Here is a 57,671-nt window from a genome sequence, read left to right on the forward strand (position 1 = left end):
ATCATCACGAGGAGGCGATCGAAGCTTTTGCAGGCGTCGTGCGGGACCGACCGGAGATCATGGAGTGCTACGCGCTGTCCGGAACGTTCGACTACATGCTGAAGATCAGGGCACGCGACGTCGAAGCCTATGAGGCTTTCATGACCCGCCACCTGATGCGCAATCCGCATGTGCGCAACGTGGTTTCCAGCTTCGTCCTGCGCGAACTGAAGTCGACGACCGAACTGCCGATCTGAGAAATGCCTGCAAGCGCCGCAAAAGAAAAGGCCGGGAAAACCCGGCCTTCGCAAATCGGTGTTTTCGGCAAGCGATCAGCGCTTGGAGAACTGGAAGGAGCGGCGGGCCTTCGCCTTGCCGTACTTCTTTCGCTCGACAACGCGGCTGTCGCGGGTCAGGAAGCCACCCTTCTTGAGAACCGAACGCAGGCCCGGCTCGAAATAGGTCAGCGCCTTGGAAAGGCCGTGGCGCACCGCGCCGGCCTGGCCGGAAAGGCCGCCACCTGCAACGGTCGCAACGATGTCGAACTGGCCGCCACGGTTCGCAGCGACGATCGGCTGCTGCAGGATCATCTGCAGGACCGGGCGTGCGAAATAGGCGGAGAAATCCTTGCCGTTGACGGTGATCTTGCCGGTGCCGGCCTTGACCCAGACGCGGGCGACGGCGTTCTTGCGCTTGCCGGTCGCGTAGGAACGGCCAAGGTTGTCAACCTTGCGGACGTAAACCGGGGCCTGGTTTTCGGCCGCCGGAGCGAGATCCTTCAGAGAGGAGAGATCGGCCATGTTCAGGCGCTCCTTACATTCTTCTTGTTCAGCGAAGCCACGTCGAGAGCGACCGGCTGCTGGGCTTCATGGGGATGGTTGGAACCGGCATAAACGCGCAGGTTCTTCATCTGGCGACGGCCGAGAGGGCCACGCGGGATCATGCGCTCGACGGCCTTTTCGATGACGCGCTCCGGAAAGCGGCCTTCGATGATCTGGCGCGCGGTGCGCTCCTTGATGCCGCCCGGATATCCGGTGTGCCAGTAATACTTCTTGTCGGAATACTTCTTGCCGGTAAGGGCAACCTTTTCCGCATTGATGACGATGACGTTGTCGCCGTCATCGACATGAGGGGTGTAGGTGGCCTTGTGCTTGCCGCGGAGCCGGTTTGCAACGATGGTGGCGAGGCGACCGACAACGAGGCCTTCGGCATCGATGATCACCCACTTCTTCTCCACCTCGGCGGGCTTCTGAACGAAGGTTGACATGGTTTTCTCTTTCATTTGGGACCCGTGGCATTCGAAACCGGATGCAAGGGCGTTTCTTGTTGCTTGGATTGTCGGCCGAAATTCCCGAAAAAAGGCGCGAAGGACCGACAAAAAGAATGCGGGCCATGAAGGTCCGCAATCTGTGGCGGCTTATACCGATGCGGATGCGAAGCGTCAAGATGACGGATTTGCAAGATTGAAAAATAGATACAACAAAATCAAAGGCTTACATGTGTGGTTTTATGATACCACAATTTATCGCGGCGGAATCGAATAGGTGGCAGTCGCATGGGCGACCGGCTCTCCGCCGCTTTGCTGGGTCAGCAGGCAGTCGATCACCGCGAGCCGCTTGCCGAGCTTGAGAAGCCTGCAGTCGCAGAAGAGCGGAGCGAGCTGCGGCTTGCGCAGGAAATTGATGTTGAGGCTGGTGGTGACGGCGAGCGCCACTGGCCCGATATGGGCAAGGATGACGGCATAAGCCGCGACATCCGCCAGCATGACCATCGAGGGACCGGAAATCGTATTGCCGGGGCGCAGGTGCCGGTCGCTCGGATCGAAGCGCATGGCAAGTTCACCCGGTCGGACATCCGTCACGGCAAGTGCTCGTCCATCCACGTGGATTTGCGGAAATTCACGATCCAGGAAGGCATGGATCTCCTCTACTGTCATGATAGGCCGCATTCTCTTCCTTTCGAGATGCTTGGAAGGGTTTTCTTTATGAATACAGACAGGTTTTCGCCGCCCCGCTTTCGGGCGATGTAATTGGGCGCGCGGCCCCATTGGTGGGGCGGGATGAATGGTTGTGTATACAACCTATGGGGTCATTTATGTGGCCGCCGTCTACAAAGCCTCCAGAGTCGGATGGGAAGAGAGCGATATAGCAGCCGCGGTTTGATCAAAAAATCCCTTGTGGTTTCAACATGACACAGTGATGGATACTTGGTTTTGTCACTATTGATGAGAATGCGAATTATCACGGATCATGAATAGTAGGCTCCCCTAATTCAACTGTAGATGATGCTAATATGCGTTGTACGTAAGCGGAAAATAGCAAGAACGTTCCCAGAACAGCCTCCGCGGCTGCCGGGCAGGAATCTGCACGTCAGAATCCGAGACAGCCCGGCTGCAGCGGAAAGCAGTCTTCCCGATCAGGTCTGGGTTTGCAGGCGCGAACGGGGCAGCGGGGTGTGTCTGCGGCCGGCACCGTTGCGCGATCCGCAAATTCCCGGCCATCGCAGAAGCTGCTGTCGACGACATGGCGGTCGTAGAGTGTCATGCCGCGCACGTTTCTGGATGGATAGCGCAGGATGACCGCGCCTTCGCGTCTGATCACGCGCTGCACGGCGGCACAGGACATGCCGGTGGAATTATAGCGGGAAATGGCAAAGGCCGGTTCGACCGGCAGGAGGGCGCCGCCGCAGGCGATGACGGTAAGGCTTGCGAGAAATTTTTTCATGACCTGCATCCCTTTTATCGAGACACGGACTTACATAGAGCGGGAGGATTGTGCCGCCAGAGGCATCATCAGGGAGTCTGCCGTCCATGAATCATGATCATTACGACAACGCCTATATCGCCGATATCCTGAGGACCGTGAAGACCATCGCGCTTCTCGGGGCGTCTCCCAATCCGGATAGGCCGAGCAATCGTGTCATGGGTTTTCTGCTGTCGAAGGGGTATACGGTCTTTCCGGTCAATCCGGGTCAGGCGGGCAAGCAGATCCAGGGGCAGACCGTCTACAGGACGCTCTCCGACGTGCCGCAGCCGGTCGATATGGTCGATGTCTTCCGCGCCGCCGAATACCTGGATGGCGTGGTCGATGAAGCACTCGCCCTTGAGACCTTGCCCAAGGTGATCTGGGGGCAGCTCAGCGTCCGCGACGACAGGGCGGCAGCCAGGGCGGAAGCTGCCGGCATCAAGGTTGTCATGGACCGTTGCCCGGCAATCGAATATCCCCGGCTTGTCGCCTGATGTCTTCAGTCGGCGAGCAGTTCCGGCCGGGCCCGCATCTCGTTGAGCAGCTCGGCATTGGCGCAGTAATCCGCAAAGTCTGCGACGGCGGCGCCATCGGCGAGTTCCCGGCGGCAGCGGGCCTTTTCCTGACATTTGGAACAGGTGATGTGCATGTCGCGGAATTCCAGCGGCTCGGCGAGCTTGACCTCTTCCGGATCGATGTTCAGCAGGCGCATCAGTGAGGCCATTTCGTCGGCGGCGTGAGGTCCGCGCCTGATCAGCGAAATGAACTCATCCCTGGACATGGCGTTGTCATGCGCGAGGATCTTGACGGTCTCGTCATCGAGGCTCGCGAGGACCTTTGCCTCCTCGATGGAGTCCCAGGTTGTGGAACACCAGCGGGCGATCCGGGAAACGAAGTTTTCATGTGTGGTGGAGGCTTGATTATTCATGGCATACTCCTCTTCGCACCTGGAGCATACGTGCGGAGAAGCGGAGATCGTTGATCAAGATCAACCAGGCCGCATTTCCCAGGTGTGATAAAAGGTTGAAAAAAGCACTTGGGCAATAAGGGAGAGAGACCATGCCGACGATCAATCCGGGCTTTTCAACTCTGGCGGTGCATGCAGGCGCCCAGCCCGATCCCGCCACGGGTGCCCGGGCGACGCCCATCTACCAGACGACGTCTTTCGTCTTCAATGACGCGGACCATGCGGCGGCCCTCTTTGGCCTGCAGCAGTTCGGCAATATCTACACCCGCATCATGAATCCGACCCAGGCGGTGCTGGAAGAGCGGGTGGCGGCGCTGGAGGGTGGCACGGCTGCGCTTGCGGTCGCCTCCGGCCATGCGGCCCAGATGCTGACCTTCCACACGATCATGCAGCCCGGCGATAATTTCGTCTCGGCGCGAAGACTCTACGGCGGTTCGATCAACCAGTTCGGTCATGCCTTCAAAAGTTTCGACTGGCAGGTCCGCTGGGCCGATACGGACGAGCCGGAGAGTTTCGACAAGCAGATTGATGACCGCACCCGCGCCATCTTCATCGAAAGCCTTGCCAATCCCGGCGGCACCTTCGTGGATATCGCGGCGATCGCCGACGTGGCGCAGCGGCGCGGTATTCCGCTGATCGTCGACAATACGATGGCAACCCCCTATCTCGTCAGGCCGCTGGAGCACGGCGCCGACATTGTCGTCCATTCGCTGACGAAATTCCTGGGCGGGCATGGCAATTCGATGGGCGGCATCATCGTCGATGGCGGCACGTTCGACTGGTCGAAATCCGGCAATTACCCGATGCTCTCGCAGCCCCGGCCGGAATATGCCGGCATCGTGCTGCACCAGACCTTCGGCAATATCGGCTTTGCGATCGCCGCCCGCGTGCTGGGCTTGCGCGACCTCGGCCCGGCGATCTCGCCTTTCAACGCCTTCATGATCCTGACCGGCATCGAGACGCTTCCCCTCAGAATGCAGAGGCATTGCGATAACGCACTCGCCGCGGCGCAATGGCTGAAGAAGCATCCGAAAATCGCCTGGGTGAACTATGCCGGTCTCGAGGACGATCCGAACCACGCCTTGCAGCAACAGTATTCGCCGAAAGGCGCGGGTGCCGTCTTCACTTTCGGCGTCAAGGGCGGTTATGAGGCCGGCAAAGCTCTGGTCGAAGGTCTGAAGCTCTTCTCGCACCTCGCCAACATCGGCGACACCCGCTCGCTGGTCATCCATCCGGCTTCCACGACACATCGGCAGTTGACCGAAGAGCAGCAGATCGCCGCCGGCGCCGGTCCCGACGTGGTGCGGCTGTCGATCGGCATCGAGGATGCCGCCGACATCATCGCCGATCTCGACCAGGCACTCTCGAAGGTCTGAGGAGACCGGCCAGGAAGATGTGGTTTCGGCGTCAGGCGCCGAAACCACCGTCGATCGTGTGCATCGCTCCGGTGATGAAGCCCGCTTCCGGACCTGCGAGGTAAGCGGCGAGACCGGCGATTTCCTCCGGACGGCCATGGCGCTTGATGGCCATGAAGCCGTGCATGAACTCGCTCATCGGGCCGTCTTCCGGGTTCATGTCGGTGGAGGTCGGGCCGGGCTGAATGACATTGACCGTGATGTCGCGATCGCCGAAGTCGCGCGCCAGACCGCGCGCCATGCCCTGCACGGCGGACTTGGTCAGTGCATAGGCCGCGCCGCCTGCAAACGGCATGCGGTCACCGTTGACGGATCCGATGATGATGATCCGTCCGCCTTCCGGCATGCTGCGGGCTGCTTCGACGGAGGCGTGATAGGGCGCTCGCACGTTAACATCGATCATCCGGTCGATGGCATCGGCTTCGATTTCCAGAGGATTGCCCAGGGCCAGCGTGCCGGCGCTGACGATGAGGATGTCCAGCGGGCTGGAGGCCTTTACGCTTTCGATGACGGCGGTGCGGTCGGCGGCATCGGATTTCATGGTCTTCGAGCCGGTTTCCCGTGCCAGCTCTTCAGCCGCGTCCTTCGAACCCGCATACGTGAATGTCACGTCGGCGCCGTCCTGGGCGAAACGACGGACGAGTGCGGCGCCGATGCCGCGGCTGCCGCCGAGGATCAGAACTTTCTTTCCATGGAAGTCGGTCATTGTCATGTCTCCTGTGCAGCACTTGTCACTGGGGTTGAGATTTAATGTAATGAACGCTACATAAATCCCGTGATGGTCGACGTCAAGGATTTTTGTAGTGTGCGATACAGAAAAGAAGGGAGCGCGTGGACGCCCCCGTGCTTTCGACAGGGATGAGGCGCTCGCCAAGGCACAGGCGTTGTTTCATCTGAAAGGGTATGATGCGCTGAGCGTTGCCGATCTGACGGCGGCAATCGGCATCAAGCCGCCGAGTTTTTATGCGGCTTTCGGCAGCAAGGCGGCGCTTTATGCCGAGGCATTGCGGCTCTACGAAAAGAACGAGGGGTTGGATGTCGCCAGCGCGCTGGCCGAGGGCGTGCCACTTTCGGATGGTATTGCAGACATCCTGCGGCAGGCGGCAGATGCCTATGTCAGCGGTGACGCCAGGGGATGCATGGTGATCGAGGGCGCTCGCGGCACCATCGATCCCGATGCCGGCGCCGAAGCGCGCGCCCGCATGGAGGCAAGCCGGCGTTTCATCCGGGATCGGATTGCTGCACGCGGCAGTTTGCAGGCCGACCTTCTGGCGGATTACATCATGACGGCCTTTGCGGGCCTGTCGGCGAGCGCCCGCAATGGCATGCTGGCGGAACGGCTTCGGGTCATCGCTGCGATGGCGGCCGATGGTGCCGCGCAACATATCGACAAGGAGTGACCATGGGCACCTGGACTGTATTCGATCTCGCCGGCATCGAACCGGAAGAGGGCGCTCCGGCGCCCGACCGGCTGATCTCCGGAAATCCGACCTTCCGCACCTGGAATGTCGAGGAGGCGGAAGGCGGGCTCTACGCCGGCATCTGGGAGGCGACGCCGGGGAAGTGGCGGATCGCCTACGACGAGTGGGAATATTTCCACATCCTCTCCGGCCATTCGATCGTGACCGAGGAGGGCGGCAGGCCCGTTCATCTCAAGGCCGGAGATAGGATGATCTTGAGACCCGGCTTCAAGGGAACCTGGGAAGTCGTTGAAACGACTCGCAAGGATTACGTGATCCGGATCTGAAATCAGTCCTTCTTGTTGCCATTGAACGCTTCGGCGAACTCCTGCGACGAGATGAAGGCGAGCGTACGCCGCATCTCCTCCGACTTTTCCTTTCCGAAAGCCTTGTCGAAGCGGTCCTGAGCGATCTGCCAGCGTGCGGTCAGCTCTTTCTGCTTTGCAATTCCGGTCTCCGTCAGTCTCACGCGTTTTACCCGCCGATCCTTGGCGTCGGGCACCAGTTCCACCAGCCCGTCGCGAATCAGCGGCTTCAACGTGTGGCCGAGCGCGGAAAGGTCCATGACCATTGCCTCTGCCAGGCTTTTGAGGGGCGGTTCTCCTGAGCGTGCGATCTGCGACAGAAGCGAGAATTGCGTGCCCTTGAGACCGGTGTCACCCATCGCATCCTCATAAAGCTGACCGAGCTGCCGCGAAGCGCGGCGCACTGCGCTGTTGCTGCAGTAAAGCCAGATGCCGTCTTCCCCCATTTTTTTGTCGTTCACCATGTCCTTACCTGCTTTTCCGTGGGGAGGATGCCCGCTTTTGGCTGGCGCTTCCACTCCCGATAAAAATTTATGCTCTCCTCTTGCGATTTCGAAACCCCGTCTTCACATATAGTGGCATATACCAGTAAATTCCAATCAAAGGAGATGAACCAATGACGACATCATCGAAACTCGGAACTGCCCTCGTGACCGGCGCTTCGTCCGGAATCGGCGCGACCTATGCCGACCGCCTGGCCAGGCGCGGTTACGATCTCATTCTTGTTGCCCGCGATGAGGACAGGCTGAAAGCGCTCGCCGAGCGCCTGACGCAGGGCCATGGCGTAACGGCAGAGGTGCTGCGCGCCGACCTGACGCAGCGGGCCGACGTTCTTGCCGTTGAAAAGCGTCTGCGCGAGGACGGTTCAATCACGCTTTTCGTCAACAATGCCGGCATCGGGCCGAAGGGATCGCTACTCCAGAGCGACGCCGATTATCTTGACCAGATGGTCGATCTCAACGTCACTGCCGCGAACCGGCTTGCAGTAGCAGCCGCCCAGGCTTTCGTGGGGCGAGGCGAGGGGGCGATCATCAATACCGCCTCGGTCGTCGCGCTGTGGCCCCAGGCCTTCAGCGGCACCTACAGCGCCAGCAAGGCTTTCGTTCTTGTCCTGACGGAATCTCTGGCGAGCGAACTTGCCGGAACCGGCGTCCGCATCCAGGCGGTCCTGCCGGGGCTGACCCGGACGGAGATCTTCGACCGTGTCGGCGGTTCATTCGACAACATGGACCCGAACATGGTGATGGATGTCACCGATCTCGTCGATGCGGCACTCGCGGGTTTCGACCAGGGCGAACTGATCACCATCCCATCGCTCGCAGACAAGACGCTCTATGAGGCGTTCGAGAATGCTCGCAGTGAATTGCGGCCCCATCTGTCGCTGAACAGGCCGGCCGCGCGCTTCGGGGTTTCCTCTTCGCAAGCCGCTTGATCGGCTTCACCAGGAAAGATCGAGCCTCTCCAATCCGTGGAAGTGATAGACGTCTTTGACGACGGGCGTCTTGGCGATCCTCATTCCGGGCAGGCGACGGAAGAGGATCGGCAGCACGGTATTGAGTTCGAGCCTGGCAAGCGGCGCGCCGATGCAGAAATGGATGCCGGCGCCGAAGGAAAGGTTCGGCGCCTCCTGCCGGTCCGGCTTGAAGGTCCGCGGATCGGAGAATTTCTTCGGGTCCAGGTTGGCGGCGGCGAGGATGAGGCTCACCTTGTCGCCGCGCTTGAACGTCAAATCGTCGATCTCGGCATCTTCCAACGCCCATCGTTGGAAGATGTGCACCGGAGCGCAGATGCGCAGCGTCTCTTCTACGGTTCGTTCCGTCGCTGCATCGTCGCGGAAGAGTTCCGATGGCGGCAGCCCGCCGTCCAGTATGACCCTCACCGAATTGCCGATCTGGTGCACGGTCGCCTCATGTCCGGCGTTGAGCAGCACGATCGTCGTGGAAACCAGCTCGTCGTCGGTGAGGTATTGGCCCTTATGCTCCGTATGGATCATGTGGGTGAGCAGATCCTCACGTGGCGACCTGCGCCGCTCGGCGATCAAGTCCTTGACGTAGTCCGCGAATTTCTTCGCGGCGCGGTCGGCCGCATCTTCGTCCTCTGCTGTTCGCTTGAACATGTACATGCCCACATAGGCATGCGACCAGGCGAGCAATTGCGGCCCCATCTCGTCAGGAATGCCGATCATCCGGGCGATCATCGTCACCGGGATGATATCGGCAAAGGAGGAGAGCAGTTCTGTTCCGCCGTCCTTCTCGAAACCATCAATCAGCTTTTCAGCAAGCTCGGCGATCTCGGGCCTCAGCCTTTCGATATGCCGGGAGACGAAGGCGCGGTTGACGAGCGTCCTGAGTCGCGTGTGCTCCGGTGGTTCGAGTTCCAGCAACGAATAGCGCTCGGCAAGATCGAAGTTCTCAAGATGCGGCTGAGGAGCGGGGAGACCGAGCTCCTCCCGGCTGGCGATGTGCAGGATCTGCCGGCCGAACCGCCGGTCGCGCAAGAGCGCGTTCACATGGTCGTAACCGGTGAAGAACCATTGCCGCTGCTCTTCCCAATAAAAGGTCGGGCAGTGTTCGTGGAGAAGCGCGTAGACGCGGTTCGGATCGCTATAGAAGGCAGGATTGCGCCCGTCGAGAAAGACGCGGCGGGTTTCGGAATCGATGCGGAGAAAATCGGGCAGGTTGCTCATGCCCGATGCCTAGCGCAATCCCTTGAAACGCGGAAGCCCTGTCTATTCGCCGACCGCGACACCCTCGCGGCGCGGATCGGCGCTGCCGACAAGGCCGTTCGCGGTGATCTCGATCGCATGCAGGCCGGAGTTCATCTCGCCAACCTTCACCTCATAACCCAGTGCCCTCAAGGGCTCCGCCAGCTTTTCCGCGTCCGTGCCGGCCTCGATGTCATAGGTTCCGAAGCGGTTGATCAAATGCGGCTGGGCGACGATCTGTTCGACCGGCATGCCCCAATCGATATAGGCGATCAGCGCCTGCGCCACGTAACCGATGATCTGGCTGCCGCCGGGCGAGCCGATGGCGAGAAGCGGCTTGCCATCCTTCATGACGATGGTGGGCGACATGGAAGAGCGGGGCCGTTTTCCGGGCTCGACGCGGTTGGCGACGGGCAGGCTTCCGTCATGGGTCTTGAAGGAAAAGTCGGTAAGCTCGTTGTTGAGCAGGAAACCGTTGGTCATGAGCCGCGAGCCGAAACCGCTTTCGATCGTCGTGGTCATCGACACGACATTGCCCTGTCTGTCGACGATGACGAAATGGCTGGTGGAGGGGAGTTCGATCGCTTCGCCGTTCCCGAAAAGCAGGGCGTGGTCCCATTCCGGCTCGCCGGCCTTCACGGCGTCGGCGGCAAGCGCTTTCTCGCCGTCGAGCAATGCGGCCCGCGTGCCGAGATAGTCCTTCTTGATGAGACCCTTGATCGGCGAGGGGACGAAATCCTGATCGGCGAGATAGCGCTCGCGGTCGGCGAAGGCGAGGCGCTGCGCATCACCGATGATCCGCCAGCTCTCGGCGCTTTGCGGCCCGAGGCCTTTGATGTCGAAATTCTCGATCGTGCCGAGAATCTGGCCGACCGCGACCGCGCCGGACGACGGCGGCCCCATGCCGCAGACATCGAGCGCGCGATAGTTGAAGCAGACCGGCTCGCGTTCCTTGATCCGATAGTTGGCGAGGTCGGCAAGCGACAGCACGCCCGGATTCCCGGCTGCTTCCCGTACGGTTTTGACAATGGCTTCGGCGATCGGCCCGTTATAGAAGGCGTCGGCACCGCCGGTGGCGATCGCCTTCAGCGTTTCCGCGTAGGCGGGGTTCTTGAGGATGGCCCCGACCTTCAATGGCGCACCGGAAGCGTCGTAGAAATAGCCGCGCGGACCTTCGTATTTCTTCAGCCGGTCGCCTTCGGCGGCAACCAGGGAGGCCAGGCGCGGAGAGACTTCGAAACCATTTGTGGCGAGAGTTTCGGCCGCTTCGAACAGGCTGGTCCATTCCGTCTTGCCGTAGCGCTTATGGACCTCGTGCAGCAGCCGCACGGTGCCGGGCGTGCCGACCGACCGGCCGCCGACCACCGCGTCCATGAATTTCAGCGGCTGGCCCTGCGCATCGAGGAACAGTTTCGGCGTTGCCTCCATCGGTGCGGTTTCCCGGCCGTCGAAGGTCGTAAGCTTGTTGGCGGCTGCGTCGTAGTAGACGAGGAAAGAGCCGCCGCCGAGGCCGGAGCTCTGTGGTTCGACAAGACCGAGCACGGTCTGGACGGCCACCATGGCGTCGATCGCATTGCCGCCCTTGGCGATCACATCCCGTCCTGCTTCTGCCGCCAGCGGATTGGCGGCCGCGACCATGAAATTCTTCGCTTCGACGCGCTTTGCCGCCGTCATCCCGGTCGCGCGTTCCGGTGCGATGGTATCGGATGCCTGTTGAGCCTCGATCACACCTGCCGAAAGCAGAAGCGAAAGCGCAAGGCTCATGAAAAAAGTTGCTCGCATATGGCATTCCCTCCGCCATTGATCCCTAACGGAGAATGTGGACTTTACCGGAGGAAGGACAAGAGGGTCAGCGTTTGCCGAGCGCTGTGAGGCGTTTCAGGGCCGCCACCTGTCGGTTGGCGCGGATATCGGTCGGTGCTTCGTCTTCGCCCTGCCGGTCGGCGGCGGGGATGATGGAGGCTTCGGCACCTGTATCGATCGCCGTGCGGTCGCGGCCGCTTTCCTTGGCGGTATAGAGCGCCCGGTCGGCGGCGCTGAGCAGCTGGTCGAGATCGGCTTCGCCAGCCGTCGCAAGCGCGATGCCGGCGCTCACCGTGACCTTGATCCGATGCTCGCCGGCAGCGATGACCTGACGCTTTAGGGTGAGGCGGATCGCCTCCGCTATGCTGGCGGCCTCGATCATATCGCCGACGCGCACGATCGAAGCGAATTCTTCGCCGCCCATGCGGCCGAAGAAGCCGCGGCCGCGCAGTGAGGTCTGGCCGACCTGCGAGAACGCCACCAAAACCGCATCGCCGGCCTGGTGTCCGCAGCGGTCGTTGATCTGCTTGAAGCCGTCGAGGTCGAAATGCAGGAATGCGATCAGCGGCTTCTCCGCTTTCTGGACGATGCGCAGGCCATGGAATTCATCGATGAGGCCACGACGGTTGAGCACGCCGGTCAACGGATCGGTCACGGCGAGCGTTTTCAGTTTCTCCTCCGATCGTTCGGTCAGCAGTTTCGCGCCGCTCATGATACCGGCGACGAAGCAGAAGGCGGCGGGAAAGAAAAGCCACATGGCATTCGGCGCGGTGGCAAACGAGGTCGGGCGATTGACGACGGCAAGGACGGCGCTGGCGCCGTTCGCCAGGAATTGGACACTGATGAAGCTGGCCATGAAGCGGCGTGTGGACCGGGATGGCCCGTTGTTCCTGACAAGGGTGCCGATCATGATGGCATAACCGACCATGGCCGCGGCGTTGTAGAGCACCACCCGGTTCGCAAAGTTCTCCCGGATCGGGTCCAGCAACATGCCGGCGATCCAGATAAGTGCCGGAATGGCAACAAAACCCTGGACCGGCTCGCGATCGAATTGCAGGAGGCCGGCGATCCACAGGGCGATGGCCACGAATATGACCGTATTGGCGATCTGGATGGAAAGGAAGTCGGGAATGTCGCCGCGCAAGGCAACGAGCGCGACGCCCAGACTATGCAGCGCGAAGCCGCAGCCCCAGGTCAGATAGAAGTCGTCCCGCTCGTGAAACCAGCGCGAAAACAAGAGGACGGCGAGCGTCATCGCCTCCACCGACCAGATCAGCAGGCCCGTCAAAATGTCCACTCGCCCCTCCGCGCCCGACTTTGGGCAGGAGCAACATGGCTGAGACTCTTTAAAACGAGGTTGCCGGGATGACAGAATCCGGGACCTGCCGCGAAGCGGAACAAGCAATGCCCGAATGTGTTCACACACACTTTACCGTGATCGGGCAAAAACTTGTGCATGCGAGCGGAAACGAATCCCGGCCGGCTGCAATCTCGGAGGAATCATACTAGCGCTCGATCCCACGCATCCCGCGGCAGTTAAGGATATCAGGTGCTCCGTCTTGAAGTACCGGGCGTTGACACTCTATGTAGGGAATGACCTATTCCATTTGATTCCGGAGCGCCTCTCTGCCTTCGGCAAGTGCTTGACAAAGGACGGACATGAGAAATCCAATTGATACCGCAATGGCCTTGGTGCCGATGGTCGTAGAGCAGACCAATCGCGGTGAGCGCTCTTATGACATCTTTTCGCGCCTCCTGAAGGAGCGGATCATCTTCCTGACCGGTCCGGTGGAGGACCAGATGGCGTCGCTCGTCTGCGCCCAGCTTCTCTTCCTCGAAGCGGAAAACCCGAAGAAGGAAGTCGCCCTTTACATCAATTCGCCCGGCGGCGTCGTGACTGCCGGCATGGCGATCTACGATACGATGCAGTTCATCAAGCCCGCTGTCTCGACGCTCTGCATCGGTCAGGCGGCGTCCATGGGCTCGCTTCTGCTTGCGGCCGGCGAGAAAGGTATGCGCTTTGCGACGCCGAACTCCCGCATCATGGTGCACCAGCCATCGGGCGGGTTCCAGGGACAGGCCTCCGACATCGAACGCCACGCCCGTGACATATTGAAGATGAAAAGACGTTTGAACGAGGTCTACGTGAAGCATACCGGCCGCACGTACGAAGAAGTCGAAAAGACGCTCGACCGTGACCACTTCATGGATGCCGACGAGGCCCGGGAATGGGGCGTCGTCGACAAGATCCTGACTTCGCGTCAGGAAATCGAAGGCGGCTCGGGAGATTGAGTGGAAGCGTGAACCTGTGTGTCTCACCCCGTTGTGAGCAAAAAAGGGTTTCAAGTCGCACGGAAAGCGCTATTAGTACCTATTAATGCTGTGTTGAACTTTTATGACATAGCATGCGTTTCCTGAGGGTTTCGTTGCCGCCGATCTGCATGATGTGCCCGGATCGGTAGAGTACCCTTAAGGGCAGGCAGGCACGTGAAGCCCGTCAGATGGGTTTGGCGGGCTTGTAGAGTGGACCGCGCCCGTTCTGACTTGAGCGCGGAGTGCTGGAAGGAAAGTGATATGAGCAAAGTCAGCGGCAGCAACGGCGGCGACTCCAAGAATACTCTGTATTGCTCTTTCTGCGGAAAGAGCCAGCACGAAGTCCGGAAGCTGATCGCCGGACCGACGGTGTTCATCTGCGATGAATGCGTCGAACTGTGCATGGACATCATCCGCGAAGAGAACAAGACCTCGATGGTCAAGTCCCGCGACGGGGTTCCGACACCGCAGGACATCATCAAGGTTCTCGACGAATACGTCATCGGCCAGAAGCAGGCCAAGCGCATCCTGTCGGTTGCGGTGCATAACCACTACAAGCGCCTGGCGCATGCCTCCAAGGGTGGCGATGTGGAGCTCGCGAAGTCGAACATTATGCTGGTCGGCCCGACCGGCTGCGGCAAGACCTATCTTGCCCAGACGCTCGCCCGCATCATCGACGTGCCCTTCACCATGGCGGATGCCACGACGCTCACCGAAGCCGGCTATGTCGGCGAGGACGTCGAGAACATCATCCTGAAGCTCCTGCAGGCGGCTGACTACAATGTCGAACGCGCCCAGCGTGGCATCGTCTACATCGACGAAGTGGACAAGATTTCCCGCAAGTCCGACAACCCGTCGATCACCCGCGACGTGTCGGGCGAGGGCGTCCAGCAGGCGCTGCTGAAGATCATGGAAGGGACGGTCGCCTCGGTCCCGCCCCAGGGCGGCCGCAAGCATCCGCAGCAGGAATTCCTGCAGGTCGACACGACGAACATCCTGTTCATATGCGGCGGCGCGTTTGCCGGTCTCGACAAGATCATCTCCGCCCGCGGCGAGAAGACGTCGATCGGCTTTGCCGCCACGGTGCGCGCCCAGGACGAGCGCCGGGTCGGCGAGGTGTTGCGTGAACTGGAGCCGGAAGACCTGGTCAAGTTCGGCCTGATCCCGGAATTCATCGGCCGTCTGCCGGTCCTGGCGACGCTCGAAGACCTGGACGAGGATGCGCTGATCCAGATCCTTTCGGAACCGAAGAACGCTCTCGTCAAACAGTACCAGCGGCTTTTCGAGATGGAGGACGTGGAACTGACCTTCCACGAGGATGCACTGCGCGAGATCGCCAAGAGGGCGATCGTCCGCAAGACCGGCGCACGTGGCTTGCGCTCCATCATGGAGAAGATCCTGCTCGATACGATGTTCGAGCTTCCGGCGCTGGAAGGCGTGCGCGAAGTGGTGATCTCCGAAGACGTGGTAAAAGGCACGGCTCGCCCGCTCTACATCTATGCCGACCGGCAGGAAGAAAAGGCCAACGTCTCGGCCTGAGCTACGCAAGCTGGATGATCATCTTGGAGAGGCCCTGACAGGGGCCTCTTTTCGTGTCGATGTACACACTTGCTTTTTTTAATTATTCCACCATTTTCGCATTGCGAAGAGTTGCGCCGGGTGCATCTTGCATTAGAAAATGCGCAGGAAGATCAACAGTAACTCTATAGCGGCTTGGCCTGCTTCGGTTATAGTTGCTGACGGTCGGTGACCGCGTGCTGTGTTCTTGGCGTCCCGTATAAGCGTTTCGAGTGCGCGCTTTGTAATGCTACTGTCACAATGCTGATGCGGCGGCAGCACTGCAAGGCTTGAAATCAAATTTCGGAAACGCCACTTTGGGCGGGAGTGAAGTGCCTGGGTGATTGCCCTGTGATCTGCCCAGGCGACGTATCCCGGAAACGGGACGATGGAAAGGAATTGAAATGACGAATTCAACGTCTGCGGCACCTGGCGGCGAAACCTATCCGGTGCTGCCTCTGCGCGACATTGTGGTCTTTCCGCATATGATCGTGCCTCTGTTCGTCGGACGGGAGAAATCCATTCGCGCGCTCGAAGAAGTGATGGGATCCGACAAGCAGATCATGCTCGTCACCCAGATCAATGCCGGCGACGATGATCCCGAACCCTCGGCAATCTACAAGGTCGGCACCGTTGCCAACGTGCTGCAGCTCCTGAAGCTTCCCGATGGCACCGTGAAGGTGCTCGTCGAAGGCCGCGCGCGCGCCCAGATCGATGGCTATACGGACCGCGAAGAGTTTTACGAGGCGACGGCGAACGTTCTCGACGAGCCCGAAGAGGACGCCGTCGAGGTCGAGGCGCTGTCCCGTTCGGTGGTTTCCGAGTTCGAGAACTACGTGAAGCTGAACAAGAAGATCTCGCCGGAAGTCGTCGGCGCCGCAAGCCAGATCGAGGATTATTCGAAGCTGGCAGACACGGTCGCCTCGCACCTGTCGATCAAGATCACCGAGAAGCAGGAAATGCTGGAGACCGTCAGCGTCAAGCTGCGTCTCGAAAAGGCGCTCGGCTTCATGGAAGGCGAGATTTCCGTCCTGCAGGTGGAAAAGCGCATCCGCTCGCGCGTCAAGCGCCAGATGGAGAAGACCCAGCGCGAATACTACCTCAATGAGCAGATGAAGGCGATCCAGAAGGAACTCGGCGACGGCGAGGAAGGCCGCGACGAGATGGCCGAACTCGAGGAGCGCATCTCCAAGACGAAGCTTTCGAAGGAAGCCCGCGAGAAGGCCGATGCGGAGTTGAAGAAGCTTCGGCAGATGAGCCCGATGTCGGCGGAAGCCACCGTCGTGCGCAACTATCTCGACTGGCTGCTTGGCATTCCGTGGGGCAAGCGGTCGAAGATCAAGGCCGACCTCAACAACGCCGAAAAGATCCTCGAAGCCGATCACTTCGGCCTCGACAAGGTCAAGGAACGCATCATCGAGTATCTGGCCGTCCAGGCGCGCGCAACCAAGATCAAGGGCCCCATCCTGTGCCTCGTCGGCCCCCCGGGCGTCGGCAAGACCTCGCTTGCCCAGTCGATCGCCAAGGCGACCGGCCGCGAATATGTCCGCATGGCGCTCGGCGGCGTCCGTGACGAAGCCGAAATCCGCGGTCACCGCCGCACCTATATCGGCTCGATGCCCGGCAAGGTCATCCAGTCGATGAAGAAGGCGAAGAAGTCCAACCCGCTCTTCCTGCTCGACGAGATCGACAAGATGGGCATGGACTTCCGCGGCGACCCGTCTTCGGCGCTGCTCGAAGTGCTGGACCCGGCACAGAACTCGACCTTCATGGACCATTACCTGGAAGTCGAATACGACCTGTCCGACGTGATGTTCATCACCACGGCAAACACGCTGAACATCCCGGCACCGCTGATGGACCGTATGGAAATCATCCGCATCGCCGGTTACACCGAGGACGAGAAGCGTGAGATCGCCAAGCGTCACCTTCTGCCGAAGGCAATCAAGGAGCATGCGCTGCAGCCGAACGAATTCTCGGTGAGCGACGATGCCCTGATGGCGATCATCCAGCAGTACACCCGTGAAGCGGGCGTCCGTAACTTCGAACGTGAACTGATGAAGCTCGCACGCAAGGCGGTGACCGAGATCATCAAGGGCAAGACGAAGTCGGTCGAGGTCACGGCTGCCAACATCAATGACTATCTCGGCGTTCCGCGCTTCCGCCACGGCGAGGCCGAACGTGAGGATCAGGTTGGTGTCGTCACCGGTCTCGCCTGGACGGAAGTCGGCGGCGAACTCCTGACGATCGAAGGCGTCATGATGCCGGGCAAGGGCCGCATGACGGTCACCGGCAACCTGAAGGAAGTCATGAAGGAGTCCATCTCGGCGGCGGCATCCTATGTCCGTTCGCGCGCTGTGGATTTCGGCATCGAACCTCCGCGCTTCGACAAGTCGGATATCCACGTCCACGTTCCGGAAGGGGCGACCCCGAAGGACGGCCCGTCGGCGGGTGTCGCCATGGCCACCGCGATCGTCTCGGTCATGACCGGCATTCCGGTCAACAAGGACGTCGCCATGACCGGCGAGATCACGCTTCGCGGCCGTGTTCTGCCGATCGGCGGTCTCAAGGAGAAGCTCCTTGCGGCGCTGCGCGGCGGCATCAAGAAGGTTCTGATCCCGGAGGAAAACGCCAAGGACCTGGCGGAGATTCCGGACAATGTGAAGAACAACATGGAGATCATTCCTGTCTCGCGTATGGGTGAAGTGATCCGCCAGGCGCTTGTCCGCCAGCCCGAGCCGATCGAATGGGACGGCACGGTGGAAACGCCGGTGATTGCGACCGTCGAAGGGGTCGACGACGTCGGAACTGCGGTCGCCCACTGATCGATCGTCTTTTGGTCATGCCAAATTGGCACTATCCACGGAAAAAGCCGGTTTCAAGCCGGCTTTTTTTGTGAAAACTGCCGCATACCCCTTGTTTTTCAGGCGATTGCGGAGCTTTTGGGTTGCCAAGGCCTGACACCGAACTATTGTCGGCGCCGAAATACATGAGTCGTTCCAAAACCGCTGAAAGGGGTGGAAACATGAACAAGAACGAATTGGTATCCGCAGTGGCCGAAAAAGCCGGTCTCTCCAAGGCTGATGCCGCATCTGCTGTTGATGCCGTTTTTGAGACCGTACAGGCTGAGCTGAAGAAGGGTGGTGACATTCGTCTCGCCGGCTTCGGCAGCTTCTCCGTTTCCCGTCGCGAGGCATCCAAGGGCCGCAACCCGTCGACCGGCGCCGAAGTCGACATTCCGGCACGCAACGTGCCGAAGTTCTCGGCCGGCAAGGGCCTGAAGGACGCTGTCAACAGCTAACGCGCTGCCTCCGGGCAACCCTGTAGCAGTCTCAATAACGGAAAGGCCTGGGTTTCCCGGGCCTTTTTCGTTTTCTCAGAACATCGTAGGTTGGGCAGCTCCAACGTGTGAAAACCGTCATCCCTCTGTCATGCGCATGCTCCAATAACCAGCGACGGTTTTATGGACAGGAGGGCTCCTATGACATTCCGTATTCACGCCGCGCTGACAGCGGTGCTTCTCGCCTCGGTCGCAGCGCCTGCCAGCGCAGAGCAGGTCTTCAACCGCATCGCATCCTTCCCCGTTGCCAGCAATCTTCCTGCGGACAAGGACAAGCTGACGACCACGTCGGCGGAAATCATCACCGCCAGCGAAGACGGCAATACGCTGATCTATTCCGACAGCCCGCTTGGCGCGATCGGTTTCATCGACATCACCGATCCCAAGGCTCCGAAGGCGCTCGGCGCGCTGTCCCTAGACGGCGAGCCTACATCCGTAGCCGCAGTCGGCTCCAAGGTTCTCGCCGCCGTCAATACGTCGGAAAGCTACGTGAAGCCGTCCGGCAAGCTGAATGTCGTGGATATCGCGTCGAAGAAGATCGAAGCAACCTGCGACCTCGGCGGCCAGCCGGATTCGATCGCTATTTCGAAGGACAAGACCTTTGCTGCGATCGCCATCGAAAACGAGCGCGACGAGGACGTGAACGACGGCGCCATTCCGCAGATGCCGGTCGGTGATCTGGTCATCGTGTCGCTGAAGGATGGTGCCGCCGACTGCGCCTCCATCAAGCATGTCTCGCTGACCGGCCTTGCGGAGATCGCGCCGGAAGATCCGGAACCGGAATTCGTTGCCATCAACGATGCCGGCGAGATAGCCGTCACGCTGCAGGAGAACAACCACATCGCCATCATCGATGGCAAGACAGCGACCGTCGTCGGCCATTTCTCCGCTGGCAAGACCGATCTGGAAGGCATCGACAACAAGACTGACGGCCAGCTTTCCTTCACCGGCAAGGCGGAGGGCGTATTGCGCGAACCGGATGCCATCAAGTGGCTGGACAACAACCGCCTCGTTATCGCCAATGAAGGCGACTGGAAGGGTGGTTCGCGCAGCTTCACGATCTTCGATCGTACTGGCAAGGTTCTCTACGAGTCCGGCGCGTCGCTGGAACGCGAAATCGCCCGCATTGGACATTTCCCGGACAAGCGTGCGAAGTCGAAGGGCGTTGAACTGGAAGGCATGGAGTTCGCTTCCTTCAATGGCCAGAACTACATCTTCATTCTTTCCGAACGCGCTTCCGTCGTGGCCGTCTACAAGGATACCGGCGCCGAACCGCAACTTGCCCAGCTTCTGCCGTCGGGCATTTCGCCGGAAGGTGCTGTCGCCATTCCTGGCCGTAACCTGTTTGCCACCGCCAACGAAGTCGATCTTGGCGAAGACGGCGGTGCACGCTCGCATGTGATGATTTACGAGCTTGCCGAAGGCCAGCCGAGCTATCCAACGCTCGTTTCCAAGGATGTCGACGGCAACGTGCTCGGCTGGGGCGCTCTGTCCGGTCTCGTCGGCGATGCTGAAAAGGACGGCATCCTCCATGCCGTCAGTGATTCCTTCTATGGCATGCAGCCGTCGATCTTCACCATCGACACGACCAGGACGCCGGCTGAGATCACCAATGTCCTGCGCGTGACCCGCGGAGGGCAGCCGGCCCAGAAGCTCGACATCGAAGGTATCGCGCTCGATGGCAAGGGCGGCTTCTGGCTTGCGTCGGAGGGTGATGCCTCCAAGCTGGTCGGGCACGGCCTCTACAACGTCAGCGCCAAGGGCGAGATCAAGACCGAGATCGGCCTGCCGGCGGATCTGCTTTCCAACGAGAGCCGTTACGGCTTCGAAGGCATCACCACCGTTGGCTCCGGCGACGACCTGACGCTCTGGATGGCAATCCAGCGCGAATGGAAGGACGACCCGAAGGGCACCGTGAAGCTCGTCTCCTATAAGCCGAAGAGCAAGGAATGGGGTGCCGTCCGCTATCCACTGGAGAAGGCAGATGCCGGTTGGGTCGGTCTGTCGGAAATCACCGCGCATGGCGATTACGTCTACATCATCGAGCGCGACAACCAGATCGGCGACAATGCCAGGCTGAAGAAGCTCTATCGCGTCGCAATCGCCGACCTCAAGCCGGGCAAGATCGGCAGCGAACTGCCGCTGGTGAAAAAGGAAGAAGTCCACGACTTCATCCCGGACCTGAAGGTGACCAACGGCTATGTCCTCGACAAGCTCGAAGGCTTTACCTTCGACAAGTCTGGCAAGGCCTTTGCCGTCACCGACAACGACGGCATCGACGATAGCTCCGGCGAAACGCTGTTCTTTCCGGTCGAGCTGAAGGCCACCAACTGAGCATCCATGGATGCCAGAATAAGGAAAGGCCGGGTTTCGCCCGGCCTTTTTGTGTAAGGAGATGCGATGGATATTGGCATAGAGCTGGCACCCGCGGCGCAAAAGCCTCTGCTGAGAGATCTTCTTTCCCAATATCTCGCAGAGTTCGAAAGATATGGCGGCTCCGGCGCTGATTACCCGTATTTCGATGCCTATTGGCAGGAGATCGAAAGCCGCTGGCCCTATCTCATACGACGGGACAGCGAATGCATCGGCTTCGCCTTCGTCAATACTTGGTCCCCGTCGGGCCGAAGCACGGATTTTTCGATAGCTGAATTCTATATCGTTCCGGACGCGCGACGGCATGGCGCTGGACGCGACGCCGCCACCGCCGTCCTGCGCGCCCATCCTGGCCGCTGGGAATTGAGCGTCATGGCGTTGAACACGCCGGCCCAAGCCTTCTGGCCGCGGGCGATCGATGCTGCCGGGGGAGGGGACTTGGAGCGGGTGAAATCGGATAGCGAGACTATTTACCGGTTTAGGATCGGCTGACGGAAGAAAAGCCAAGTACCGTCGGCAGGGGAATGAGGGGCGCCGCCGATCATCCGATCCCTCACCAGCGCTGATGCACATGCGGGGCAACCAGCCGCGCATAGATTTCCTTCGTTGCCGTCATAACGTCGGCAGAAAGTGCGGCAAGTTCGGCCGCCGCAGCATTGTCCTTCGCCTGCGCCTCGTTGCGCGCGCCGGGGATGACGACGGTGACCGCCTCGTTCATCAGGATCCATTTCAGTGCGAAGGCGGCCATGGAGGCGCCGGCCGGCACCAGCTTGCGCACCTCGTCGACGGCTTGAAGGCCCACCTCGAAGGGTACGCCCGCAAAGGTCTCGCCGACATCGAAGGCCTCGCCATGCCGGTTGAAGTTGCGGTGGTCGTCCTTGGCGAAGGCCGTTTCACGGGTGATCTTGCCGGACAGCAGGCCGCTGGCGAGCGGCACGCGGACGATAACCGCCACGTTTTTCCGCTTGGCCTCCTTGAAGAACAAGTCGGCCGGTCGCTGGCGGAAGATGTTATAGATGATCTGGATGCTGACGACGTCGGGATATTCGATCGCCTTCAAGGCCTCCTCGACCTTTTCGACACTGACTCCGTAGTTCCTGATCTTGCCGGCGCGGCGAAGATCGTCGAGCGCGCCGAAGACGTCCGGGCGGTAAAGGACCTCGGTTGGCGGGCAATGGAGCTGCACGAGGTCAAGGCTGTCGACTTCGAGGTTCTTGAGGCTGCGGTCGATAAAGGCTTCGAGATTGGCTCTGGTGTAACCGTCGGCGACATGCGGGTTCAGCCGCCGGCCCGCCTTGGTCGCGACCATCGGGCGCGCGCCGCCACGCGACTTTAGAACGCTCGCGATGATCTTTTCCGAACGGCCGTCGCCATAGACGTCTGCGGTGTCGATGAAGGTGACGCCGGAATCGAGCGCGGCTTCCAGCGCCGCCCGGCCATCCGCCTCGCTGACATCGTCCCAGGAGCCGCCGATCTGCCAGGCGCCGAAGCCGACCTCGCTGACGGTGAAGGATGTGCGTCCGAACGCGTGCTGTCTCATGATGTCCTCCGATATATCCACAGGCCGCTCAAGCCGGAGCTTCCGTCGCGCCCGGCATTTGCCTAAAACACATGCTCAAGCTGGCAATCAAAACAAGCGATTCGATGACCTTCCGTTTTATCCATGCCGCCGACCTGCATCTCGGCAGTCCCTTCCAGGGGCTGGCGATGAAGGACGCGGCGATCGCGGAACTCTTCATTGAGGCGAGCCGCAAGGCTTTTTCGGCACTGGTGGATCAGGCGGTCGAACGCCGGGTGGATTTCTTCATCGTTGCGGGTGATGTCTATGACGGCGACTGGAAGGACAACAAGATCGGCTTGTTCTTCAACCGCGAAGTGGCACGGCTGGAGCGCGCCGGCATCCCAGTCTTCCTCCTGAAGGGCAATCACGACGCCGAAAGTGTGATCACGAAGACGATCACGCTGCCGAAGAATGTCAGCGAATTTCCGGTCAACAAGCCCGGCACGTTCAAGCTGGAACACTTGAAGGTGGCGCTGCACGGCCAGGGTTTTGCCGAACGCTCGGCAACCGAAAACCTGGCGCTTGCCTATCCCAAACCGGAGCCCGGCTGGTTCAACGTCGGCGTGCTGCATACCTCACTGACCGGCCGCGAGCCGCATGCGCCCTATGCGCCGTGCTCGGTCGAAGATCTGCGCTCGCGCGGCTACGACTATTGGGCGCTCGGCCATGTTCATGATTTCGAGATCGTCGCGAAAGACCCCTTGGTGGTTTTCCCGGGCAACCTGCAGGGCCGTTCGATCCGCGAGCAGGGGGCGAAGGGCGCCGTGCTGGTCACGGTCGAGGACGGTCGCGTCACCCATGAGCGGATCATCACCGACAGCGCCCGTTTCGGCGAGCTTGCCGCGACGGTCGAACCGGACGACGATATCCCGGCCATTCTCCGGCGACTGGAAAATGCACTGGAATCCGTTGCCGAGAAGATGGAAGGACGGCCGCTGGCGCTCCGTATCCGATTGACCGGCAGGAGCCGTTTCCGCAACGAGCTGACGGCGCGCGCCGACGATTTCCGCGACGAAGTGCAGGCCGCCTGCCATCGCTGCCACGAGGACATCTGGCTGGAGAAGCTGGACGTGCGGCTGGAGCCGGAGACAGCCGGTGCCACGGTACCGGTGGACATGCTCGGCTTGGCAGGCCTCATCCCCATGGGGACATTCCCGCCGGAACTATTGGCCGACGCCGACGCCAGGATCGCTGAGATCACCGCGCGTCTGCCGGGTGGCATCGGCGCCGGCGATCTTGCCCTCGGTGACGACGCGGAAACGCTGCTGGCCGAAGCCCGCGATCTTTTGCTCGCGCGTGCGGCGAGGGCTGGCTGACAGATGCGTTTCAACCGTCTCGACATTATGCGTTACGGCGCGCTGACCGACCGGGCTCTCACCTTCCGGCCCGATGCGAAGCTGCATGTGATCTACGGTCCCAACGAGGCCGGGAAGTCCTCGGCTCTTTCGGCGATTTCCGATCTGCTCTTCGGTTTCCCGAGCGCCGCCGAAATGAGTTTCCTGCACGATCCGACTTCGCTGAGGGTCGGCGCCGAGATCGTCGCGCGCGAAGGGCAGACGCTCGCTTTTCGCCGCCGGCGCGGCCGCAAGAATACGCTGCTTTCTTCGACAGAGGCCGAAGAGGCGCTGCCCGAAGATGCGTTGGCGCCATTCCTCGGCACCTTGTCCCGCGAGGTCTTCGAACGTGCCTTCGGGCTCGATTCCCTGTCGCTGCGGGCTGGTGGGGAAACCATGCTGAAAAGTGGTGGTGAGATCGGCAGTCTATTGTTTTCCGCCGCGTCCGGTCTGACCGGGCTTTCTGGCCTGCGGAGGCAATTGGAAGCGGAGGCCGATGGCATCTATGCGCAACGCCGTTCGAAGGATCGTCTCTTCTATCAGGTAATCGATGCCCATGATGAAGCCCGCAGAGCCGAACGCGACAGTGAGCTGAAATCCGGCGACTGGAAGAAGCTCTTGGCCGAACAGGCCGGGATCGAGGCGGATCTGGCCGCGGTCCAGGCCGAACGGCAGGAGACCAGGCACTCGCTCGACCGGTTGCGCAGGCTTCTGGCGCTGGAGCCGTTGCTCCGTGAGATCGACCGGGAACAACAGCTTCTTGCCCAATACGAAGCGCTTGCCGCGCTGCCGGCCGGTTTCGAGGAGCGGCTTGAGAAGGCGCTGGAAGCCGGTAGGAAGAACGGTGAGGCCCGTGGCGCGGCCGAAGCGGACGTGGCGCGGCTCAGGGAGGAGATCGAGACCGTTCATGTGGACGAGGCGCTGATCGCGGCGGCACCCAGGATCCTTTCAACCCATGCGGAAAAGGGCGCATATCTGAAAGCGCGGGAGGATATTGCCCGGGTGCGCGGCGAGGTCGATGACTTCGACCTTCGCCTTTTTCAGGCCGCTCGCCGGCTTGGTTATGCAAGCGCCCAGGAACTCGAGCGTGCCCAGCCGGCCGATGCCGATCTGGCGCGGCTGAAGAAACTGGTGGAGGAGGGGGGCGAATTCGACCGTAGCCTGAAGCAGCTCCGCCAGCGCATCGAAGAAGAACGCGACGCGCTGCGGCGGCTGGAGGCGACCGGGGCCGATGGTCGCCTCATCGATCCGAAGCCGTGGACGGAACAGCTTGCGGCGCTAAGGCCCGACATCAATGCGATGACGGAGCTCGAAAACCTGCAGGTAAGGGTGGCCAGGGCCGAGGCGAATTTCAACGCCGCCGCCGACCGTCTCGACCCGCCCGTACGCGACATCCAAAAGCTCTGGACCGTGCCGCTGCCGGATATCGCGACACTGGTGAGCCATCGCCGCCTGATCGAGGAAGCCAGGGCAGAAAGCACCAAGGCGCAACAGATGCGAACGGCGTTGCGCGATGAGGCGAAAGCGGTCGCCGGGCAGCTTGCGGGACTGGAAGGACAGGGCAAGATCGTTTCCCGCGAAGATATCGCAGTCGTTCGGGCGCGACGCGACGAGCTCGTCGAAATGTTGGGTACAAGACCCTCCGCGGACACGCTCGAAGAGCTGAAAACGGCAATCGACCAATCCGACCGGCTTGCCGATGCGGCACTTGCCGATGCCGAGCGTGTCTCCCGCCATGCACAGCTTACCCTGCGGCAGCGGGAACTGGAGCAAAGCGTTGCAGCAGCCGACGCCGCGGCAAAAGAGGCCGAGATCGCAGCCTCCGATGCGGTGACCGAATTCGAAGACCTTTTCCATGCGGCGCCCGTTTCGCCGTCGACGCCGGAACGGATGATCGAATGGCGCCGCGCTGTGGACGGGCTTTCCCATTTGGCGGAAGCGCTGGACGAGGCGAGGGACGGGCTTGAGGCGCTTCGCCTCAAGGAAGAGAAGCTGAAGCCTGTGCTTCTGGCCCTGGCCGATGGTATCGGCCTGGACTCTGCGGCCTTGCCGTCGCCCGCTCTTGCACGGGCACTCGATCGCCGGATCAGTGATATCGCCGATCGCTGGACGGAAAGCCGCTCTCTGGAGGGCAAGCGCCATTCCGCCGAGGAGGCATTGCAGCGGCTGGAGCAGCGGGAAACTGAATTGCGCCGCGAGATCGATCGCTGGCGTGCCGACTTCGCCAATGCGGCGGCGCTGGCTGGCCTGCCGGAAGACGCGACCGTCGATATGGCGCTCGCCGCGCTCGATGTCTGGCGCACGGTGCCCGATCTCTTCTCCGAGCGGGAAAACCGCAACCGCCGGGTGCGCGGCATGGCGCGCGATATGGAGGCGTTCGAGGAGGAAGTCCGGACGTTCTGCACGGAGATCGCGCCGGATCTTGCCTCTGTCCCGGCCGATGTCGCGGCAGGCCTGCTGAACGAGCGGGCCGTGGCCGCGAAGACTGCCGAAAACCAGCGGGCCACGCTGACGGCGGCGCTGGAACGTGCCGAATTATCGCTGGCGCGGCACGCTGCAGAAGGGACGGCACTTGAGGCGGAGCTCGCAGAGCTTGCCGAATCGGTTTCGAAAGCCCCTTCCGATCTCGACGCCGTGCTCGAAGATCTAAGGCAGCGCGCCCGGATTGAAGCCAGCCTTCGCCAGTGCCGCGTGCGCTTTGCCGAGCAGGCGGATGGCTTGGATGAAGAGGGAGTGCGTGCGGCGCTTGACGGCTTCGATCGGGTGGCCGCCGGGCTGGAGATCGAACGGCTGGAGGCTGAGGATGGTCGGCAGGTCGACAGGATTTCGGCGCTGCGGACCGCCGAAGCGGATAATCTCCGCCGCCGGCGGGAACTGGAGACGAGCATTGGCGCGGAACGCGCGGTGTTTCAGAAGCACGCGGCCGAGGCCGAAGCGAAAGAACTCGCGCGACGATGGGTGGTGTTGAAGCTTGCTTCGAGCCTCCTCGCAAACTCGATGGAAGCTTATCGCGAACGCCAGGCCGATCCGGTTATGAAGCGGGCAGGACAGGTCTTTTCCGATCTCACAAGCGGCCGTTTTTCACGTCTTGTCCAGCTTTACGACGATGAGGACGAGCTGCAGCTCGCCGTCGAACGGCGCACCGGGGAACAGGTGAAGCTCGAGGGCTTGAGCGAAGGCACCGGTGATCAGCTGTATCTCGCGCTGCGGCTCGCCTTCCTGGAGGACTATTGCAGTCGCAACGAACCCGCACCGCTCGTCCTCGACGATATCTTCCAGACCTTTGACGACGAGCGCACCGCGGCTGGCCTGCGTACGCTCGCAGCGGCAGGCAAGACATTCCAGACGATCCTTTTCACCCACCAGATGAGCTTGGTCGAAACTGCCCGCCGCGAAATTGGCGGTGAGCTCGATCTCATCCAGCTGGAAAGAGGCTAGGCGGCGAAGACGCAGGTGGGGGCTGGCGAGGGGCGGCCTGGAGGGAGAGGCAACCGACGGTCATGCCATAGATCGGCCTGCCTGCCCTGTCCGGCGGCGGTAATGCGGGGTCGCCACAGGTGATCGTCTGCGGCAGAGGCAGGATGACGAGATTGTACCGCCGCTTGTCGATGATTTCCTGCCTGAACGCCATCCAATAGTTTTCCGAGGTCGATGTGAACTCGGTGCGGGCGGTAAGCTTTTGCGCGAGATAGGCGCGGGTCTCCGGCGCCATCGGCAGGTCGAAGCGCTGCATCGCGGCGATCGCCTCGTTGAGGACAACGGTTTCCGTCAGCGGATTTGTCAGGCTGAACTTGAGCCGGAAATTGCGAAAGGTATCCGGCAAGCCGCCTCTCGCCTGGATGAAGAAGGAGGCCGGTTCGGACGAGTTATCGAATTCCTCGAAAATCAGGCACTCCCAGTCGTCGTCCGAGGTGGTGAATGTTGGCTGTGTACCCTTTTGGGTTCGCAGGAGATTGCAGCGTTCTTCGGCGGAAAAGGCTGCTGCTTTTTCGAATAGCGCCATGCGTTCCAGACCTGCTCTGAGAAGCCAGGGCGGAAAGCGACTGGCGGGCGGCTGCCGGCGTTGCCTGTCGATGCGCAGTGCCGGCGGCGCGGCAAGGAGATAGTCCTCAAGGCCGACCTGCCGGACGAGGCGCTCGAAATTGCGGCCGTTGTTGACGGCAAGCACGGTCGCTGCAAGGGCTATAAGCATGCCGGCAAGGAAGAGGCTGAAGGCGAAGGCTGCCATGCGCTGCCTGCGGCGCCGGGCGGCTGGCGTCAGGATTTTTGCCTGGTCCTCTTCCGGCATGGGCTCCATTTCCGATCGAGGAATCTCCGGCGGGTGGCCCCGCGCATAACATATTACCGGACAACCGGAAACTGCTCCGTGTTGGTCCGGTTAAGGCAGGGTTACTCTGGATCGCGACCGAAAGATGGTGGTGGATACCGGCGGCGAGCTTTCGCCGGGCGGTGGGACACGAGCCCGGAATACACAGCGCTCTATGAGCTGCTGGATGGGATATCGGACGCCGGCCCTGTTAACCAAATTCATTAGAAGGCATTTAACTCAACTTGTTTAGGTTCGCTCGTGAATATTAGGGTGCCGCGGACTATGGCCTTAAAAGCGCACAGGAATTTTATTTTCGACGGCACGGTGTGATCCGGCTTGTTGTCGAGAGCCTGGTGTGCTTTTGAAAGGCGGTCGGAATCCCCGAAGTGTCCGCGTTGCCCTTCGGGCACGTGGGCCTGACTTGGAGTATCGAATTTGGTTCGAATGACTGCGATCATGATCTGTGCGGTTTTGGCGGGTTGCCAGGCCGTACCTGGCGAAGGGCCTTTGACGGCGGATATCAAGAAGGATGCAGGTCAATCACCCACCCAGATCGGACGGATCGATGCGGCAGTATTCGACATCGTCAATGTCGACAACCGAACGGCAAAGCTTGTGTCCGACTATGTCGCCACGGCTCTCAATCGCCGGTTCGGATTTGGCGGCGGCGCCGGCCGCGCGGTCATCGGCGTGGGGGACCAGCTGAAGATCAGCATCTTCGAAGCGGGGGCCGATGGCCTGTTTTCCACAACCGAATCGAAACAGACCAGTCTTGATGTCGTCGTGCAGCAGGATGGCACGGCGGCCATCCCCTATGTCGGTTCCATCCGTTTTGCAGGCAAGACGCTTGAGGAGGCTCGGCAGGAGATTCTCTCATCATTGAGGAGCCGAGCCGTCGAGCCGGACGTCATTGTTTCCAGCGTCAACACGGCATCGCGCAAGGTCACTGTTTCGGGTGCTGTGGGGAGTTCCGCGCAAGTGCCGCTTGGCCTGGTCGGAGAAAAGATCACCGACGTGATTGCCAAGGCCGGCGGTCCGAGCGGCCAGCCCTACGAGACCTATGTCACGCTTGTCCGCGGCAAAAAGACGGGCACGGCGCTTCTGTCGTCGGTCATCGACAATCCGAGCGAGAACATCTATGTCCAGCCCGGAGATCAGATTTTCGTAGCCCGCGATCCGCGGACCTTTACTCTGCTCGGTGCTGTCAGGGCGAACGCCCGCATCAATTTCGGCGCCAGCGACCTCAACCTGCTTGAAGCCGTGGCGCTTGGCGGCGGCGGCAATGATGCAGCGGTTGACGCCAAGGGCTATTTCCTTTTCCGTTATGAGGAAGCGGATATCGTGATGAGCCTGCTCGGCAGACAACGTTTCAACGAATTGCTCAGCAAGGGGATGAAGCCTGACAGGCTTGGCCGTTATCCGATCGTTTATAGTTTCGACATGACCCATCCGGATAGCCTGCTCGTCGGGCAGACCTTCCCGGTTAAGAACCGTGACGTGATCTATGCTTCCCGCCATACTTCCGTCGACCTGCGGAAATTCCTGGCGCTCATCGGCGCACCGATCGGTATTGCATCGCAAGGGGCAGGAGTCGCCTACAATCTCGAGCGGATCAGTGACTAGGCTGTCCACAGCCTAGAGTGAGTGGAATAATTTTTCGGATCCATCCAGTCACGGACAGGATTCGTCGAGCTTTTGATGCAGGATGTGAATTTTTGTTGTGCGAATGGCGTATGAACAGGCGAAGCCCGTTTTATGCGAAAGGTTGAATATATGCAGTTTTTTTCGTGACAACCCTTAATAAGTGTGTTGTTAGAGTCATCTGGCGAGATGGCGCGACTGCTTTGCCACGGTAAATGTGACGAACACCGAGTGACCATGACGATCGAAATCATCGGCAGGGCCTGCGTTGCCCCAGGCGCAAATTCTGTACAGGAGCTACAGAAGGTTCTGAGTGAGGGGCGCTGCACAATCACTCGGATTCCCGATGATCGTTGGGAATGTGCCCGCTACTGGCACCCGGCCCAGGGCGTTCTCGGAAAGACCTATACCTTTGCCGCCGGCGTTCTCGACGATATCTACGCCTTCGATCCGGCAGTTTTTGGTCTGTCGCAACGCGAAGCGATGCAGATGGACCCGCAGCAGCGTGTTCTTCTCAACCTGGTCTGGCAGGCGCTGGAAGACGCGAACCTGCCCTGGAGCAAGCTCTCGGAAGAGCGTGTCGGCGTCTATATCGGGGCTTCCAGCCTGGAAGCCGGCAACCTGATCTCGGAAGATCCTGCCTCCGGCAGTCCGTATTTCATGACCGGCAATACGCTGTCGATCGTCTCCAACCGCATCTCGCATGTCTTCGGTCTCAAGGGGCCGAGCATGACGATCGACACGGCCTGTTCCTCCTCGCTCGTTGCTCTCGATCAGGCCGCCGCTGCCCTTGAAAAGGGGGAGATCGATACGGCCATCGTCGGCGGCGTCAATCTGCTCGTCCACCCGCTGTCCTTCGTGGGCTTTGCCCAGGCGCGCATGCTGTCGCCGGAAGGGCTCTGCCGTGCCTACGACACCAATGGTCATGGTTATGTACGGTCGGAAGGTGGTGTCGCGATCGTACTGCGCCGGTCCGACAGGGCGCGGCGTGAACAGGATCGCAGTTATGCGCGTCTGCATGCGGTTGCCGTCAATTCCTCCGGCCGCACGAACTTTATCAGCCTGCCGTCCCGTGAAGCCCAGGCAGCGCTCCTGCATTCGATCTACGAGAACAATGCGATCGATGTGAACCGTCTCGCCTTTATCGAAGGCCATGGCACGGGCACGCGTGTTGGCGACCCGGCTGAAGTCTGGGCGATCGGTACGGTGATCGGGCAAAACCGCCGTGCACCGGTTCCGATCGGGTCGATCAAAACGAATATCGGCCATACCGAGCCGGCATCCGGCCTGTTCGGCCTTCTGAAGGCGATGATCGCGCTTGAGGAAAATTTCCTGCCGGCCTCGCTGCATATCGAAAAGGTCAACGAGGACATCGATTTCGATAGCCTGAACGTGCGGGTCAACACGTCAGCGGTGAAACTGCTGCCGGCCAAGGAGGCCCGCTTCGCCGGTGTCAATTCGTTCGGTTTCGGCGGAACAAATGCGCATGTCGTGATCAGCGATCCGGAGCGGCCGGCGCCTCTCGATTCGCCGAAAACGGAAGGCTCTTTGTTTGTCGCGAGCGCCCACACCGTTTCGGCGCTGTCGAGGCTCCTCGAAGACTACAAGACGTGTCTTTCCATGTCCAAGCCCGAGCAGGCGCGCCGCATCATCAGCGCCACGGCCGCCAACAGGGAGATCCTGCGCCATCGCTTCGCCGTCGAGGCCAGGGACAGCGAAGGCGTGCTGACGGCGATCGAGGCTCACCTTGCTGGCGAGGCCTCACAGGGTGAGCGCGGCGAGGCGCCGGCCCAGAGCGCGAAAATCGCCTTCGTCTTTTCCGGCAATGGTGCTCAATGGGCGGGGATGGGCGTCGAGGCTTACCGGGAAAGCCGGCATTTCCGGCAGTGTTTCCAATCCTTCAGCGCTCTCTTCGAATATCACCTCGGGGAAAAGCTCACCGACCTCCTCGATGCGTCGGATCTTGCGCTTCGACTTGGCGATACCAAGATCGCCCAGCCCATGCTGTTCGCGGTCCAGGCCGCGCTCTCGGATTGCCTGGTCGCGCTCGGCGTTCGACCGGACGCGGTTTTCGGTCACTCTGTGGGCGAGATTGCAGCTGCTTATGCGGCCAAGGCCCTGACCGCTGCCGAGGCGGTCGCGATCGTTGCCAAGCGCTCCAAGTATCAGGATATTTTCGCCGGCCAGGGCAAGATGGCGGCGGTCGTCCTGAACGAGGAGGCCGCACGCGCCTTTGCGAAATCGCAGGGCCTCGACAATATTTGCATTGCGGCGATCAATGCGCCGAATTCGGTAACGATTTCCGGTCCGACCGAAGAGATCCATGCATTCCGCGATGCGGCCCGCAAGGCGCAGATCGTCGCCCACGTCCTCGACATCAACTATCCGTTCCATCATCCGATCATCGATGAGGCCAGGGACGCTTTCCTCGCCGACCTGCCGCAGATCGAGCCGGAAACGGGGACCTGCGCCTATATCTCGACTGTGACCGGTGAAATTCAGGATGGTCGCGGGCTGGATGCCGAATACTGGTGGCACAATGTCCGCGAACCGGTTCTGTTCAAGGCGGCCGCCCAGGTGGCGATGGAGATGGGCTGCAACCTCTTCATCGAGATTTCGCCGCGCCCGATCCTGTCGAACTATCTGAGCGATATCGCCAAGCATCAGTCCGTCCAGGCCGTCGTCACCGCGACGCTGCAGCGCGAGGCGCCGATGCCGGGCCGGGACCCGGTCGCGCAATCCTTCGCGCGCGCGGTCGCCCACGGTGCTTCGCCGCTCCTGTCACGCCACAGCGGCAAGCGCAACGCCTCCGTCGATCTGCCGAGCCTGCCGTTCGAGCCAATCGAGCTGAAAAGCCCGCCGACAACCGACGAAATCGACGTTTTCGGGCGCAACAACAGAAAACCCTACACGCTGCTCGGCTGGCGGAGCGACCCCAATGCTCCGCATTGGAAGAATCATATCGATGCGCGGCTTTTCCCGGACCTTGCCGAGCATGTGGTGGATTCGCGCGCCATCCTGCCGGGCAGCGGTTTTATCGAGATCGCCGTCACGGCGGCACAGCGCTATCACGGCACAGACGAAGTCGAAATCTCCAATCTGGAGATCGTCCGGCCGCTGGAACTGCGACAGGACCGGGTGGCCGAACTGTCGACCATGTTGTCGCCGGAGACCGGTTATATCGAGATCCGTTCGCGCGAGCGGTTGAGCAGTGACGATTGGACGGTGCATGCGGTCGCACGCACGCGCCGCCCCGTCGACGGCGAGAACGGCGTGCCGATGGAACTGCCGCAAGGCGGACAGGGTACGGTCGTGACCTCCGGCGAAGCCTATGAGACGGCTGAGCGTTTCGGTCTCCAGTATGGCCCTCGCTTCCAGCTTCTCTCCAGGGCGACGGCCTATGGCCGCACCTTTGTCGAGGTGGACCTGAAGCCGGCGGAGGCGCCGGCCCACCCCTTCGTCGAATACAATCTGAACCCGTTCTCGGTCGATGCCGCTTTCCATGGCCTGGTTGCTCTATTCGATCAGCTTTCCGGCAATGAGGCGGGCGCGCCCTACATTCCGGTGCGCTTCGGCTCGATCTGTGTTGTCGGCAAGGGCAGTCCGATCACCAGGGCAATGATCGAGATCGAGCGGTTCAGCGGATTTTCCCTCAAGGTCCGGTTCTGGATGTTCGACGCGGAAGGAAACGTCGTCGCAACCTTCGACGATTGCCGTTTCCGCCGCACGTCGCTCCGCCGTCATCACACCTTGGCCTCTGTCGCGTTTCACTATGAGTCCGTTCCGTCGACGCTGTTCGCATCGGAAAGCGGAGACCGGCCCGGCCTCGCCACCGTGTTCGGGTCGGCACGGGGCCAGTCGTCCAACAATGCGACGCTGCTTCTGGATGCGGCCATTTACCGGGCCTGTCACGAGATCGCGGCCATGCTCGCGGACAACAGAGGCGTTATTTCCACTCGCCGTCTGCCGGGAGATGCGGAGTTCCGCTCCTTCCTGACCAATTGCCTGTTCGTTCTGGAAGACGCGGGCATTGCCACGGCGGATGAAGGCGAATGGCATATCCCGCGGGAATTCACCCTGCCGCCGGTGAGCGAGATCCTGCAGGAGATCTATCGCGAAGATGCCGGCCGCGTCGCGGAAGCGGTGCTTGTCAACAACGCCTATCGGGATGCGCTCGCACGTCTCTCCATCGCCTCTCTGCGCGGTAGCGATGAAAGCGTCGCAAAGGCAGAGACGACCAGCGAGGCGATGCTCGACCACGTGCTGGTGCATTCGCCGCTCGCTGAACGACGCCTTTCCGCCGTGGTCGAAGCGGTTGAAGCGGCTCTTGCCGAACGGAATGACGCGGTTCGCTCCATCCTGGAAGCCGGAACGACCTCCGTGGCGTTCAGTCGCCGCCTGGCGGCGATTGCTGCGGAAAAGGGGGCGATGCTGATCATCGCCGAGCCTCGCGAAGGCGTGCGCCGGACCCTCGAAATCGCCTTCGAACATGACGTGCATGTCGTTCTTCCCGAGATCGAGAAGCTTGGCGAACAGCCGGCTGTCGACCTGGTGATTGCTGCGGGCACAGAGAGCCAGAGGCTTCTGGCGAGCGATGAGGAAATCCGTGCGGCGATCCGGCTGGCGTCCGCGAAAGGCGCTGGCTTGTTGTTTGCCGACCATGCGCCGTCCGCCTTCAACGACTTCGCATTCGGCCAATCGGAAGGCTGGTTCGAAAGCAGCCAGTCTTCGGAATTCCCGATCGGCCGGCTTGGGGCTTCGCGTCAGGTGGAAGACCTGATCGCCACCCTCGGCTTCGAAAGGCCGCATGCAGAGGAACGGGCCTACCCGGAAGGCGCGCTTATCCTGGCGACGGCGACATCGGCAGCATTGCCGCGGGAAGATGTCGCAAACGAAGCCGCCACTCCGATCCTCATGCTTTCCGAAGCCGATCGCAGGATCGCCGCCGCCGACGCGATCGAGGCCGTCGATATCGACGCCGACGAGGCCGCGCTTGCCGATGCCTTCGCGCGCCTGGAAGGCCAGACGCTCCGGCTGGTCTATGTTGCGGAGCGCACGGGGCCTCGCGACGCCTCGGCGCTTGCGCAGGACCGCTTGCGCAGGCTGGGTCTTCTGGCGGAAACGCTGTCGACATATCCCCGCAATATCGGGACGGCGGCTGTCAGGCCGACGCTTCTGATCGTCGCACCGGGCGGTTCGCCGCTTGCCGGCGACAGGACGGACGGGGCCAATGCCGGCTTGTGGACGTTCGCCCGCGTTCTGCAGAACGAATACGACGCCTTCGATGTCCACCTGCTGGACACCGAAACCGACGAGATCACCGCATCGTCACTTCCCGCTGAGATATTTGCTGCATCCACGACCAATCGCGAATGGATGATGGTGGATGACCGCGTTCGGGAAGTCCGCGCCGCTGCCGGCCCGTTCCCGTCTTCCGACGTCATGCGTTCCGATTATCCGGCGGCGACCATCCGTCAGTTCGTTGGGGGCCGCGTCGACAGCATCGCCTGGGAGGCATGCGATCTTCCGGTACCGGACAAGCACGAGGTGGTGATTGCGGTCGAGGCGACCGGCCTCAACTTCCGCGACGTGATGTGGGCCATGGGCCTCCTGCCGGAAGAGGCGCTGGAAGACGGCTTCGCCGGCGCGACGATCGGCATGGAACTGGCCGGACGCGTCGTTGAAGTGGGCTCGGCGGTGACCGATCTTGCCCCGGGCGACCGGGTCATGGGGATTGCGCCGGCTGCCTTCTCGACCCATGTCCGGGTCCGCCGCGACGGTGTCACGAAATTCCCGGACCGGATGGGCTTCTGCGCCGCTGCAACAGTGCCGGTCACCTTCCTGACGGCCTATTACGCCATGGTCCATCTCGGCCATATCGAGAGGGGTGAGACGATCCTCATTCATGGCGCCGCCGGCGGCGTTGGCCTTGCGGCGCTGCAGATCGCCAAGCTGAAGGGGGCGACCGTCATCGCCACTGCCGGCACCGTCGAGAAACGCCGATTCCTCGAAGCGCTGGGCGCCGATCATATCTTCGATTCGCGATCGCTCGACTTCGTTTCCCGCGTGCGCGGCGTCACCAATGGCGAGGGCGTTGACCTGGTGCTCAACTCGCTCTTTTCGGAGGCCATGGAACGCAGCATCGAACTGGTGAAGCCGTTCGGTCGCTTCCTCGAACTCGGCAAGCGCGACTATTATTCCGACCGCAAGATCGGGCTCAGACCCTTCCGCCGCAATATCAGCTATTTCGGCATCGATGCGGACCAGCTTCTGGTCAATTTGCCGAAGGTCACCGGCAAGATTTTTGCCGAGATCGGGCGCCTGTTTGCCGACGGCAAGCTGACGCCGCTGCCCTATCGCGCTTTCGCCCATGACGAGATCGGCAGCGCCTTCCGCCTGATGCAGAATGCCGGTCATATCGGCAAGATCGTGGTCCGGCCGCCGGCAATCGGCAGGGACAAGGTTCTCGCCGCGCCGGGCAAGCCGCTGCGCTTCTCGGGCGACGGCGTCTTCCTCGTCGCCGGCGGCATCGGTGGGTTCGGCCTCGTGGCTGCGGATTGGCTGGTCGCAAAGGGTGCGCTCCGTATCGCGCTCTGCTCGCGCCGCGGGGTCGCGGACGCCGAGACGCAGGCGGCAATCGCCGCATGGCAGAAGAAGGGCGTCAATGCGACCGTGCACGCCTGCGACATTACCGACGAGGCCGCGACTGCTTCGCTTCTGGAACTCCTGCGGTCCGAAGGTCCCGTGAAGGGCATCGTCCACGCCGCGATGGTGCTCGACGACGCGCTTCTCGCCAACCTGACGCCCGAGCGCAACAAGCCGGTCGTGGATGTGAAGGTGAGGGGAGCCGAGGTGCTGCACCGCCTGACCGCCGGGGACGATCTCGAACTCTTCCTGCTCTTCTCGTCCGCTACCACGATGATCGGCAATCCGGGCCAGGCGAACTATGTCATCGCCAATGGTTACCTCGAAGGCCTGGCCCGCGCGCGCCGTGCCGCCGGCTTTCCGGCGTTGGCGGTCGGCTTCGGTGCGATCGCCGACACGGGCTTCCTTGCCCGCAACGCCGAAGTCAACGAGATACTTGCCAAGCGCATCGGCAAGACGGCGATGAAGGCGCGCGAAGCATTGGAACAGGTCGAGCGTTACATGGTCGCCGATACCGGCAGCATCGATGCGGCCGCTGTGATGATCGCGGAAGTCGATTGGAGCGCTGTTCGCATGCTGCCGATCGCCAGGGGCGCGATCTTCGAGACGATCATCCGCCAGGCCGGCAGCAACAGCGCCGTGGCCGACGGTGATACGATCGATCTGGAGGAAATGATCCACGGCAAATCGGCTGAGGAGGCGCAGCAGATCCTTCACAATCTGGTGGCCGCCGAGATCGCCGCGATCCTGCGCGTGGCGGAAGATACCATCACGCCGGAAAAGGTCCTGAAGGAGATCGGTCTCGACAGCCTGATGGCGATGGAACTCGGCATGGGCTTCCAACAGAAGACAGGATTCGATATTCCTTTAAGCGGCGTCGGCGACGATACGACCGTCGGCGATGTCGTCACGCGCCTGCGTGAGCGCGTGTCGAAGCACAACGATGAGACCGAGGATTCGGCCCCCGCCCAGAGCGAGGTGGTCGACAGGCTTGTGAAGAGCCATTCGGTTTCCCGAGAGCAGAAAGCAGCGACGCAGTGAAGAACGAAGGTCCGGACGACGAAATTTCCTCAGGGCTCGGCGTTGAGGGAAAACGCGGTCTGTTGGACAAGATGCGTCAGGCAAGCGAATCGTCCGGGCGCAACCGGGCCGCGCGGCTCAGCCGGCAGTCTCAGCCTCCGGTACGCCAGGCCCTGCGTTTCGATGAATTGCCGGAATATCAGCGTGTCCAGCTTCAGCGCATGGCCGGCGACCTGACGGGGGTTGCCAATCCCTTCTACCGCTCCCACGACGGGGCGGCCGGTGCGACGACGGCCATGGGCGGGCGGCAGTTCATCAACTTCGCCTCCTATGACTATCTCGCGACCAATACCGATCCACAAACGAAGGAGAGGGCGAAGGCGGCGATCGACCGGTTCGGCATTTCCGCTTCGGCGAGCCGGCTCGTCGCCGGTGAACGGCCGGTTCATACCGAACTCGAACAGGACCTGGCTTCGGTCTACGGCGTCGATGCCGCCGTCTGCTTCGTCAGCGGATATCTTACCAATGTTGCTGCGATAAGCTGTCTCATGGGACCGCAGGATCTCGTCATCCATGACGAGTTCATCCACAACAGCGCGCTTGCGGGCATCAAGCAGTCCGGGGCGACCCGGCGGCTTTTCCGGCATAACGATATCGCCAATCTGGAATCAGTCTTGCGGACGCTGTCTGCCGATTTCCGGCGGATATTGGTGATCGTCGAAGGCGTCTACTCCATGGACGGCGATATCGCCGACCTGCCGGCGCTTCTGGAACTGCGCTCTCGCTACGGCTTCTGGCTGATGCTGGACGAGGCCCATGCGCTCGGCGTGCTGGGCAAGAGCGGTCGCGGCACGTTCGAGCATTTCGGCGTCGACCCGAGCGATGTCGACATCTGGATGGGAACGCTTTCCAAGACGACCTCGAGCTGCGGCGGTTATATCGCCGGCTCCCAGGCTCTTGTCGATATCCTGAAGGCGGAGGCCGGTGGGTTCGTCTACAGCGTCGGCCTGGCGCCCGTCCTGGCGGCCGCGGCGCGTTCGGGCCTCGATATACTGCGCAGCGAGCCGGAGCGGACCGAAAGGCTGCACCGCAACGGCGCGCTCTTCCTCGAATGCGCCAGGGCGGCGGGCCTCGACACGGGCCTGAGCGTCGGCTTTTCCGTTGTGCCGGTGATCGTGGGCGATTCGCTGCGCGCCGTGCAGCTTTCCAACGATCTGCTGGATGAGGGAATCAACGTCCTGCCGATCATCCATCCGGCGGTGCCGGAAGGTATGGCGAGGCTGCGTTTTTTCATCACCTGCAACCATACGGAAGAGCAGATCCGTCATTCCGTGGAGGTCACGGCCCGCAAGCTCAAAGATTTACAGGATCGCAATTTCGGCCTAGCCTCACTGGACATGGACAAGGTGATGCAGCTTGCGCCGTTGCTGCAGGCGGCCGGCAAATCCTGAACCTAACGCCAATTCCGGACGAGCGGGATCAAATGCATGTCATCGTCACCGGCGGATCGAGTGGGATCGGTCTGGAGGTCGCAAGGCTTTATGCGGCCCGCGGTGCGCGGCTGACGCTTATCGCCCGCGATCCTGCAAAGCTGGAGGAGGCCCGCCGGGACCTTCTCCTGCCGGGAGACGTGCAGGCGGATATCCGTGTCGTCGCGACCGACGTCGGTTGCGATGCCGCACTTTCCGCCGCGATTGCAGCGGCGGAGACCGATTTCGGACCCTGCGACATCCTGGTCGCGGCAGCGGGTGTCGTTGAACCTGAGGTCTTCGAAAAGCTCTCGGGCAGCACCTTCGCCGAACAGGTGACGACCAATCTCCTCGGTGTGGCCAATGCCGTCCGGGCCGTCTATCCGGGCATGAAGGCGTGCGGCCGCGGCCGCATCATGATCGTGTCCTCCGGCGCGGGTCTCATCGGCATCTACGGCTACACGGCCTATTGCGCCTCCAAATCGGCGCTGACGGGTTTTGCCGAGGCGCTTGCCATGGAAGCCTCCGGATCGGGCGTCGGTATCGCGATCTGCTTTCCCCCCGATACGTTCACGCCGCAGCTCGAACGGGAACTGGAAAAACGTCCGCCTGAGGCGCAGGCCCTCATAGGCAAGGCTTCGCCCTGGCCCGCAAAGGACGTCGCGAGGCGCATCGTGCGAGCGATCGACCGGGGAACGCCGAGGCTTTACTTCGGCTTTTCGATCACCGGTCTCGGCCTCTTCGGCTCGCTCGTCAAGCCGCTTGTGACGTGGTGGTATCGGCGAAAACCGGCATAGGGCCCGCCATTGCTCAGAGCACCGTGGCGCGCCCTTCGTCTATTTTCAGGATGGTGAGCTTGCCGGTGTAATAGGCGCCGGTGTCGATGCCGATCCGCCCCGGCCCGAGATCGAGATCAGGTTTTGGTGTGTGACCATGGATGACGAGAAGCGGAAGCCGAGGCCCTTCTGTGAGGAACGGTTCACGGATCCAGAGCATATCCTCGTCATGCTGTTCGTGGAGCGGGATGCCGGGCCTTATTCCGGCGTGAACGAAAAGCAGTTCGCCGATTCCCAGGCAGACCGGCAGGTCGGCTAGAAATTGCCTATGCGATGCCGGAACTGCTTCCACCAAGTGGTCGCTCAGTTTCGCGCTGCGGCCTCGTGCGCGGGCAGTCAGGTGATGAAGATCGATCCCATAGGAGATCAGGGTCTGTTCTCCCCCCAGCCTCAGCCATTCCGAATAGAGCTCCGGCTCCTTGAGGAATTTGGCGAAGATGTCGTCGTGATTGCCACATAGCGGGAGCCTTTTCAGGCCGAGTTCGCTGGGCCTGATGAGATGTTCAAGGACATGGCGCGAGCTTGGCCCCCGATCGACATAATCGCCAAGCAGGATGACGAGCCCGGTGCGTTTCGTTGCCTTCATATCCGCTGCGATCCGCGTTTCGGCCGCCTTCAGCTCGTCGACGCAGCCGTGAACGTCGCCGATGACATAGATCGGATAGCTGGGCGAAGTCGAACCGAGGTCGATCCGGCGGCGTTTGGGGGAGCTGGGGCTCTCAGCGCCGCGCCTCGAAAACCAGTCAATGAATTTGCGCATGCGCGCTGCCGCCGAGCCTCTAAAAGAAATGAATCCGACAATGGGAATAGCTGCCTAAAGGAGTCTTAACATTAATGTTGGTGACAGCGTCAATCATGCCGTGAAGCGAGGATGCGCCCGAGCCTTGGAGCAATCGCAAACGGCCCCGGAGTTCACCATTCCACGCGGTCACAGGCGCAGGGCATCGAACTGGCCCGCGACTTCGTAAATGCCGGTTTCAACCCATTGGTAGATGACATGAGACATTCTTCGCGCCGGAGCGAAACGTTGCCAATATGCAACGGCACTTGCATATTGAAGGAAGCGACATTTGCCCGCCTATTGGCTGGCTGAGCGGACAACCTGCTGATTTTGCACAAAAAGATGACTATTAAAATCATCTTTCTTGCGTTAGCTTTGATTCATTCCAAATCATTGACATTGAATTACTTTTTGAGGGGAACTAAGCGCAGTTCCAATCAATTTTTTCGTGCCGCCTTGGGGTTTGAGGTTTGGATATCAGTCTTGTCGAGCAGTTGCAGCAGACTGAGGAGGGTAGGTTGCGGCGGTTCTTTCTACGGCGCCTGCGCAACAGGGAGGATGCAGCGGATGCGACACAGGAGACGTTTCTGCGGCTGCTAACGGCAGCGCCAAAGGAGGACCTGCGCAATCCGCATGCCTACCTCTTCCAGGTGGCGAAGTCCGTCGCCCACGGTGTCACCGCGCGGTTGATGCGCGACAGTGCGCTATTCAGCGAAGACTTAGACCAGACACAAGTTGCCGATGATGCGCCAAGCCCCGAGCGGGTGGTCGCTGCGCGCCAGCAACTGGCCTTATTGATCGAGACGATCCTGGCGCTGCCGCCGAAGTGCCGCGTCGTTTTCGTGCTGAGCCGACTGGAGGGGCTCTCCAATGGCGAGATCGCCGAAAAGCTCGGCGTCTCCCGAAACATGGTCGAAAAACATATCATCCGCGCGCTGATGGCGTGCCGTCAGGCCCGTCAGGCAGCTCTGCCGGCTTGCCAGAAGGGCGTGCATGGCTGATATGTCGGACGAGGAACGGGAGAAGACTATTGCCGAAGAGGCGGCTGGCTGGGTCGCCCGGTTGAGTTCGCGCGACGCGACGGACGAAGATCGCCGGCGTTTCGCGCACTGGAAGGCGAAAGATCTGGCTCATGCAGCCGCCTTCAAAGAAATGAGCATCCTCTGGCGCGATCTCGCTCAGGTGCCGAAATCCGTCGCTCCCCATCGCGGCAGGCGCGTTGCGGGCGCGGGCGTCGCCGGGCTCCTTTTTTTGGGCTGTCTTGGCTACATGGCCGATGAAACCGGTGTCATCGACCGGTATCGTTCCGACTTCCATACTCCGGTGGGTATGATCGGGCGGTTCGCTCTTGACGACGGATCGATTGTCACCCTCAATACCGATAGCGCCATCCAGGTGAAATATGACCAGGCGCGGCGGCAAATCATTCTCCTGCGAGGCGAGGCCTTTTTCGATGTGGCGCCGAATCCGGCGCGGCCCTTCGTCGTTAGTGGTGAGCGAACCGAGGCGATCGCGCTTGGCACTCACTATGCAGTCAAGGTCGGCAGGCATGACGAAGTAATGGTCGAAGAGGGGCATGTGGCGGTCACTTTCGGATCGCAGCGCGCAGTGCTGGAGGCGGGCGGCATGGCCGAGCTCGACGACCATGGCCGCCTGAGGACGCGCACCGGCGATGTCGCCGGCCTGACGAGCTGGCGCAGCGGAAAGCTCGTCTTCTCCGGGCAGCCGCTCGGCGAGGTGCTGGCCGAACTCGACCGTTATCACCGTGGCCGCATCGTCGTGCTCGATGACCGGGCGTCGGGACTTAGGGTCAGCGGCGTGTTCGGCGCGGGCAATATCGACCAGGTCCTTCGGGTACTGGAGCAGAGCCTGCCGATCCGTATCACGCGGCTTGCGGGCTGGGTCACGCTCGTGCGTTCGCGCTGACTAGAGCGCCTGTCAGAAAAAATCTGAGTAGAAAAATCATTTTTTTGAGAATCGACCTCAGGAGGCGAGGCCTTCCTTTGCTCGTAGGCATCAGGACCGCGGTGAGAGCGGATGTTGCTTTGAGTGCAGGGGGTGGAAATGAGTTTAGTCAAAATTGGTCCGGCTGGGTCGATATTGTGGCGGCCTGTCACGGTTGCGCTTGCCGGTGTATCCTTGCTTGGCGGCATACTGCCAGCAGTCGCGCAACAGGCTGTGCCGCCAAGCATGCCGTCGCAGGCGATGGCCGTCTCCATTCCCGCCGGGTCACTAGAGACAGCACTTCTCGCCCTCGGGCGTCAGACCGACCTGCGCCTTATCTATCGCAGCGAGATCACGGCGGGAAAGGTGACGGGCGGCGCCACCGGATCGCTGGCTCCTGCCGCAGCACTGGCGAAACTGCTTTCCGGCACCGGCGTCTCGTACCGGTTCAGCAGCGGCAACACCGTTACACTGGCCGCGGGCGCGGGTGCGGCGGCGCCCGGCGGCGGCGATACGACGCTCGCACCGATCGTGCTTCACAATGGGGGTGATAATCCCGCCGACAAGCCCTATGAAACGGCCGGTTCGACCAGCTATATCTCGTCCGAGCAGATCGCGCGTTTTCGCGGTTCCACCTCCGGCGATATCTTCAAGAACACACCAGGCGTCATTTCCGCCAACAACCACAATGGCGGCGCAGTCAACGTCAATATCCGCGGCCTGCAGGGGCAGAACCGCGTCCGTGTTGCGATCGACGGCACGCAGCAGACGACCACGACCTGGCGCGGTTACGCCGGTGTCGACGACCGCACCTACATCGATCCGGACCTGATCGGCGGCGTTGCCATTTCCAAGGGGCCTTCGGGCGGGGCAGCCGGTGCCGGGGTCAACGGCGGCGTTGTCGGCATTCGCACGCTGAGCGCCACCGACATTGTCGAGGACGGCAAACGGTACGGCGGCCGCATCCGGATCGGCGCGCAGGACAACACGACCTCCGATTTCACCATCAACTCCATGATGCAGCAGACGGAGCCCGCTGATTTCTTCGATTTCAAGAACGGTTCGGGCAGCGTGGCGCTCGCCACCGTGCAGGACAATTTCGATTTCATCATCGCCGCCGCACGCCGCTACCGCGGCAACTATTTCGCCGGTTCCGACGGTCCCACGACCTACCATTTCAATGGTCGCGACTATCCGCTCTCCTATACGAAGCCGGGCGAGGAGGTGTTCAATACGTCGGCCGAATCGACGTCCTTCCTGGCCAAGGGCACGCTGCGTCTCGACGACGACCAGAGCCTCGAACTCGGCTATGTGCGCTATGAGAGCACGTTCGGCGAGGCGCTGCCATCGCTGCTCTTCACTCAGGATCAGACCTTCCGACAGGCAGCCCTTTCCGATGTGGTCACCGACACCTTCACCGCCCGCTACCGCTACAATCCGAACGACATGGTCGACCTCAAGGTCAATGCCTGGATGAGCATCGTCGACCAGACCAACATCTCGACCGGCCTCGCATTCTACCTGCCGCCGTGGATCACGCCGGAGACCCGCCCACCGGGCGACGATCCGCGCTATGCCATGACGCATACCTATGGTGGCGACATTTCCAACGCGAGCACGTTCGATACCGCCCATGGCAAGTTCAACGTCAATTATGGTGTCTCCTACCTGGTAGAAGATATCGATTCGCGGCCTTACCGCAGCCGCGGCTACGCGACCGACATCGGCGTGCTGATGAACCCGAGCGTCGGCAGTCGCGCGATCGCCAGCGCCTTTACGCAAGGTGAGTGGCAGGTAACGGATTGGCTGAAGTTCAATGCCGGTCTGCGTTACGACCATTACCGGCTGGAAGACGACGGCGTCACCTCGCGAACGGGCGTGCGCGAGCGAGACGGCGGTCGCCTCAATCCCGCCATCAGCGTGGTCATCGAGCCCATCGACGGGTTTGAGCTCTACGCGCTTTATGCGGAAGGCATGCGCCCGCCGACCATGCGTGAGACGATGGGCAATGACGGTAATGTCATCGAGAACCCCTATCTGAAGCCGGAGATCGCCAAGAACTGGGAGATCGGGATCAACTATAGCCGGGACGGGATTTTCACGGCTGACGATTCGGCACGGATCAAGCTTGCCTATTTCGATAATAACTACTTCGACTACATCTCACGCGTGTCGTCGAATGCGGGTCCCGGCCAGCCGGTCTTTACCTTCGACAACCTCAAGAAAGCGCGCTTCTCCGGCATCGAGGCATCCGTGTCCTATGACGTCGGATTCCTGTTCGTCGAGGGAATGCTCACTTACTATTCCGACTACGCGTTCTGCCGCACGTCCTCCACTTGCGCCGACACGACGGTCGACATGGACTATGCGGCGAACCACATGCCGCCCGAGATCATGAAGCGGCTGACGATCGGCACACGGCTCTTCGATGACAAGTTGACAGCCGGCATCCGCGCCACCCAGGCCGGGGATCGTCTCTCGCCGGTCACGCCGGGCGCGCGCATGTATACGGGCATGTGGGTGCCCTATACGGTCGTCGATGCCTTCGCGACCTATAAGATCACCGACAACCTCACCTTCGATCTCCAGGCCGAGAATCTGACGGACCGTTATTACATCGACGCTCTCGACGGCTGGAACCCCGCGCCGGGTCGGACGATCCGGGCCATGCTGACCGCCAAGTTCTGACAATCCAGACACAAGGAAAACCATGCAGATCGAACTTGAAACCCCTGCAACCCCGAGTCGGGCCCAGCGCCTCAAGGCCCTTACTGCCGCCACGCATGAGCGCCTCGACAAGCGCATCATAGCGGCGAACCCATTTGAAGACCGTGAGCGCTATGCGCTGTTCCTGGACGTCCAGCATCATTTCCACGCAGATGTCGATCCGCACTACAACGACCCGCGGCTCAACCGACTGCTACCGGATCTTGCCAGCCGTGCGCGGCTTTCGCTTCTCCGCCAGGATATCGCCGATATCCGTGGCACGATGCCGGCGGTTTCGCGCGTCACGGCTCCGCTTCAGACGGTATCAGCTGCGCTTGGCTGGCTCTACGTTGCCGAGGGCTCCAACCTCGGCGCGGCTTTCCTTCTGAAGGAGGCGGCAAGGCTCGACCTGTCGGTGGAATTCGGCGCCCGTCACCTCGCGCCGCATCCGAGCGGGCGTGGTCTGCATTGGCGTACCTTTGTTTCGGCCCTCAACGCGCTCGATCTTTCCGATGCTGATGAAATGGAAATGGCCGAGGCCGCTAAAGCGGCTTTCCGCCGCGTGCATGTGCTGGTGGAGCAGATTTTGAGTGATCCAATCCGGTCGCTGAGGCACTGAATGGCCGGTGGCGAATTCGCATTGATTCGACAAAATTTTCTCGGAGGCGCGTCTTCCAGGGTTTGTTGGCTTTTTGCAGCACAGTCATGGAGTGATGCGGCATGGGCAAGTGAAATCAGGCCCCGGCTTGGTTTTTACCGGATTAGCACGAAAACTGACGTCACTGCCCTTGAAACGTCGACTAGCGACGGGGCATCGGCCGAAAAGGCTGAAGCTGCACTCACTCCCGATCCGTCATATCGCTTACGTCGCGTGCGGTTCGCCGGGCATGTTGCAGGCGGGTAGTTTCAGTTTGTGCCATCGTAAACTCCCTCAAATTTCGGCAAATCCGAAGTAACAATACGCTGTTGAATCGCAAAACCGGTTTTTGATGCACCTCTATGACGTCGAATATCTGGGGAAAATACAATCCTCGTGCAGAACGGAGAGACTCCTCGACCATCCGCAGGCTCAGAGGGAAGGGTAAATAGATCCGCATTGCGTGCGATGATCGCAGCAGGAAAGCGATGGCGACGATACGGCGGATCAGGGTTCGTCATGGCCCGTCATCTCATATCGATGCGGGTATTTCGCTAAGTCGAGGTCTACGCGGCAGCCGGCATCAAGCGCATAGGTACTCACGCATTTGCCGGTCGCCAACCCGCGGCGTGAGTCTCCGATGGCGTGCAATACCCTTGTTCCGCACGCCATGGATCGAAATGGAACCGCTCAGAATGTTGCTGCCATGGCGAGTGATAGAAGCGTTCGCCGTTCTCGCTGGCTACTTTGCCCTTGACGATGCACTGGGACCTGGCTGCAAGACCGCTGCCGTATACTATCACCGAGAGTAGAATGGCGAGCAATCCGAAAAGGATGAGTCTCAAACTGCGCTGAAACTCTGATGAGGTATCTTGCGAAAAGTTCGGTCGCATAGCTTCTCCGAGGCCACCCTCCACGAGCGTTCCTATGATCCAATGTCCATCAAAGGAATACGCCTGGCATCCACCGCGGGGAAAAGTTGAGCTGCGGTAGAGTGACCGTGGGCAGCGGCGATCTTCAATCCATTCCCAAACGCGGGGCTGGCGAATGCCCCGGGGCCCGGCTAGACAGGAAGGGGCAACAACACCATCTCACGTCCCCTCAAGGCGCGCGCCTTGAGGATGAACTCGCCGGCCTCTGGTGGTCCCTTGCTTGTAAAACGTTGAAACCCTAACGGCCGTTCGACGCTCCTCAACCGAAGCTACGTCTGATAGTCTTCCATTCATGCCAGTTTCGTCCGACTTTGTCCGTGAACTCTTTGCTGCGGCTAACCAGATCCATCTGGTGTCTCGGTTGGAAGCCCAGCGTCTCATTGAACGGGCAGCAACAACCATTGACGATCAGCGCGAACGGTTGGCTATCTCCACCAATGTCGTGCCGTTGACGCACGACCTTACGGCTGATCTCCCGAAACTCCTCGCCAACCTTGACAGGATTCCGCCGGAGCTGCTTGCTGTCGTGCTCATTCGGTGCGCTGATGAGATTGCCCGGCTGGAGAGATTGGCCCAGTGAATCTACTCGCCGCGGTAGAAATTTATCCACAGCTCGCTTAATTTGCGCTCTGAACTGGACGAAGCCCACGGCCGTGACAGTTCCACTGCCGCAGGCCGCCCCCCGAGCGGTTACCCCCACTGCGGCGAGGGCTCGGCAGGCTCTTTCAATGCCGCTTGTCGAGCCCTTCGTGCCGCCCCATTCTGCACCTTTTCCTATCATTGGTAAGTTTGGCCCGGCGTCTTGGATGATCGCTCGATCGCCCCCAAGTCTATATCCATGTCGGCCGTGAGCTCCCTGGTGATCGCTTCGAGCGTCACGGAAAGCCCTGCCTCCACCTCGATTGATTTGAGACCCTTTGCGGTCTCTCGCGCGTAAATCACCAGCCTCGCCAAAGCGACGAGTTCTGCTTTCCTGTCAACGCCTTCGAAATCCAGACATTCCATGCATCACACCTCGACTGAGGCCCCAGCATAAAACGATTTGGGGGCGATGGGCGTGACATCAGCGTGACACAACGCATGGCTGATGACGTCAGCCATCACTCCAAAGAGATGTTTGGTTGAAGACGAACGACGGAGGTGGCGAACGTCCATCACTCCGACGCAGAGCTTCAATCAAGGCTATGGCGTCTGCCTTCTTCTGATCGACATAGTTATTGTTCAGAATTCGCAACAATTCTTCGGTGCGAGTGCTGCGGATTTGCGGGCAGTTTCTCACGATCGTGTTCCAACTGCGGACCTTGAAGAACAAGGAACGGGCGATTTCTTTGAGCCACCGCGCCTCCCGATCCGAAACAAGACCGTCCGCGCAACATCGGGCGAGGGTCGCGTCCACGTTGACCATGGGAATGGTGATGGCAACATATCCAAGCTCTTCCGGTCCATGCAGCAGCGCGACATCCGCATCGTCGACCAGAGTTTCAGCGGCGTAGGCTTTGAAGATTTCTCCAATGCCGGTCATTCCGAAGGTGTGGCACTCAGCGGCCCGCAAGGCGCCCATGCTTGCTGCCCCAAAGATCGCCACACCTTTCGAGAGGCCATAAAGGATTTCCTTGTGCCAGACGGGGGCAACATATTCGAAAGCGCCATCGATCAATCCGATGGCTCGTGCACCCTCATCGACAGCCAGCCGGACATCGCCCTGCGTCGCGGGTGGTCTTATGATCATATCCTCCGCAACGAAACGCCTTGCGTCCGGAAGGCTTGGGCCGACGAAGATGACTTTCATGATGTAAACGACGCTGCCATCGCCCTGTTGCCAAATCTTTGTCGTCGCTCTCCCTGCGGATTTTCCAGTCCAGGCACCAGAACCTTGACGACCGCAAACGGCAATGCCGGTGCGCTCAACTGTACGGCGACCGCTTGGGTTACACCCGCCCCCTTCAAACTCGTCAGGATCCCTGGAAGCGTCTGCGGGCCGGGCGAGGGCAGACGGCCTATAGGATCGGCATCGAATAGCCTGTGCAACCGCTCCGGCAGCGATCGTCGATATGTCTCATGAAACACATCATCGCGCGCGCCGCTGATATAGGTGACACGAGATTGCGCGGCTTCCGTCAAGGCCCGAATGGCTGCCCGCTCGGGAGATGGATGGGCACCGCAGCCGAAAGTCACGTCAATATAACGCGGCGCCGGGGACGCGAGCGCGGTTTTGGCCGCAAGAAAGGCACCGATGCACGGTATGCCAACATCGCTTGTCATGTCGAACATGCGCAGCATGACACCTGCATCTTCGATCCTTGTGGCAAGGGAGCTTACATTCTCGTCGTCAAATGCGTCAGGTGCCAGACATCTTAAGTGCTGCTTCGGTTCAGGAAGAACCTGCCACAAGACATGGGCATCGCGTTCGATACGCTCAAGAAGACCGTGAAGAATCGCCTCGTCACGGGTATTGCCCGATGCAAGGCCATCCGAAGACTGCCAGTAGCGGCAGTTCGACAGCGTCCGGTCAAGCGACACGGCTTCCACCGGGACGAAGACCCGGCCATGGCTCAGTAGATCCTCTCCCGGAGCAAATGTCATGTTGTCGGTCTGATGGGGAAGGGGCCGGCCTTTGGCGATCAGCGGAACGAGGAGATCTACCCGCTCGCCGGCATCCGATAGAGCTGACGCGCATGTATCGTTGCGGGCCAGGAACGGATCGCACGCGACAGCCCGTTCGATCGCCTCCATGACCGCCGATGTTCTCGCGTCGGCATCGGTAAGCCCTTTGCCTTGGGCAACAACGATCGACTTGGCGTTCGGCGTGTAGGCACACCAGACCGGAATGCCGATATGATCAAGTCCGGTCTGCCGGCCTATGCGGGTGATTCCCAGCGTCTTCAGAAAAGGACGCACCCGCTCATAGGTCTCGTCGGGAGGGTAGGCGCGCTCCATTGCTGACGCACCTGCCACCTAGCCGTCGAAGACGCCGGAGAAAGCCTGTTCGGAAGAGGAGACCGCAACGGCCAGATTGACGTCCTTGACGATCGTCGCTCCGACATTTCGAAGATCGTTTGCCGAGGCCAGCGGTCCGGAAGCCGGCGGCTGCATAGGCTGAACGGTTCCCGCGTCGATGTCCGCGACATAGAGCTGATCGTCTCCGGGCAGTCCGATTATCACCACTCTTGCCATCTCTTACCCCCTTAGGTTTGGTATTAAAGTTAAAATCCAGCTTTAAGTAAGCCCTCGCGATAAAGGTCCTTTTGCCATTGCTCCTTCACCGGAAGCACGGAAAGCCATGTGTGGAGATCGAACTGAGGATTGAGCGCCTGAGCCTTGCGCCGATGGATACGCGCTTTTGCGGCATCACCCGCCATCGCGTAACTTGCCGCAAGCAATCGGCGGGCCGACGAGGAGTCGCCCATTCGATCAATATAGCTGATCGCCTGACGAAATTCGCCCAGGAAATAGCTGGCGCCGGCCGCAATCCAGAAGTAGTCGTCAGGGCAGATGGGATTGAGACGGATAGCCTTGCCGATCTTGGCCAAACCGTCGGCGGGCTTCGATGCATGAACCAGGGCATCGGCGTACCCGCAGATTGCGTCGGCGAGATGCGGGCTCAGTCCTTCCGCCCGATCGAATGCCTCCAGACTGCCGTCGACATCGCCAAGGTAGAGCTTTGATAGCCCAAGTTCTCGATGCGCCGATGCCAATTCCGGCTGAAGTGCGATTGCCTTTTGGGCGACCTCTTCTGCTTTAACCAGCAGTTCTCTCTCCCCTTGAGCCGTCAACACCCATTCCCAGGAATAGGTACGCGACAGGCCCGCCAAAGCTGGCGCGAAATCCGCGCGCGCTTTCAGCGTTCCCCTGAAGGCATTTCTGGCCCGGCGCAGGTCGGGGAGTGTGAACCTGTTGAGATGCTGTGCGCCTGCAAGATAGGAACGGTAGACGTCGGGGTGAGCGCGGAAGTCGGCGAGCACCGGTTCGGTGCGCTGAAGATGATTGCTGATTGCATTGACGATCATCTGCGCAATTTGCTTGCGATGTGAAGCAAGTGAGCCGGGTTTGAGGCGAAAACGCTCTGCCCACAATACACTGTCGGATGGCAGGAAGATCATCTGTAGAAAGAGACCCTCGCCACTGATGCTCGTATCGATCACATAGGAGATGGAATGTCTCTCCAACTGCGTGATCTTGTCCGCATCCTGCCGAATGCGGGCAGCCGTATAAGGGGCAACGACCGCGACCGTCCTTAAGGCGCACAGGCTTATCGTGATGTCTTCCATCAGTGCCCGGGCGGGATAAGCGGAGTTTTCCTGAGCTTCCTGGGGAGGAAGCAAAACCAGCCGGGGAAGTTCTATCAGTGTCGAAGGGGCGACGGCAACTTCTGCGGACAACTGGAATTCGGTCTGGCGTGTAGCGCGTGTCAAGGATCCGGTTCGCTCATCGTGACGATGCGCCCGAAGCAGCACCTCGCGAACAGCGGTATCATCCGGATAGCGCTCAAGTAGTTGTTTGGCACTATCCTTGACGCTGGCCCAATGCGACCGGAATGCCGCCGCGGCTTGCGCATCGAAGAACGCCACCCTGAAGTGCTCCCACTGGGCCGACTGTTGCTTCCCAACCCATGACTTTAGTCCGACGGGTAAGTTCGCCTCGTCTAGAAATTGATGCCTCATCAATTTCGATATCACGGTTAATCGCCGCAGCGGTTCAAGATCAGCGGAAAAGACGGAAAAGTCCGGGTCAATGGCTTCTGCCGACAGGCGTACAGTCGATGCCGTGAAATCCAGAGGAATGGGCCAGCCCTCCGCGGCGCATTTGCGGACACGCTCGATCATCTTGCGGAGGTTGATCTTCGCGGCACCCTGGTCGCCTGCCCAAAGCAGTCTCGCGAGATGATCACGAGGCAGTTCGAACTCACGGCTGGCCAGCATATAGACAACGGCAAACAACGCCTTTTGCGGTAGCGGGACTGTCCCTCGTTCGTCGTCGGCAAGCCAAAGGCCGCCAAAAGTTACAAGCCGGAGCACCGGAACGATCCGTCAACGCGTCGCGTCTGAATCCGCGCGGTCGCGATCCAGTTCTTGGGGGCGCCCCAACGATTTGACCAGCTGAACAATGTTCTGGCGCAGCTTCGCACTTGCCACCCTTTGAAAGGCGATATTGAGCTCCATCCCCTCGCGGCTCATCAGGAACGCGGTCACCGCGTCTTCCTCTTGCATCACGGGTTTCCCGTCGACCAGCGGCGAACCATTCGGGGCGTCCGCGAAGAAATAGCTGACGGGCACATCCAATAAGGTTGCAATGTTCTGGAGGCGACTGGCGCCGACCCGATTGCTTCCCTTTTCGTATTTCTGCACCTGCTGAAAAGTGATCCCCAGTCCATCGGCCAGTCTCTCTTGAGAGATCTTCAGCATCGTGCGCCTGAGCCGGATCCGTGATCCAACATGAATGTCAATGGGATTTGGTTTTTTCTGATCCATCACTGCAGCCCTCCGTCGCGATCACAAGAGTGATACAAACGTCACCTTCATGCAACTATTACTGGAGGTTCCATGGCTTGTGCCTGGCGCCTGAGCAACTGGAATAGCCGGTCTCGTGAGCTTCCGGGGACGTCGAGCGTGCTTGAGGGCAATATCTCCTGGCGATAAAGGCAAATATATCAATGTTTTGAATAAAGCCGCCCTGATTTTCTCGCGGCCGGAACTCCCCCTCAGTCATTTCGGTCATACCCTCCCAGAGTGTTTAAATCCTCCGTTGGAGACCGGTTTGATGACGAAGATGGATTGGTTGATGTTGGCGGTCGTAGCGATCCCCGTGATGCCCGCAATTTTAAAGGAAATTCGGCTTTGGTGGGAGGCAAGGCGGAGGAGCCGGCGGGGTGGCTCGCAGAGGCGCTTCGATCAACCATGACGCGTATTTTGGTGCATCTCTTGCGGTGGACGCTTCCACTTCTGGCTGAATTATGCTTTATCCCCCCGCGGGTAGAATGGGGGACTACATGAAAATCTATATTATGCCGCTGGCGGTTGTGCTGGCGGTTTCTGGCTGCGCAAAAAGGCCTGACGCAATCGTGCCGGCCGACATTCCGATGGCGGCATATACCAATTTGTCATGCGAACAGCTTGGTCAGGAGATGATCAAGGAGCAAACGGCTCTGACAAGTGTATCCAAACAACAGCACGACGCCGCGACAGGCGATGCCTTTGGCGTTTTCCTCCTCGGCGTCCCGATGTCCTCGACGTTCGGCGGTGACAAGGAAGGGCAAGTGGCGGTTGCCAAGGGGAAAGTCCAGGCAATTCAGTCCGCGATGATGAGCAAGGGATGCAGTTCATCGCCGGTGCCGGTGAAGCCGGGTGCGGCGGCGAAGAAGGCAGCAACTTAATGCGCCGCCGCAGATAAGTCACGATTAACCTGGCTGTCTTTCAAGGCTGTCGGGGTTTCGTTCTCACCTCCAGCACGATCGGCGAACGCGACGCAATCTCTTTCACCTTGATACTTTGGGTGGGCTGCTCAGGGAAGATAGTGAATATGCGGCCGTGCGTGATGCGGTGAGGTCTCGACACGCGCATCTACCGCGAAAACGTCCCTTAAGACCGTCTCGGTCATGACTTTGTCGGGTGTGCCCGACGCAACGATCCTGCCGCGCTGCATGACGATCAATTCGTCGCAGAACATCGCTGCGTGATTGAGGTCGTGCAGAGCGATGATGCTGGTAATTGGTAGATCGGCGACAAGCCGCATGAGGCTGATCTGGTGTTGGATGTCGAGATGATTGGTCGGTTCATCGAGGATCAGCTCTTTTGGCGACTGTGCAAGAGCTCTGGCAATATGAGCGCGCTGCTTCTCGCCGCCGGACAGGCTCTGCCAGGGGGCATTTCGTTTATCGATCATACCGGCGCATTCAAGCGCTTGCTCGACAGCCTGGTCGTCAGCGAGTGTCCAGCCGGAAAACATCGAGCGGTGCGGAAAGCGTCCGAGTTTGACTACGTCAACGACCCTGAGGTTCGCGTTGGTCGTCGCATGCTGTTCGACGAAGGCGACGCGTTGCGCGATCGTGCGACGACCGATGCTGCCTATATCCTTCCCGTCGAGCGTGATCTCGCCGGAGTGCGGCCGCTTCAGGCCGGCGAGAAGCCGCAGGAGCGAGGTTTTACCGGACCCGTTCGGGCCAAGCAGGCCGAGCATCCTTCCCGGCCGTGCTTCGAAGGAAACGCGATCGAGAATAATCTTCTTGCCTATCTTCCACACGAGGTCTTGGGTCCTGATGCTCATGATGCGCGCTGGAACCGGTACAGAATGACGGAAAAGAAGGGAACGCCTACGAGTGCGGTGACGACGCCGACCGGCAGGATCTGCTGAGGGACGAGTGCGCGCGAGGTTATGTCGGCGAGCACCATGAAGATAGCCCCCACGACGGCGCAGGCCGGAAGCAGCCGGCTATGGAGAGGCCCGACGACGAAGCGTGCCGCATGTGGCACCACCAATCCCACAAAACCGATCGAGCCGACCATGCTGACGATCGTCGCCGTCATCATCGCGGTCAGGGCGAAGAGCACAATGCGCGCCCGCCCGACATCGACGCCAAGTGAAGCGGCAGCCTCGTCGCCGAAGGCGAAGGCATCCAGAACCCGGGCATAGGCAAGGCAAGCGACAAGCCCGAGGCCGACGATGACCGAGACCAGCATGAATTCCGGCCACCGCACGCCACCGAAGCTGCCAAGCAACCAGAACATCACGTCGCGAGCCTGCTGAGCATTGCCAGACGTCGTCACGACATAGGACGTAGCGGCGTTGAACAACTGCGATGCGGCAACGCCGGCAAGGATTGTCCGGTCGGCGCCCCCGCGGGTTCCATTCGACAGGAGGGCCACGAAGAAGAAGGCGGCAAACGCCCCAGCAAAGGCCCCCGCCGACAACGAGACGGCCGCCGAGCCAACGCCAAGGATGACGATAGCGACGGCCCCGGTCGATGCGCCGGCGGAAATGCCCAGCACATAGGGTTCTGCGAGCGGATTGCGCAGCAGCGACTGCATGATCGCGCCAGAAAGCGCCAAGCCCGCGCCACAGAAGGCGGCAACGAGTGCGCGGCTGAGGCGATAATCCCAGATCACGGTCTCATGGATGCGGTTCAGTTCCACCGCCGTCCATCCCAGCCTGTTGGTGACGGCGGCGAACGTCGTGGCTAGTGGGATCGGCAGGTCGCCAATCCCGACACTGACACCTACGACAAATCCGATCGCCGCAAGGGAGGCCAGCAGGAGGGCACCAAAGACGGCAGCCTGCGGGAGAGGGCGGTGAGAGGCAGTCACTTGAGCAGACCGAGGGCCTTCAGCTGTTCGGCCACCTGCTCCGCACCGTATATCGTGCGGATCGTGGGGTTCATAGCCTGACCGTCCATGACGACGATCGCATTGTTCCGGACGGCCGGCATCTGGCTGACCGCGGGATCGCTGTTCAGGAACTTGATCTTGGCTTCTGGCTTGTCGAGTTCCCAGCGGTTGCGGTCGAGACTGGCGATGACGATGACGTCGGGATTGGCTGCAATGATGCTTTCCCAGCCAAGCGTCGGCCATTCGGCTTCCGCCATGATCGCATTCTTGCCGCCGAGAAGATCGGCGATGAAGCCCGATGCGGCATTCTTGCCGCCGAGATACGCGTCGGCTGTCGGTGACGGGCTGGAGAACCAGAAGACGTAGGAGAGTTTCTTCCCGTCCTTCGAGACGCCAGCGCGCAAGGTCGCCTCGCGCTTCTTGAAGTCGGCGATCAGATCCTGGCCGCGATCGGCGACATCGAAGATCTGCGACAGCTCGTCGATCTCCTTATAGAGCAGGTCCATGCTCCATAGCTGATCACGGCTGCCATATTGATCTTTTGCCTTTTCGGTGCTGAGGCAGGTACTGGGCGAGATGTAGCTGGGCACACCGACCTTGTCGAAGTCCTCGCGCTTTGCGACCTTGCTGGTCGGGCCGAGCAGGCTAGGGAGGGCTGCGGCGACGAAATCCGGGTTCTCGGCCAGAATCGCTTCGAAAGTCGGGAATTCGACAGTCAGGAGCTTGACCTTCGCATTGGCTGCGGCCAGTTGCGGAAGAACCTTGCTCGGCCAGAATGCCGTGCCAGCCATTTTGTCTTCCAGGCCGAGCAGCAGCATAATCTCGGCGCTGTTCTGGCCAAGTCCAATCGCCCGCTGCGGCGCCTTGTTGATCGTAACCTGGGCACCGCAATTGTCGAGCACCAGGGGATATTTCGTCGGCGTTGCTGAAGCTTCGGTTAAGGCAAAACCGAGCACGGCTGCGAGGCCAGCGGCAAGAAGAGGTCTGAACGCAGACACTTTCATGTTCCTATCAGTGGAGTTTTTAGTTGTGGTGCTGCGCCTATAACGTGAACGACCTGCTTGAACAAGACTGTTGAAGTCAAGTATTTGTTCCGCGACCTCCACTCCGTCGCACTTGCCGATGGTGTTCAGGATTGCTCTTAAAGGGGATACTGAGGGTATGAATGGTATGCTGGTATGTGGCGGCCATCAAGACTCTGACGATCACACCGCATGCAGCCCTTCGCCGTCGTCAACGGTTCCAACCGGTACGCTTCTCTAATGCTTCCAAGTGGTAGCTATTCGATGATTGCGCCAGTTGCAAAGTCTCTTCGGCGTCGAATCATGTCCGCGGCAGAATTTTATTGGCGCTGATGACAGTCCGTTGATGTCGCTGACATTTCCATACGTCCATCTAGGAAAATTCCGCAGATATTGTCGAGTTTGTCGCGGTAGATCTGCGTGAGATAGCCGCAACGAAACACGCCATCGCGAGCAAGGTTGTTGCCGCGAAAAACGGGATCTGTGGCGATATCCGGTGAAGGCCCGCGCCGGCGATTGGCCCGATTGCCTGTCCGAGGCCCTGTGCCAGGACGTTGACGCCAGCAACCTTGCCTTGGGCGCCGCGTCCGGTCTGCAAGCTAAGCGAAGCGAGATTGCCGGTCAACATCAGGCCCAGACCAATGCCGAGCAGGATCAACGTGGCGAAAATCCCTGAATACGTTGTCACAAACGTGCAGATCAACATGGCAATGGCCGCCGTGATCGCTCCGACCCCCAGCAATCGAGTGGCCTTCCAACGGAAGACGCGAACCGCGCATGCCTGCACCACGATCATGGCAAGCGCCGTCGCCATCAGCGCTGCGCCTCCGCGGGCGATCGACTCCTCAACCGTGAAGCCTAGCGAATCCTGCAAGCGGAGCGCCGTCACCTGTTGCAGGATGCTGTAGGCAGAAATCGACGCCAGCGTGATCGCCAGGAACGGCCATATCTGGCCAAGCGGCAGGCGGGCATCTGAAATCGTCATTGACGCCGTGCGGACAGGTTCCTTGGCCAGGAGCATGCTCAACAGTGCAATGGCGGCCAGCATCGCGATGACGGCGAAAGCCAGGGCCGGATTGCCTGCTGCAACTCGCCAGGCGAGCGCTGCCCCGGCGATAGCGCCAACGCCAATAGCTGCTCCGAGGGTGCCCATGCCACCTGCACGTTGCGCTGGAGTGGTAATGTCGGCCATGTAGGCTTGCGCTGCGGGCAAGATGCCGCTGGTGACCAAGGTTTGAGTTGCGCGGACGAGGGCTATCAATATAAGCGCCACGAAAACGCTCAAAACACCTGACAGTCGAAAATAGACGATTACTCCAAATCCCATGGAGCCCAACGTCGCGCCAGCAAGAGCCGTCAACAGAACTGGACGGCGCCCGACACGTTCACTGAGGTAGCCCCATGCAGGTGCTGATACCATTATCAGCAAAGCAGACAGGCTGAGTATGCCACCGATATGGAGGTCCGCGAAGCCCAGACGCCGGCCCAGCGGAGGAAGGACGACAAGAAGGAAGGATTGCCCGGTGGTAAAGACCGCCAAGCTTAGAAAGAGTGCC

Annotated in this window: 49 protein-coding genes (2 of these 49 only partly in view); 25 read left to right on the plus strand and 24 right to left on the minus strand. The window is 60.7% G+C overall.

All coding sequences use genetic code 11. The features are described from left to right. Positions 1-236, plus strand: the 3' portion of a protein-coding gene (locus ABK249_RS11115) for an Lrp/AsnC family transcriptional regulator (RefSeq protein ID WP_037150725.1). 226 nt of this gene lie to the left of the window's left edge; the window shows 236 of its 462 coding nt (coding positions 227-462); its start codon lies beyond the left edge, outside the window; the stop codon is at positions 234-236. A gap of 75 nt (positions 237-311) precedes the next feature. Here ABK249_RS11115 and rpsI read toward each other — a convergent pair whose 3' ends face one another. Together rpsI and rplM are read right to left on the minus strand one after the other, a co-directional pair. Further along, positions 312-779: a 30S ribosomal protein S9 gene (gene rpsI / locus ABK249_RS11120; RefSeq protein ID WP_037150728.1), complete on the minus strand. Its 468-nt coding sequence runs from the start codon at positions 777-779 to the stop codon at positions 312-314. A gap of 2 nt (positions 780-781) precedes the next feature. Continuing rightward, the gene (rplM, locus tag ABK249_RS11125) at positions 782-1,246 is read right to left on the minus strand and encodes a 50S ribosomal protein L13 (RefSeq protein ID WP_037150730.1); all 465 of its coding nucleotides are present in this window, start codon (positions 1,244-1,246) and stop codon (positions 782-784) included. On the opposite strand from rplM, the gene ABK249_RS11130 reads away from it, so the two are divergent. Continuing rightward, positions 1,245-1,523, plus strand: a complete 279-nt coding sequence (locus tag ABK249_RS11130) for a hypothetical protein (RefSeq protein ID WP_227702429.1) — start codon at positions 1,245-1,247, stop codon at positions 1,521-1,523. The two genes, rplM and ABK249_RS11130, sit on opposite strands and share 2 nt — an antisense overlap. On the opposite strand, the gene ABK249_RS11135 is transcribed toward ABK249_RS11130, so the two are convergent. Beyond that, complete coding sequence (locus ABK249_RS11135) at positions 1,502-1,927, minus strand: PaaI family thioesterase (protein WP_227702430.1); 426 nt, start codon at positions 1,925-1,927, stop codon at positions 1,502-1,504. The genes ABK249_RS11130 and ABK249_RS11135 overlap by 22 nt on opposite strands. 421 nt (positions 1,928-2,348) lie before the next feature. Further along, entirely contained in the window at positions 2,349-2,702 is a 354-nt protein-coding gene (locus tag ABK249_RS11140; RefSeq protein ID WP_348862864.1) for a hypothetical protein, read from the minus strand. A gap of 86 nt (positions 2,703-2,788) precedes the next feature. Between ABK249_RS11140 and ABK249_RS11145 the strand changes: the two genes are divergently transcribed. Further along, a complete protein-coding gene (locus tag ABK249_RS11145) occupies positions 2,789-3,217 on the plus strand; it encodes a CoA-binding protein (protein WP_227702432.1) in 429 nt (142 codons plus the stop codon). Between the two features lie 5 nt (positions 3,218-3,222). Here the strand turns inward: ABK249_RS11145 and ABK249_RS11150 are convergent, their stop codons facing one another. Then, positions 3,223-3,651 carry a DUF6455 family protein gene (locus tag ABK249_RS11150; RefSeq protein ID WP_227702433.1) on the minus strand — a complete coding sequence of 143 codons (429 nt, stop codon included), beginning with the start codon at positions 3,649-3,651 and terminating at the stop codon, positions 3,223-3,225. A gap of 131 nt (positions 3,652-3,782) precedes the next feature. Between ABK249_RS11150 and ABK249_RS11155 the strand changes: the two genes are divergently transcribed. Then, complete coding sequence (locus ABK249_RS11155; protein ID WP_227702434.1) at positions 3,783-5,066, plus strand: O-acetylhomoserine aminocarboxypropyltransferase; 1,284 nt, start codon at positions 3,783-3,785, stop codon at positions 5,064-5,066. 31 nt (positions 5,067-5,097) lie between these two features. Here the strand turns inward: ABK249_RS11155 and bdcA are convergent, their stop codons facing one another. After that, entirely contained in the window at positions 5,098-5,811 is a 714-nt protein-coding gene (bdcA, locus tag ABK249_RS11160; protein WP_348862865.1) for an SDR family oxidoreductase, read from the minus strand. A 97-nt stretch (positions 5,812-5,908) separates the two neighbouring features. Here bdcA and ABK249_RS11165 point away from each other — a divergent pair, with 97 nt between their 5' ends. Both ABK249_RS11165 and ABK249_RS11170 read left to right on the plus strand, forming a co-directional pair. Continuing rightward, the gene (locus tag ABK249_RS11165; RefSeq protein WP_348862867.1) at positions 5,909-6,505 is read left to right on the plus strand and encodes a TetR/AcrR family transcriptional regulator; all 597 of its coding nucleotides are present in this window, start codon (positions 5,909-5,911) and stop codon (positions 6,503-6,505) included. A gap of 2 nt (positions 6,506-6,507) precedes the next feature. Beyond that, positions 6,508-6,852 carry a cupin domain-containing protein gene (locus ABK249_RS11170; protein ID WP_037150746.1) on the plus strand — a complete coding sequence of 115 codons (345 nt, stop codon included), beginning with the start codon at positions 6,508-6,510 and terminating at the stop codon, positions 6,850-6,852. A 2-nt stretch (positions 6,853-6,854) separates the two neighbouring features. On the opposite strand, the gene ABK249_RS11175 is transcribed toward ABK249_RS11170, so the two are convergent. Further along, entirely contained in the window at positions 6,855-7,334 is a 480-nt protein-coding gene (locus ABK249_RS11175) for a MarR family winged helix-turn-helix transcriptional regulator (protein ID WP_348862869.1), read from the minus strand. Positions 7,335-7,486: 152 nt separating this feature from the next. On the opposite strand from ABK249_RS11175, the gene ABK249_RS11180 reads away from it, so the two are divergent. Beyond that, complete coding sequence (locus tag ABK249_RS11180) at positions 7,487-8,302, plus strand: SDR family NAD(P)-dependent oxidoreductase (RefSeq protein WP_348862870.1); 816 nt, start codon at positions 7,487-7,489, stop codon at positions 8,300-8,302. 6 nt (positions 8,303-8,308) lie between these two features. Here the strand turns inward: ABK249_RS11180 and ABK249_RS11185 are convergent, their stop codons facing one another. The 3 genes from ABK249_RS11185 to ABK249_RS11195 all read right to left on the minus strand — a co-directional run bounded on the left by ABK249_RS11185 (position 8,309) and on the right by ABK249_RS11195 (position 12,674). Then, positions 8,309-9,556 carry a cytochrome P450 gene (locus ABK249_RS11185; protein ID WP_348862872.1) on the minus strand — a complete coding sequence of 416 codons (1,248 nt, stop codon included), beginning with the start codon at positions 9,554-9,556 and terminating at the stop codon, positions 8,309-8,311. Between the two features lie 42 nt (positions 9,557-9,598). After that, on the minus strand, positions 9,599-11,356 hold the full coding sequence (ggt, locus tag ABK249_RS11190; protein WP_348862873.1) for a gamma-glutamyltransferase: 1,758 nt from the start codon (positions 11,354-11,356) through the stop codon (positions 9,599-9,601). 67 nt (positions 11,357-11,423) lie between these two features. Next, the gene (locus ABK249_RS11195) at positions 11,424-12,674 is read right to left on the minus strand and encodes a GGDEF domain-containing protein (RefSeq protein ID WP_348862874.1); all 1,251 of its coding nucleotides are present in this window, start codon (positions 12,672-12,674) and stop codon (positions 11,424-11,426) included. Positions 12,675-13,036: 362 nt separating this feature from the next. Between ABK249_RS11195 and clpP the strand changes: the two genes are divergently transcribed. The 6 genes from clpP to ABK249_RS11225 all read left to right on the plus strand — a co-directional run bounded on the left by clpP (position 13,037) and on the right by ABK249_RS11225 (position 21,452). Beyond that, complete coding sequence (gene clpP / locus ABK249_RS11200) at positions 13,037-13,669, plus strand: ATP-dependent Clp endopeptidase proteolytic subunit ClpP (protein WP_037150763.1); 633 nt, start codon at positions 13,037-13,039, stop codon at positions 13,667-13,669. 282 nt (positions 13,670-13,951) lie between these two features. Continuing rightward, a complete protein-coding gene (clpX, locus tag ABK249_RS11205) occupies positions 13,952-15,229 on the plus strand; it encodes an ATP-dependent Clp protease ATP-binding subunit ClpX (protein WP_210050942.1) in 1,278 nt (425 codons plus the stop codon). A gap of 422 nt (positions 15,230-15,651) precedes the next feature. Next, positions 15,652-18,072 carry an endopeptidase La gene (gene lon / locus ABK249_RS11210; RefSeq protein WP_037150768.1) on the plus strand — a complete coding sequence of 807 codons (2,421 nt, stop codon included), beginning with the start codon at positions 15,652-15,654 and terminating at the stop codon, positions 18,070-18,072. A 200-nt stretch (positions 18,073-18,272) separates the two neighbouring features. Then, on the plus strand, positions 18,273-18,548 hold the full coding sequence (gene hupB, locus ABK249_RS11215; protein WP_007753405.1) for a DNA-binding protein HupB: 276 nt from the start codon (positions 18,273-18,275) through the stop codon (positions 18,546-18,548). Between the two features lie 180 nt (positions 18,549-18,728). Then, on the plus strand, positions 18,729-20,921 hold the full coding sequence (locus tag ABK249_RS11220; RefSeq protein ID WP_348862875.1) for an esterase-like activity of phytase family protein: 2,193 nt from the start codon (positions 18,729-18,731) through the stop codon (positions 20,919-20,921). 66 nt (positions 20,922-20,987) lie between these two features. Then, positions 20,988-21,452 carry a GNAT family N-acetyltransferase gene (locus tag ABK249_RS11225; protein WP_037150776.1) on the plus strand — a complete coding sequence of 155 codons (465 nt, stop codon included), beginning with the start codon at positions 20,988-20,990 and terminating at the stop codon, positions 21,450-21,452. Positions 21,453-21,513: 61 nt separating this feature from the next. On the opposite strand, the gene ABK249_RS11230 is transcribed toward ABK249_RS11225, so the two are convergent. Continuing rightward, entirely contained in the window at positions 21,514-22,500 is a 987-nt protein-coding gene (locus ABK249_RS11230) for an aldo/keto reductase (RefSeq protein ID WP_348862876.1), read from the minus strand. Positions 22,501-22,604: 104 nt separating this feature from the next. Here ABK249_RS11230 and ABK249_RS11235 point away from each other — a divergent pair, with 104 nt between their 5' ends. Both ABK249_RS11235 and ABK249_RS11240 read left to right on the plus strand, forming a co-directional pair. Further along, on the plus strand, positions 22,605-23,837 hold the full coding sequence (locus ABK249_RS11235) for a metallophosphoesterase family protein (protein WP_037150960.1): 1,233 nt from the start codon (positions 22,605-22,607) through the stop codon (positions 23,835-23,837). Between the two features lie 3 nt (positions 23,838-23,840). Beyond that, entirely contained in the window at positions 23,841-27,293 is a 3,453-nt protein-coding gene (locus ABK249_RS11240) for an AAA family ATPase (protein WP_348862877.1), read from the plus strand. Here the strand turns inward: ABK249_RS11240 and ABK249_RS11245 are convergent. Beyond that, positions 27,271-28,143: a DUF6030 family protein gene (locus tag ABK249_RS11245; RefSeq protein WP_037150792.1), complete on the minus strand. Its 873-nt coding sequence runs from the start codon at positions 28,141-28,143 to the stop codon at positions 27,271-27,273. The two genes, ABK249_RS11240 and ABK249_RS11245, sit on opposite strands and share 23 nt — an antisense overlap. 456 nt (positions 28,144-28,599) lie before the next feature. Between ABK249_RS11245 and ABK249_RS11250 the strand changes: the two genes are divergently transcribed. From ABK249_RS11250 to ABK249_RS11265, 4 genes are all read left to right on the plus strand, one after another. Next, positions 28,600-29,787, plus strand: a complete 1,188-nt coding sequence (locus tag ABK249_RS11250; RefSeq protein WP_037150794.1) for a polysaccharide biosynthesis/export family protein — start codon at positions 28,600-28,602, stop codon at positions 29,785-29,787. 255 nt (positions 29,788-30,042) lie between these two features. Next, positions 30,043-37,491: a type I polyketide synthase gene (locus tag ABK249_RS11255; protein WP_037150797.1), complete on the plus strand. Its 7,449-nt coding sequence runs from the start codon at positions 30,043-30,045 to the stop codon at positions 37,489-37,491. A 71-nt stretch (positions 37,492-37,562) separates the two neighbouring features. Further along, positions 37,563-38,921, plus strand: a complete 1,359-nt coding sequence (locus ABK249_RS11260) for an aminotransferase class I/II-fold pyridoxal phosphate-dependent enzyme (protein ID WP_227705095.1) — start codon at positions 37,563-37,565, stop codon at positions 38,919-38,921. 32 nt (positions 38,922-38,953) lie between these two features. Further along, a complete protein-coding gene (locus ABK249_RS11265; protein ID WP_037150799.1) occupies positions 38,954-39,736 on the plus strand; it encodes an SDR family oxidoreductase in 783 nt (260 codons plus the stop codon). 13 nt (positions 39,737-39,749) lie between these two features. On the opposite strand, the gene ABK249_RS11270 is transcribed toward ABK249_RS11265, so the two are convergent. Next, a complete protein-coding gene (locus tag ABK249_RS11270; protein WP_037150801.1) occupies positions 39,750-40,535 on the minus strand; it encodes a metallophosphoesterase family protein in 786 nt (261 codons plus the stop codon). Positions 40,536-41,074: 539 nt separating this feature from the next. Here ABK249_RS11270 and ABK249_RS11275 point away from each other — a divergent pair. The 4 genes from ABK249_RS11275 (at position 41,075) to ABK249_RS11290 (ending at position 45,825) form a co-directional block, all read left to right on the plus strand. Next, entirely contained in the window at positions 41,075-41,557 is a 483-nt protein-coding gene (locus tag ABK249_RS11275; protein ID WP_415926435.1) for an RNA polymerase sigma factor, read from the plus strand. Next, the gene (locus ABK249_RS11280) at positions 41,550-42,482 is read left to right on the plus strand and encodes a FecR family protein (protein ID WP_227702444.1); all 933 of its coding nucleotides are present in this window, start codon (positions 41,550-41,552) and stop codon (positions 42,480-42,482) included. The genes ABK249_RS11275 and ABK249_RS11280 overlap by 8 nt, the downstream gene beginning before the upstream one ends. A 138-nt stretch (positions 42,483-42,620) precedes the next feature. Next, a complete protein-coding gene (locus ABK249_RS11285; protein ID WP_227702445.1) occupies positions 42,621-45,188 on the plus strand; it encodes a TonB-dependent receptor domain-containing protein in 2,568 nt (855 codons plus the stop codon). Positions 45,189-45,210: 22 nt separating this feature from the next. Then, positions 45,211-45,825 carry a biliverdin-producing heme oxygenase gene (locus ABK249_RS11290; RefSeq protein ID WP_037150806.1) on the plus strand — a complete coding sequence of 205 codons (615 nt, stop codon included), beginning with the start codon at positions 45,211-45,213 and terminating at the stop codon, positions 45,823-45,825. Positions 45,826-46,112: 287 nt separating this feature from the next. Here ABK249_RS11290 and ABK249_RS11295 read toward each other — a convergent pair whose 3' ends face one another. Continuing rightward, positions 46,113-46,364, minus strand: a complete 252-nt coding sequence (locus ABK249_RS11295) for a hypothetical protein (RefSeq protein ID WP_227705270.1) — start codon at positions 46,362-46,364, stop codon at positions 46,113-46,115. 703 nt (positions 46,365-47,067) lie between these two features. Here ABK249_RS11295 and ABK249_RS11300 point away from each other — a divergent pair. Further along, entirely contained in the window at positions 47,068-47,355 is a 288-nt protein-coding gene (locus tag ABK249_RS11300) for a hypothetical protein (protein WP_227702446.1), read from the plus strand. A 197-nt stretch (positions 47,356-47,552) separates the two neighbouring features. Here the strand turns inward: ABK249_RS11300 and ABK249_RS11305 are convergent, their stop codons facing one another. The 6 genes from ABK249_RS11305 to ABK249_RS11330 form a co-directional block, all read right to left on the minus strand. Beyond that, positions 47,553-47,780, minus strand: coding sequence for a hypothetical protein (locus ABK249_RS11305; RefSeq protein ID WP_227702447.1), 228 nt, complete (start codon positions 47,778-47,780; stop codon positions 47,553-47,555). A gap of 88 nt (positions 47,781-47,868) precedes the next feature. Beyond that, a complete protein-coding gene (locus tag ABK249_RS11310) occupies positions 47,869-48,564 on the minus strand; it encodes a TfuA-like protein (protein ID WP_227702448.1) in 696 nt (231 codons plus the stop codon). Next, a complete protein-coding gene (locus ABK249_RS11315; protein WP_227702449.1) occupies positions 48,561-49,712 on the minus strand; it encodes a YcaO-like family protein in 1,152 nt (383 codons plus the stop codon). The genes ABK249_RS11310 and ABK249_RS11315 overlap by 4 nt, the downstream gene beginning before the upstream one ends. 18 nt (positions 49,713-49,730) lie before the next feature. Then, on the minus strand, positions 49,731-49,949 hold the full coding sequence (locus tag ABK249_RS11320; RefSeq protein WP_227702450.1) for a hypothetical protein: 219 nt from the start codon (positions 49,947-49,949) through the stop codon (positions 49,731-49,733). 29 nt (positions 49,950-49,978) lie between these two features. Further along, positions 49,979-51,790, minus strand: coding sequence for a peptide antibiotic resistance protein (locus ABK249_RS11325; RefSeq protein WP_227702451.1), 1,812 nt, complete (start codon positions 51,788-51,790; stop codon positions 49,979-49,981). Between the two features lie 12 nt (positions 51,791-51,802). Next, entirely contained in the window at positions 51,803-52,243 is a 441-nt protein-coding gene (locus ABK249_RS11330) for a helix-turn-helix domain-containing protein (RefSeq protein WP_227702452.1), read from the minus strand. A gap of 506 nt (positions 52,244-52,749) precedes the next feature. Here ABK249_RS11330 and ABK249_RS11335 point away from each other — a divergent pair. Beyond that, on the plus strand, positions 52,750-53,145 hold the full coding sequence (locus ABK249_RS11335; RefSeq protein WP_320443009.1) for a hypothetical protein: 396 nt from the start codon (positions 52,750-52,752) through the stop codon (positions 53,143-53,145). Positions 53,146-53,273: 128 nt separating this feature from the next. On the opposite strand, the gene ABK249_RS11340 is transcribed toward ABK249_RS11335, so the two are convergent. The 4 genes from ABK249_RS11340 to ABK249_RS11355 form a co-directional block, all read right to left on the minus strand. Continuing rightward, positions 53,274-54,035: an ABC transporter ATP-binding protein gene (locus ABK249_RS11340; RefSeq protein ID WP_037150831.1), complete on the minus strand. Its 762-nt coding sequence runs from the start codon at positions 54,033-54,035 to the stop codon at positions 53,274-53,276. Then, complete coding sequence (locus ABK249_RS11345) at positions 54,032-55,072, minus strand: FecCD family ABC transporter permease (RefSeq protein WP_407720917.1); 1,041 nt, start codon at positions 55,070-55,072, stop codon at positions 54,032-54,034. Before ABK249_RS11345 ends, ABK249_RS11340 begins: the two co-directional genes overlap by 4 nt. Next, on the minus strand, positions 55,069-56,091 hold the full coding sequence (locus ABK249_RS11350; protein WP_037150996.1) for an ABC transporter substrate-binding protein: 1,023 nt from the start codon (positions 56,089-56,091) through the stop codon (positions 55,069-55,071). Before ABK249_RS11350 ends, ABK249_RS11345 begins: the two co-directional genes overlap by 4 nt. A 397-nt stretch (positions 56,092-56,488) precedes the next feature. Further along, a protein-coding gene (locus ABK249_RS11355; protein ID WP_052182843.1) for an MFS transporter crosses the window boundary here: on the minus strand, positions 56,489-57,671 show its 3' portion. It continues 35 nt past the right edge of the window; only the last 1,183 of its 1,218 coding nucleotides appear in the window; its start codon lies beyond the right edge, outside the window — the gene reads right to left on this strand; its stop codon occupies positions 56,489-56,491.

The organism is Neorhizobium phenanthreniclasticum, assembly GCF_040066075.1.
Lineage (GTDB): Bacteria > Pseudomonadota > Alphaproteobacteria > Rhizobiales > Rhizobiaceae > Neorhizobium > Neorhizobium petrolearium.

Bases quoted from the DNA above. Each gene is read 5' to 3' on its own strand.
- rpsI (WP_037150728.1), bottom strand. From the start codon at position 779: ATGGCCGATCTCTCCTCTCTGAAGGATCTCGCTCCGGCGGCCGAAAAC.
- ABK249_RS11130 (WP_227702429.1), top strand. From the start codon at position 1,245: ATGGTTTTCTCTTTCATTTGGGACCCGTGGCATTCGAAACCGGATGCA.
- rplM (WP_037150730.1), bottom strand. From the start codon at position 1,246: ATGTCAACCTTCGTTCAGAAGCCCGCCGAGGTGGAGAAGAAGTGGGTG.
- ABK249_RS11135 (WP_227702430.1), bottom strand. From the start codon at position 1,927: ATGCGGCCTATCATGACAGTAGAGGAGATCCATGCCTTCCTGGATCGT.
- ABK249_RS11140 (WP_348862864.1), bottom strand. From the start codon at position 2,702: ATGAAAAAATTTCTCGCAAGCCTTACCGTCATCGCCTGCGGCGGCGCC.
- ABK249_RS11145 (WP_227702432.1), top strand. From the start codon at position 2,789: ATGAATCATGATCATTACGACAACGCCTATATCGCCGATATCCTGAGG.
- ABK249_RS11150 (WP_227702433.1), bottom strand. From the start codon at position 3,651: ATGAATAATCAAGCCTCCACCACACATGAAAACTTCGTTTCCCGGATC.
- ABK249_RS11155 (WP_227702434.1), top strand. From the start codon at position 3,783: ATGCCGACGATCAATCCGGGCTTTTCAACTCTGGCGGTGCATGCAGGC.
- bdcA (WP_348862865.1), bottom strand. From the start codon at position 5,811: ATGACCGACTTCCATGGAAAGAAAGTTCTGATCCTCGGCGGCAGCCGC.
- ABK249_RS11170 (WP_037150746.1), top strand. From the start codon at position 6,508: ATGGGCACCTGGACTGTATTCGATCTCGCCGGCATCGAACCGGAAGAG.
- ABK249_RS11175 (WP_348862869.1), bottom strand. From the start codon at position 7,334: ATGGTGAACGACAAAAAAATGGGGGAAGACGGCATCTGGCTTTACTGC.
- ABK249_RS11180 (WP_348862870.1), top strand. From the start codon at position 7,487: ATGACGACATCATCGAAACTCGGAACTGCCCTCGTGACCGGCGCTTCG.
- ABK249_RS11185 (WP_348862872.1), bottom strand. From the start codon at position 9,556: ATGAGCAACCTGCCCGATTTTCTCCGCATCGATTCCGAAACCCGCCGC.
- ggt (WP_348862873.1), bottom strand. From the start codon at position 11,356: ATGCGAGCAACTTTTTTCATGAGCCTTGCGCTTTCGCTTCTGCTTTCG.
- clpP (WP_037150763.1), top strand. From the start codon at position 13,037: ATGAGAAATCCAATTGATACCGCAATGGCCTTGGTGCCGATGGTCGTA.
- clpX (WP_210050942.1), top strand. From the start codon at position 13,952: ATGAGCAAAGTCAGCGGCAGCAACGGCGGCGACTCCAAGAATACTCTG.
- lon (WP_037150768.1), top strand. From the start codon at position 15,652: ATGACGAATTCAACGTCTGCGGCACCTGGCGGCGAAACCTATCCGGTG.
- hupB (WP_007753405.1), top strand. From the start codon at position 18,273: ATGAACAAGAACGAATTGGTATCCGCAGTGGCCGAAAAAGCCGGTCTC.
- ABK249_RS11220 (WP_348862875.1), top strand. From the start codon at position 18,729: ATGACATTCCGTATTCACGCCGCGCTGACAGCGGTGCTTCTCGCCTCG.
- ABK249_RS11225 (WP_037150776.1), top strand. From the start codon at position 20,988: ATGGATATTGGCATAGAGCTGGCACCCGCGGCGCAAAAGCCTCTGCTG.
- ABK249_RS11230 (WP_348862876.1), bottom strand. From the start codon at position 22,500: ATGAGACAGCACGCGTTCGGACGCACATCCTTCACCGTCAGCGAGGTC.
- ABK249_RS11235 (WP_037150960.1), top strand. From the start codon at position 22,605: ATGACCTTCCGTTTTATCCATGCCGCCGACCTGCATCTCGGCAGTCCC.
- ABK249_RS11240 (WP_348862877.1), top strand. From the start codon at position 23,841: ATGCGTTTCAACCGTCTCGACATTATGCGTTACGGCGCGCTGACCGAC.
- ABK249_RS11245 (WP_037150792.1), bottom strand. From the start codon at position 28,143: ATGCCGGAAGAGGACCAGGCAAAAATCCTGACGCCAGCCGCCCGGCGC.
- ABK249_RS11255 (WP_037150797.1), top strand. From the start codon at position 30,043: ATGACGATCGAAATCATCGGCAGGGCCTGCGTTGCCCCAGGCGCAAAT.
- ABK249_RS11260 (WP_227705095.1), top strand. From the start codon at position 37,563: ATGCGTCAGGCAAGCGAATCGTCCGGGCGCAACCGGGCCGCGCGGCTC.
- ABK249_RS11265 (WP_037150799.1), top strand. From the start codon at position 38,954: ATGCATGTCATCGTCACCGGCGGATCGAGTGGGATCGGTCTGGAGGTC.
- ABK249_RS11270 (WP_037150801.1), bottom strand. From the start codon at position 40,535: ATGCGCAAATTCATTGACTGGTTTTCGAGGCGCGGCGCTGAGAGCCCC.
- ABK249_RS11280 (WP_227702444.1), top strand. From the start codon at position 41,550: ATGGCTGATATGTCGGACGAGGAACGGGAGAAGACTATTGCCGAAGAG.
- ABK249_RS11285 (WP_227702445.1), top strand. From the start codon at position 42,621: ATGAGTTTAGTCAAAATTGGTCCGGCTGGGTCGATATTGTGGCGGCCT.
- ABK249_RS11290 (WP_037150806.1), top strand. From the start codon at position 45,211: ATGCAGATCGAACTTGAAACCCCTGCAACCCCGAGTCGGGCCCAGCGC.
- ABK249_RS11295 (WP_227705270.1), bottom strand. From the start codon at position 46,364: ATGACGAACCCTGATCCGCCGTATCGTCGCCATCGCTTTCCTGCTGCG.
- ABK249_RS11300 (WP_227702446.1), top strand. From the start codon at position 47,068: ATGCCAGTTTCGTCCGACTTTGTCCGTGAACTCTTTGCTGCGGCTAAC.
- ABK249_RS11305 (WP_227702447.1), bottom strand. From the start codon at position 47,780: ATGGAATGTCTGGATTTCGAAGGCGTTGACAGGAAAGCAGAACTCGTC.
- ABK249_RS11310 (WP_227702448.1), bottom strand. From the start codon at position 48,564: ATGAAAGTCATCTTCGTCGGCCCAAGCCTTCCGGACGCAAGGCGTTTC.
- ABK249_RS11315 (WP_227702449.1), bottom strand. From the start codon at position 49,712: ATGGAGCGCGCCTACCCTCCCGACGAGACCTATGAGCGGGTGCGTCCT.
- ABK249_RS11320 (WP_227702450.1), bottom strand. From the start codon at position 49,949: ATGGCAAGAGTGGTGATAATCGGACTGCCCGGAGACGATCAGCTCTAT.
- ABK249_RS11330 (WP_227702452.1), bottom strand. From the start codon at position 52,243: ATGGATCAGAAAAAACCAAATCCCATTGACATTCATGTTGGATCACGG.
- ABK249_RS11335 (WP_320443009.1), top strand. From the start codon at position 52,750: ATGGGGGACTACATGAAAATCTATATTATGCCGCTGGCGGTTGTGCTG.
- ABK249_RS11340 (WP_037150831.1), bottom strand. From the start codon at position 54,035: ATGAGCATCAGGACCCAAGACCTCGTGTGGAAGATAGGCAAGAAGATT.